43 protein-coding genes and 1 riboswitch (1 of these 44 only partly in view) are annotated in these 42,754 nt (G+C 66.1%); of the genes, 24 read left to right on the top strand and 19 right to left on the bottom strand.

Features of this window, described 5'->3' with window-relative positions; genetic code table 11:
• Nucleotides 1-453: 453 nt before the first annotated feature.
• From IBJ82_RS25120 to IBJ82_RS25110, 3 genes are read right to left on the bottom strand one after another with little or no spacing between them, the layout of a single operon-like run.
• A complete protein-coding gene (locus tag IBJ82_RS25120; protein ID WP_194828406.1) occupies nucleotides 454-867 on the bottom strand; it encodes a hypothetical protein in 414 nt (137 codons plus the stop codon).
• Between the two features lie 55 nt (nucleotides 868-922).
• Nucleotides 923-1,747 (bottom strand): SAM-dependent methyltransferase, encoded by an 825-nt coding sequence (locus tag IBJ82_RS25115; protein WP_194828405.1) that lies wholly within the window; start codon nucleotides 1,745-1,747, stop codon nucleotides 923-925.
• Nucleotides 1,748-1,779: 32 nt separating this feature from the next.
• Complete coding sequence (locus tag IBJ82_RS25110; RefSeq protein ID WP_228537586.1) at nucleotides 1,780-2,673, bottom strand: helix-turn-helix transcriptional regulator; 894 nt, start codon at nucleotides 2,671-2,673, stop codon at nucleotides 1,780-1,782.
• 157 nt (nucleotides 2,674-2,830) lie between these two features.
• On the opposite strand from IBJ82_RS25110, the gene IBJ82_RS25105 reads away from it, so the two are divergent.
• The 6 genes from IBJ82_RS25105 (at nucleotide 2,831) to IBJ82_RS25080 (ending at nucleotide 10,830) form a co-directional block, all read left to right on the top strand.
• Nucleotides 2,831-4,285, top strand: a complete 1,455-nt coding sequence (locus IBJ82_RS25105) for a helix-turn-helix transcriptional regulator (protein ID WP_194828404.1) — start codon at nucleotides 2,831-2,833, stop codon at nucleotides 4,283-4,285.
• A gap of 182 nt (nucleotides 4,286-4,467) precedes the next feature.
• Complete coding sequence (locus tag IBJ82_RS25100) at nucleotides 4,468-5,010, top strand: hypothetical protein (RefSeq protein WP_194828403.1); 543 nt, start codon at nucleotides 4,468-4,470, stop codon at nucleotides 5,008-5,010.
• Between the two features lie 233 nt (nucleotides 5,011-5,243).
• Nucleotides 5,244-6,050 (top strand): LppX_LprAFG lipoprotein, encoded by an 807-nt coding sequence (locus IBJ82_RS25095; protein WP_194828402.1) that lies wholly within the window; start codon nucleotides 5,244-5,246, stop codon nucleotides 6,048-6,050.
• A 253-nt stretch (nucleotides 6,051-6,303) separates the two neighbouring features.
• Nucleotides 6,304-7,770 carry a fatty acid desaturase gene (locus IBJ82_RS25090; RefSeq protein ID WP_194828401.1) on the top strand — a complete coding sequence of 489 codons (1,467 nt, stop codon included), beginning with the start codon at nucleotides 6,304-6,306 and terminating at the stop codon, nucleotides 7,768-7,770.
• A 45-nt stretch (nucleotides 7,771-7,815) separates the two neighbouring features.
• Nucleotides 7,816-8,985: a 3-oxoacyl-[acyl-carrier-protein] synthase III C-terminal domain-containing protein gene (locus IBJ82_RS25085; protein ID WP_194828400.1), complete on the top strand. Its 1,170-nt coding sequence runs from the start codon at nucleotides 7,816-7,818 to the stop codon at nucleotides 8,983-8,985.
• A 15-nt stretch (nucleotides 8,986-9,000) separates the two neighbouring features.
• A complete protein-coding gene (locus tag IBJ82_RS25080; RefSeq protein WP_194828399.1) occupies nucleotides 9,001-10,830 on the top strand; it encodes an ATP-binding cassette domain-containing protein in 1,830 nt (609 codons plus the stop codon).
• 40 nt (nucleotides 10,831-10,870) lie between these two features.
• On the opposite strand, the gene IBJ82_RS25075 is transcribed toward IBJ82_RS25080, so the two are convergent.
• A complete protein-coding gene (locus IBJ82_RS25075; RefSeq protein WP_370585466.1) occupies nucleotides 10,871-11,758 on the bottom strand; it encodes a glucosyl-3-phosphoglycerate synthase in 888 nt (295 codons plus the stop codon).
• Nucleotides 11,759-11,924: 166 nt separating this feature from the next.
• Here IBJ82_RS25075 and IBJ82_RS25070 point away from each other — a divergent pair, with 166 nt between their 5' ends.
• Together IBJ82_RS25070 and IBJ82_RS25065 are read left to right on the top strand one after the other, a co-directional pair.
• Nucleotides 11,925-13,253 (top strand): TerD family protein, encoded by a 1,329-nt coding sequence (locus tag IBJ82_RS25070; protein WP_228537585.1) that lies wholly within the window; start codon nucleotides 11,925-11,927, stop codon nucleotides 13,251-13,253.
• 1,353 nt (nucleotides 13,254-14,606) lie between these two features.
• Nucleotides 14,607-15,434: a CPBP family intramembrane glutamic endopeptidase gene (locus tag IBJ82_RS25065; protein WP_194828398.1), complete on the top strand. Its 828-nt coding sequence runs from the start codon at nucleotides 14,607-14,609 to the stop codon at nucleotides 15,432-15,434.
• A 412-nt stretch (nucleotides 15,435-15,846) separates the two neighbouring features.
• On the opposite strand, the gene IBJ82_RS35475 is transcribed toward IBJ82_RS25065, so the two are convergent.
• Together IBJ82_RS35475 and IBJ82_RS25055 are read right to left on the bottom strand one after the other, a co-directional pair.
• Nucleotides 15,847-16,983 (bottom strand): GNAT family N-acetyltransferase, encoded by a 1,137-nt coding sequence (locus IBJ82_RS35475; RefSeq protein ID WP_370585465.1) that lies wholly within the window; start codon nucleotides 16,981-16,983, stop codon nucleotides 15,847-15,849.
• Between the two features lie 321 nt (nucleotides 16,984-17,304).
• Nucleotides 17,305-17,679: a hypothetical protein gene (locus IBJ82_RS25055; RefSeq protein WP_194828397.1), complete on the bottom strand. Its 375-nt coding sequence runs from the start codon at nucleotides 17,677-17,679 to the stop codon at nucleotides 17,305-17,307.
• Between the two features lie 345 nt (nucleotides 17,680-18,024).
• Between IBJ82_RS25055 and IBJ82_RS35105 the strand changes: the two genes are divergently transcribed.
• Nucleotides 18,025-18,153 carry a hypothetical protein gene (locus IBJ82_RS35105; protein WP_255533039.1) on the top strand — a complete coding sequence of 43 codons (129 nt, stop codon included), beginning with the start codon at nucleotides 18,025-18,027 and terminating at the stop codon, nucleotides 18,151-18,153.
• 300 nt (nucleotides 18,154-18,453) lie between these two features.
• On the opposite strand, the gene IBJ82_RS25050 is transcribed toward IBJ82_RS35105, so the two are convergent.
• Nucleotides 18,454-19,476 carry a MerR family transcriptional regulator gene (locus tag IBJ82_RS25050; RefSeq protein WP_194828396.1) on the bottom strand — a complete coding sequence of 341 codons (1,023 nt, stop codon included), beginning with the start codon at nucleotides 19,474-19,476 and terminating at the stop codon, nucleotides 18,454-18,456.
• Nucleotides 19,470-20,132 carry a HEAT repeat domain-containing protein gene (locus tag IBJ82_RS25045; protein WP_194828395.1) on the bottom strand — a complete coding sequence of 221 codons (663 nt, stop codon included), beginning with the start codon at nucleotides 20,130-20,132 and terminating at the stop codon, nucleotides 19,470-19,472. The genes IBJ82_RS25050 and IBJ82_RS25045 overlap by 7 nt, the downstream gene beginning before the upstream one ends.
• A gap of 175 nt (nucleotides 20,133-20,307) precedes the next feature.
• Here IBJ82_RS25045 and IBJ82_RS25040 point away from each other — a divergent pair, with 175 nt between their 5' ends.
• From IBJ82_RS25040 to IBJ82_RS25030, 3 genes are all read left to right on the top strand, one after another.
• The gene (locus IBJ82_RS25040; protein WP_194828394.1) at nucleotides 20,308-20,850 is read left to right on the top strand and encodes an MOSC domain-containing protein; all 543 of its coding nucleotides are present in this window, start codon (nucleotides 20,308-20,310) and stop codon (nucleotides 20,848-20,850) included.
• 207 nt (nucleotides 20,851-21,057) lie between these two features.
• A complete protein-coding gene (locus IBJ82_RS25035; protein WP_194828393.1) occupies nucleotides 21,058-21,813 on the top strand; it encodes a MerR family transcriptional regulator in 756 nt (251 codons plus the stop codon).
• Between the two features lie 123 nt (nucleotides 21,814-21,936).
• The gene (locus IBJ82_RS25030; RefSeq protein ID WP_194828392.1) at nucleotides 21,937-22,290 is read left to right on the top strand and encodes a DoxX family protein; all 354 of its coding nucleotides are present in this window, start codon (nucleotides 21,937-21,939) and stop codon (nucleotides 22,288-22,290) included.
• Here the strand turns inward: IBJ82_RS25030 and IBJ82_RS25025 are convergent.
• Together IBJ82_RS25025 and IBJ82_RS25020 are read right to left on the bottom strand one after the other, a co-directional pair.
• A complete protein-coding gene (locus tag IBJ82_RS25025; protein WP_194828391.1) occupies nucleotides 22,275-22,760 on the bottom strand; it encodes a nuclear transport factor 2 family protein in 486 nt (161 codons plus the stop codon). The genes IBJ82_RS25030 and IBJ82_RS25025 overlap by 16 nt on opposite strands.
• Before the next feature lie 78 nt (nucleotides 22,761-22,838).
• Nucleotides 22,839-23,495: a TetR/AcrR family transcriptional regulator gene (locus tag IBJ82_RS25020; RefSeq protein ID WP_194828390.1), complete on the bottom strand. Its 657-nt coding sequence runs from the start codon at nucleotides 23,493-23,495 to the stop codon at nucleotides 22,839-22,841.
• Nucleotides 23,496-23,745: 250 nt separating this feature from the next.
• Between IBJ82_RS25020 and IBJ82_RS25015 the strand changes: the two genes are divergently transcribed.
• Nucleotides 23,746-25,188 carry an MFS transporter gene (locus IBJ82_RS25015; protein ID WP_194828389.1) on the top strand — a complete coding sequence of 481 codons (1,443 nt, stop codon included), beginning with the start codon at nucleotides 23,746-23,748 and terminating at the stop codon, nucleotides 25,186-25,188.
• A 26-nt stretch (nucleotides 25,189-25,214) separates the two neighbouring features.
• Here the strand turns inward: IBJ82_RS25015 and IBJ82_RS25010 are convergent, their stop codons facing one another.
• Nucleotides 25,215-26,189 (bottom strand): LysR family transcriptional regulator, encoded by a 975-nt coding sequence (locus tag IBJ82_RS25010; protein WP_194828388.1) that lies wholly within the window; start codon nucleotides 26,187-26,189, stop codon nucleotides 25,215-25,217.
• Nucleotides 26,190-26,288: 99 nt separating this feature from the next.
• Between IBJ82_RS25010 and IBJ82_RS25005 the strand changes: the two genes are divergently transcribed.
• Nucleotides 26,289-27,662: an MFS transporter gene (locus tag IBJ82_RS25005; protein WP_194828387.1), complete on the top strand. Its 1,374-nt coding sequence runs from the start codon at nucleotides 26,289-26,291 to the stop codon at nucleotides 27,660-27,662.
• Nucleotides 27,659-28,405 (top strand): 3-hydroxybutyrate dehydrogenase, encoded by a 747-nt coding sequence (locus IBJ82_RS25000; protein WP_194828386.1) that lies wholly within the window; start codon nucleotides 27,659-27,661, stop codon nucleotides 28,403-28,405. The genes IBJ82_RS25005 and IBJ82_RS25000 overlap by 4 nt, the downstream gene beginning before the upstream one ends.
• Before the next feature lie 100 nt (nucleotides 28,406-28,505).
• On the opposite strand, the gene IBJ82_RS24995 is transcribed toward IBJ82_RS25000, so the two are convergent.
• Complete coding sequence (locus IBJ82_RS24995; RefSeq protein WP_194828385.1) at nucleotides 28,506-28,988, bottom strand: adenylate kinase; 483 nt, start codon at nucleotides 28,986-28,988, stop codon at nucleotides 28,506-28,508.
• Nucleotides 28,989-29,270: 282 nt separating this feature from the next.
• On the opposite strand from IBJ82_RS24995, the gene IBJ82_RS24990 reads away from it, so the two are divergent.
• Together IBJ82_RS24990 and IBJ82_RS24985 are read left to right on the top strand one after the other, a co-directional pair.
• Complete coding sequence (locus IBJ82_RS24990) at nucleotides 29,271-29,516, top strand: hypothetical protein (RefSeq protein ID WP_194828384.1); 246 nt, start codon at nucleotides 29,271-29,273, stop codon at nucleotides 29,514-29,516.
• A gap of 4 nt (nucleotides 29,517-29,520) precedes the next feature.
• Nucleotides 29,521-29,697, top strand: coding sequence for a hypothetical protein (locus IBJ82_RS24985; RefSeq protein ID WP_194828383.1), 177 nt, complete (start codon nucleotides 29,521-29,523; stop codon nucleotides 29,695-29,697).
• A 69-nt stretch (nucleotides 29,698-29,766) separates the two neighbouring features.
• On the opposite strand, the gene IBJ82_RS24980 is transcribed toward IBJ82_RS24985, so the two are convergent.
• Complete coding sequence (locus IBJ82_RS24980) at nucleotides 29,767-30,897, bottom strand: GDSL-type esterase/lipase family protein (protein ID WP_194828382.1); 1,131 nt, start codon at nucleotides 30,895-30,897, stop codon at nucleotides 29,767-29,769.
• A 106-nt stretch (nucleotides 30,898-31,003) separates the two neighbouring features.
• Here IBJ82_RS24980 and IBJ82_RS24975 point away from each other — a divergent pair, with 106 nt between their 5' ends.
• Nucleotides 31,004-31,483: a MarR family winged helix-turn-helix transcriptional regulator gene (locus tag IBJ82_RS24975; RefSeq protein WP_194828381.1), complete on the top strand. Its 480-nt coding sequence runs from the start codon at nucleotides 31,004-31,006 to the stop codon at nucleotides 31,481-31,483.
• 275 nt (nucleotides 31,484-31,758) lie between these two features.
• Here IBJ82_RS24975 and IBJ82_RS24970 read toward each other — a convergent pair whose 3' ends face one another.
• Nucleotides 31,759-31,983 carry a hypothetical protein gene (locus IBJ82_RS24970; RefSeq protein ID WP_370585464.1) on the bottom strand — a complete coding sequence of 75 codons (225 nt, stop codon included), beginning with the start codon at nucleotides 31,981-31,983 and terminating at the stop codon, nucleotides 31,759-31,761.
• A 157-nt stretch (nucleotides 31,984-32,140) separates the two neighbouring features.
• A riboswitch (cobalamin riboswitch) is annotated at nucleotides 32,141-32,334 on the top strand.
• A gap of 28 nt (nucleotides 32,335-32,362) precedes the next feature.
• Between IBJ82_RS24970 and IBJ82_RS24965 the strand changes: the two genes are divergently transcribed.
• The 6 genes from IBJ82_RS24965 to IBJ82_RS24940 are packed head-to-tail and all read left to right on the top strand — an operon-like array spanning nucleotide 32,363 to nucleotide 37,528.
• Nucleotides 32,363-33,400, top strand: coding sequence for an ABC transporter substrate-binding protein (locus IBJ82_RS24965; protein WP_194828380.1), 1,038 nt, complete (start codon nucleotides 32,363-32,365; stop codon nucleotides 33,398-33,400).
• Nucleotides 33,397-34,395, top strand: a complete 999-nt coding sequence (locus IBJ82_RS24960; protein WP_370585463.1) for a FecCD family ABC transporter permease — start codon at nucleotides 33,397-33,399, stop codon at nucleotides 34,393-34,395. The genes IBJ82_RS24965 and IBJ82_RS24960 overlap by 4 nt, the downstream gene beginning before the upstream one ends.
• Nucleotides 34,392-35,459: a FecCD family ABC transporter permease gene (locus IBJ82_RS24955; protein ID WP_370585462.1), complete on the top strand. Its 1,068-nt coding sequence runs from the start codon at nucleotides 34,392-34,394 to the stop codon at nucleotides 35,457-35,459. Before IBJ82_RS24960 ends, IBJ82_RS24955 begins: the two co-directional genes overlap by 4 nt.
• Nucleotides 35,456-36,244, top strand: coding sequence for an ABC transporter ATP-binding protein (locus IBJ82_RS24950; RefSeq protein ID WP_194828379.1), 789 nt, complete (start codon nucleotides 35,456-35,458; stop codon nucleotides 36,242-36,244). The genes IBJ82_RS24955 and IBJ82_RS24950 overlap by 4 nt, the downstream gene beginning before the upstream one ends.
• Entirely contained in the window at nucleotides 36,241-36,876 is a 636-nt protein-coding gene (locus tag IBJ82_RS24945; RefSeq protein ID WP_194828378.1) for a (2Fe-2S) ferredoxin domain-containing protein, read from the top strand. Before IBJ82_RS24950 ends, IBJ82_RS24945 begins: the two co-directional genes overlap by 4 nt.
• Before the next feature lie 58 nt (nucleotides 36,877-36,934).
• A complete protein-coding gene (locus tag IBJ82_RS24940) occupies nucleotides 36,935-37,528 on the top strand; it encodes a hypothetical protein (protein ID WP_194828377.1) in 594 nt (197 codons plus the stop codon).
• Nucleotides 37,529-37,588: 60 nt separating this feature from the next.
• Here IBJ82_RS24940 and IBJ82_RS24935 read toward each other — a convergent pair whose 3' ends face one another.
• The 5 genes in view from IBJ82_RS24935 to cysD are tightly spaced (at most 13 nt apart) and all read right to left on the bottom strand, a layout consistent with a single transcriptional unit that may run on beyond the window.
• Nucleotides 37,589-38,722: a sulfotransferase gene (locus IBJ82_RS24935; protein WP_194828376.1), complete on the bottom strand. Its 1,134-nt coding sequence runs from the start codon at nucleotides 38,720-38,722 to the stop codon at nucleotides 37,589-37,591.
• 13 nt (nucleotides 38,723-38,735) lie between these two features.
• Nucleotides 38,736-39,521: an SDR family oxidoreductase gene (locus IBJ82_RS24930; protein ID WP_194828375.1), complete on the bottom strand. Its 786-nt coding sequence runs from the start codon at nucleotides 39,519-39,521 to the stop codon at nucleotides 38,736-38,738.
• Entirely contained in the window at nucleotides 39,518-40,735 is a 1,218-nt protein-coding gene (locus IBJ82_RS24925) for a hypothetical protein (protein WP_194828374.1), read from the bottom strand. The genes IBJ82_RS24930 and IBJ82_RS24925 overlap by 4 nt, the downstream gene beginning before the upstream one ends.
• Nucleotides 40,732-42,606 carry an adenylyl-sulfate kinase gene (gene cysC, locus IBJ82_RS24920; RefSeq protein ID WP_194828373.1) on the bottom strand — a complete coding sequence of 625 codons (1,875 nt, stop codon included), beginning with the start codon at nucleotides 42,604-42,606 and terminating at the stop codon, nucleotides 40,732-40,734. Before cysC ends, IBJ82_RS24925 begins: the two co-directional genes overlap by 4 nt.
• A protein-coding gene (cysD, locus tag IBJ82_RS24915; RefSeq protein WP_194828372.1) for a sulfate adenylyltransferase subunit CysD crosses the window boundary here: on the bottom strand, nucleotides 42,606-42,754 show its final stretch. 757 nt of this gene lie beyond the right edge of the window; the window shows 149 of its 906 coding nt (coding positions 758-906); its start codon lies beyond the right edge, outside the window; it ends in the stop codon at nucleotides 42,606-42,608. The genes cysC and cysD overlap by 1 nt, the downstream gene beginning before the upstream one ends.

Genomic DNA, 42,754 nt, shown 5'->3' with positions numbered 1-42,754 from the left:
ACCGCCCAGGGCCTGTGCTCCGGGTCGACACACGGTCAACCCGCCGAAGGGGGTGGGGACTTTTAGGTGGCCACCAGTGGTGACCTACACGTGGCCACCAGTGGGGACTTTCTCATGGCCAGGGACAATCGGCGTCGACATCGGTCACAGCCCCTCACACCACCCTGCCGAGATCACTTCAGGCACAGGCGAGCCGGTTCCCCGGCGAACGGACGATGACGACGACATGACAACTCTCCTATCACGGTCGAATCCACCAGGTCCATTCGCGCTGGTACGCAACGAGTTACACCATCGCGGCGAATGTTGTCGCGATGGTGTGGAAATCAACGTCAGAGGTATCACCCTGCATGGCATGAGCCATCCCGCACAGATTCAGCGGAGGGTGGTCAGGGATTCGGCCGAGGCTGCCGAACTGGGGACCGGTGAGCCATCAGCTCACGGCCGAGTCGGTCACGCGGCGGGGGAGAGGAAGGTCGATCGTTCGAACTCCCGGTGGTGCACCGCGTGGATGAACGCGGTGTATTCGAGGCGGTCGAAGAAGAGGCGAGCGGTCCCGGCTGATGCTCTGCATTCCGGCGCGGCGCTGAATTCGTAGAGGCCGTCGAATCTTTGAGCGATGACGAGAGCTCCCCGGATGGGCCGGCCCGCTCGGATCGCGGCTTGCAGGGCCTCGAACTGGTGGTGGTCGAGGGTCAGGCATTCATCGAGGGGGACCGGTTGGGTCGCAGTATCGACGGGGCCTGCGAGTTTGTCGTCCCAGAGGATGGTGCGGTGGTTGTCGCGGTAGACCATCACGCACGCCTGTTGCGGAGAACTGGCGGCCGCTTTACGGAAATGACGAGCGGGCGGTGTCGGTAACGACATGGTGGATCCTTTCGAACAGCGCTGTCGGCGACGTCGCCGACAGCGCGGGCGCGCACTACGGCAGGCTGCCGATAGCGGCGAAATTGCAGGGGCGGGCATAGTCGTCGTGGTCGATCGGCTGGTCGGGTCGCCAGTCCGTGGCGTAGGTGATGCCCGGGTCGGCGATGGTCCACCCGTCGAAGAACGTTTGGAACTGCGCACGGGTACGCAGCGTGACCGGTGTGCTGGCATCGGTGAAGACCGCAGCGCCGGCGGCCACCTGCGCTTTGATCTCCGGGCCCGCGTCCTCGAGCGACACATGTGTCATCGCGATGTAGCTTCCGGGGGCCAGCGCGTCGCGCAGTTGCGCGACGATTTTGCCGGGCTCGCTGGCGTCGGTGACCCACGGAAGCACCGAAACCAACAGCAGCCCAACGGGTTCGCTGAAGTCGATCAGGCGTTGGGTGTCGGGGTGGGCGAGGATGCGCGCGGGCTCGCGCAGATCGGCGTCGACCATTGTCGCGGTGTCGGTGACGCCTTGTTCACGCAGTAGGTCGCGGGCGCGGTTGATCGCTTCTTCGTCGTTGTCGACGTACACGACGCGAGAGTCGGGGGCGAGCTCACGCGCGACTTCGTGGGTGTTACCGCCGGTCGGCAGACCGGACCCGATATCGAGGAACTGGCGAATTCCGGTGCCTGCCATGTGGCGAACGGCGCGACCGAGAAACCGGCGATTGTGCTGGGCCCACAACGGATAGAAGGGGATATCGGCGTAGAGCCGTTGAATGAACGGCAGATCCGATTCGAAGATCACCTCGCCGGTAATCATGTGGTGATAGATGCGTGCGGAGCTGGGTTTGTTGGTGTCGATGGGGCGGGGCTCGAAGTCGCTGTCGGACATCGTGTTTCCTCTGCGGTTGAGGTGGGGCAGGTCTATCGCTGGATGGTCGGTCGGCTGCGGAGTCCGCGGACGAGGTGTTCCATGAACTGACGGGAGTCGTGGGGGCTCAACGCGGTCATCGTCAGCCGGTTGAAGATCTTGTCGCGGATCCCGACAGCGGGTTTGTCGTCGATGTAGCGGATCTCGCCCTGGGCTTCGATGATGGCCATCTCGAGATCGCCCGCAGCGCCCGGGGAGGGCACGCGAACCAGGATGTAGCGATCCTCCATGCCCGCGCCGGGTGCTTGGTGGGTGAAGGGCATGACCTGGATCTGGATGTTCGGACGGCGGGACAGCTCGAGGAGATGGGTGATCTGGGCGAGCATCACCGCGTCCCCGCCGTAGGTGCGGCGCAGGCAGGACTCGGACAGGATGGCGTGGAACTCGGGTGCTCCCCGCTTGAGCAGGATTCGCTGACGTGCGATGCGGGCCTGCACGTAGTCGTCGACGGTGACCGCGCCCGGATCGTCGGGATCGGGTTGCAGGGGTTCGTGCAGCGCGCGGATATAGCTCTCGTGCTGCAGCAAGCCGGGAACTATCTCGGCACCGGTCTCGCGCAGGCGATCGGCCACATCCTCGAGGTCGACGAGTAGTCGTAGCTCCTCGATGTAGGCGCGGCGATAACCGGAGTTCCAGAATCCGCGGCGGTGGCTGTCTTCGCGGAGATCGAGCAGGATCGCGATGTAGTCCTCGTCGGTGACGCCGAGCTTTCTGACCAGCTCGTCGAGCGCCTGGGCGCTCAGGTTGCCTGTGCCGCTGATCACCGCCGCGATACGTGACTGGCTGACCCCGATCATCTTCCCCGCGTCGGCCTGGGTAGTTCGAGACCGTCGCAGGAGCGCGTCGATCTCGCGACCTAGCAGCACTTTTCGTGCGGTTCGTGCCATGGATCCCACCGTATCGGGCTGCTGTGCGGCGATTGCCACCAGTTTCGCAATCCTGATTATCAGGTTAGATTATCAACCAAGATTATTTTGCGAACAAGTCAGAGGGTGAGTCCGGACTGTGACATACCCTGCGGCGCAACAAGAGTGGGGCCCACTCATGGACGTCACCGACCCCGAAACCGTGCGCGGCTATCCCGACGCTGGGGCCGTGAACAGCTGGGGACAGCGACTTCGGACCTATCGCCGCGCTCGATTAGGGCTCAGCCGTGGGGATTTCGCCGAGATGATCAACGATCGAGCTCGCCGCGACAGCATCAACGTCGCGTGTTCGGAACGCCACGTAGCGCGCTGGGAGCTCGGCGAGGTCCGCAGGCCGAGTAAGACATACCGTGGCCTGCTGGCCGTGCTCGGCGCACCGGTACCCGAGATCGACTCCGTTCCGTCAGCCCGGGACCACGGTGTCGGAATCGCTCGTGAAACGGTGTCACAGTCTCCCGATTTTCCCAGTGCAGGTACACGTCGCGGAGCGAATGCGACTCTGCTGGAGGCCCTCGCGACCGCCGTCGTAGGTTCTGCTGACATCCTGACGCCATGGCTGCCGTCTCTCGATGGTCCCGAGAGCGTCAGCGACACACCGCAACTCGACCTCGCTGCCGTACGTAACGCCATCGCGGGACTGCGTGCACAAGACCAGCGACACGGTGGCGGCTCGGTCGCGCGCAAGGCTGTCGATCTGCTGAAATCGACGACCGCGCTGCTGGCCCAGTACCGCGGACACACGGCGCACGCGCACTCGCTGCTGGTCGCCACCGCCGACCTGGCCCGCCTGATCGGATGGGCCCACCACGACATCGGTGATCAACATCGCGCCCGCCAATACGCCACCATGGCCTTGGTTTCCGCGCGGCGGGCGGGCGCGGACAGTCTGGTGGCGTCGACGCTCTACGTCCTGGGCCGGATCAGCTTGATCGAGCGCGACCCACGCGTTGCCCTGCGGATGTTCCAACTCGGGCAGTTGCCCGCCCAAGACGCCGCCGGCGGTGGAGAATCCGCCCGCTTGTATGCCAATGAGGCATGGGCGCACGCCATGATGGGCGATGTCGGCCGGATGCGGACCGCGCTCTCGCGCTCCGAAGAAGCGATCGCCAGAGGCGCAGACCCCGTTGAGCCGTGGACCCGGGTGTTCTTCACCCCCGGGGAGTTCACCGGTATGCAGTCGGTGATCTACAACGAATACGCCCTGACGGCCCGCGGACAGACCGCCGAGCGCTACACGGCCGAAGCTGTCGACGCCGCCCGAGCCTCGTTGGCCGCGTCCACACCAGGACGACCGGCCCGCAGCATCCTGTTCGACAACATCACTGTCGCTACGGGCGCCTTCCGCCTCGGCCAGATCGACGATGCGGTCTCGTTCGCGACGGCTTCGCTGGAAATGACCGGCCAGGTCGACAGCAGGCGAGTCGGCGACCGGCTGGGGCAGTTGGTGCACACCGCGACCCTCGCGTCCTCGCGTTCCGATGTCCGGGACATATGTCAGGTGATCCGGCGGATGATCCCGACCGACCAGCGCACTCCGCGTTCGACGACTCGATACCGCCTCGCTACCGCGTAGCAATGCGGGCGCGTGCAGACGATCTCGGCCGATGTCATCCGCGCATGGCGCTACCGATGACATGTCCGGTCGAATGTCATTGTCGCAGAAAGTCTTTGGCGTTGTAATCGAATGATGATCACCACGACCCCTAGACGTGGCCAGCGGGACATGGCCATACGCCAGTGCGCCGGGTGTGTGTAATGAACGGAGTGACCCACGCAGGCCGCTCCGCCGTGGCGCCTGACAACCGCGCTGTGGCGGGCGTGCGGGCACGGACCCCAGAGGGATTGCTCGAAGCCCGCCAGCTGCTGCTGGCCGTCGCCGGGAATCTGCAGGGCGGTTCCCCGTTGATCGAGTGGGCGCGCGAGCTGGCTGATCTGCATGCGACACTGCTCACCGCGTCGGTGTCGACGACCCGTCGACCGGCGGATTTCGATGCCGCCGTCACCAGCGGTCGGATCAACACCGTCATCGGCTTGATCGATGAGTGGGCGTCGTGCCACCTTCCTCGCCCCACCTCGGGCCGCCGCCACACCCATTCCCTCGGCGAGGTGATCAGCCACGTAGCCGACAACTACACGCAGGTTCAGTGGACGCTGCGCCACACCAAGAGCGCCGAACACCAGCACCACGCCGTCCTGCGATTCGCTCAGGTCCAGGAAGGCTATGCCGATCTGGTCGACGACATTCGAGCTTTGCGCGTCGCGCTACCGCTGGGCCGGGGCAACCAACCTGCCCCATAGCGGGCGCAACAGCACAGCATCGAGGTTCAGTGGCGCTGCCACGCGGTCGCCTGAACTGGGGTAATGGGGTCGAGCGCACGGTCTCGGAGAGCCGGAATCGTCAGTGCGCGCGGAGGGTTCGCAAATCGAATTCCTCGGGTAATATCGCCGACGGGGGAGCACGAGATGAACGTTGGTCTTCGGCTGCCCTATACCGATATACCACCATCTCCAGGGGATGAAACTTGATCGACATGGCACCGAACCCCACTTCGCGTCGGCGCTTCGCGCGACGTTCCGGCATCACTTCGGTCGTCGCGGCGGCGGCGGTCTGCGCGGCCCTCGTATCCGGCTGCACGAAAGACGATTCGGCCACCACGGCGGGTCCGGCACCCACCGGCCAGCTGCCCGACGGCGCGCAGATCGTGAAGGAGTCGGCGAAGACCACGCAGACCCTGCACAACGTGCACTTGAAGATCAACGTGAAGAACCTGCCAGACCTGCCGGTGGAAACCGTCTCCGCCGACGTCACCAACGAGACCCAGGGCTCGGGCGCCGCGATGGGCGAGGCCAAGGTCAAGCTCACCCCCGAAGCCTCCTTCACCGAGGCGAAATTCCTTGTGGTGGACAAGGTCCTGTACACCCAGACCGGCGGCCGCTACGTGCCCGCGGGTCCGGCCGAGAAGGTCTATGATCCGGGCGTCATCCTGGACAAGGACAAGGGCATCGCGAATGTGATCGCCAATATCCAGAACGCGAAGACCGAGGGCCGTGAGGTGATCGACGGCATCAACACCGTCAAGGTCTCGGGCACCATCGACGCCGCCGTGATCGACCCGATCGTGCCGCGCATCGGCCAGAACGCGGGCACCATGCCGATCACCGTGTGGATCCAGGACACCGCTCCGCCCGCCTCCGATTCCACCAAGCCCTCGGACGCTGCCTCCACCGGCGACGGCCCGAATCTTGTTCGCGCCGTGGTGAAGAAGGACCAGGGCGAGGTCACCGTCGGCCTGTCGAACTGGGCCAAGCCGGTCAATATCATCAAGCCCGCCGGCTGATATTCGCCGGTAGTACCGGATCAACCCACACCGGTCCGGGGTCAGCGGAACCTGGCACGCAGTGCCCTCCGCAGCCCCCGGGCCGGTGTGTCGTCTGGGTGTCGCCAGCGGTAAACGAATCACGAACGCACGAGTGCGCATCCAATAAGAGAATGTTCAGCGAGATGCAAGGCGCCACAAGGACTATACGTGTCGGGACGCTGGTCGGCAGGCAACACGCATCGGACGCCGATCGGACACGGAGGAAGAACTAATGACGATCGATGATCGACCTGATGAAGCGGAGCGTGAGCTCCCGCCACCGCCGGGCCCGGGGGGTCGTCCTCCCGTCAACAACGTATGGGTTTATAACGGAAGAGCCTACGACCTCAGCGAGTGGATCTCCAAGCATCCAGGCGGTGAATTCTTCATCGGGCGCACGAAAAATCGCGATATCACCTCGATCATCGGTTCCTACCACCGCGATCCGGAAAAAATCTCGCGGATGATCGAGCGTTACAGTCTCGGCCGCGATGCCACGCCCGAGGACATCCATCCCAAGAACAACGCCCCCGACTTCCTGTTCAAGGACGGCTTCAACAGCTGGGACGACACCCCGAAGTACAAGTTCGACAACAAGTCCGATCTGCTGCACCAGGTGAAGGCCCGGCTCAAGGAGCCCGAGCTGGCCGCGCGACTGAAGCGCATGGACCGGGCCTTCGACATCGTCGTCGGCGTGCTGATCTTCGCCTATATCGCTGTGCAGGCGCTGCGTCTCTACGACACGAGCTGGATGCCGTTGCCGGCCTTCGTGATCGCGATGGTGCTGCTGCGCAGCTCGCTGGCGGGCTTCGGCCACTACGCGATCCACCGCGCGCAGAAGGGCTTGAACAAGTACGCGGTCAACGCCTTCGACATGAACTATGTCGCACTGTCTTTCGTCACCGCCGACGGCCACGCACTGCTGCACCACCCGCACACCCAGAGTGAAGTCGACATCAAGAAGAACGTCTTCACGATGATGATGCAGATCCCGCGCCTGTACCGGGTGCCGGTGCATACGGTGCACAAGTTCGGACATCTGTTGACGGGCATGATCATTCGGCTCCTCGATGTCTGCCGGCTCACCCGCAAGGTGGGCATCAAGGACATGTACGGCAGCTGGCGCGGCGCGCTGCCACACTTCATCGGCTCGTTCGGGATGCGGTTCCTGCTGGTGGCCGAGTTCGTGGCCTTCGCCTTCGCGGGCGACCTGCTCGCCTGGGGCCTGCAATTCGTGATCACGCTGTGGATCAGCACCTTCATGGTGGTGGCCAGTCACGACTTCGAGATCCCGACCGAGGAACTGCACACCGAGACCGAGGACTGGGCGGTGAACCAGCTCGAGCAGGCCTACGACCTGAGCGTGGTCGGCAACAAGTACGTCGACTGCTTCCTCTCGGCCGGACTGAGCTCGCACCGGGCGCACCACGTACTTCCGTTCCAGCGCAGCGGCTTTGCCAATATCGCCTCGGAGAACGTGGTGCGTGAGGAAGCCGCGAAGTTCGGCGTGGAGTGGCTGCCCGCCAAGAGCTTCTTCGGAGATCGTTTCCCCAAGCTGTGCCGGACCTACCTGCTCGCACCTTCTCGTGAGGCCGAGGAGAACCGGTGGGGTTTCGTGCGCGAACACTGCGCACCGTCAGCGCTGAAGACCTGCGTCACCTACACCGCGCAGGGCTTCTCCGGCATCGGAACCGTCTGACCCGGCCGTTGCCACCTCTGATCTGTCTCGAAAGGATAAGTGCCCGTGTCTGTTTCCTTTGACCTGCTCCGCACGCCCGACGTCGAGCGCGGGCACGACCTGCTACCACCTACGCCGCCGACGACCGTCGGCGTGATCGAAGCGGTCGCCACCGGTTCGCCCTCGCTGGTCGTCGATCAGTCCGTGAACGCGGGCCGGGTCGCCGAAATGTTCTCCGATCCCGTGCAGCGCCAGCGCATTCCGCGGATCTACGCCAAGACCAGGATCGACACCCGTCACCTGGTGATCGACCCGCTCGATCCCGAGTTCCTCGAATTCAGTCGCAAGCCCGGCACCATCCGGGAGCGGATGAACCTGTTCCTCGAGCACGCGGTGCCGTTGGCGGTCGACGTGGCACGGCGCGCGGTCGCCGGACTGGAGGACCCGGCCGCCGACATCGGCCAGCTGATCTTCGTGACCAGCACCGGCTTCATCGCCCCCGGCGTCGACGTCGCGGTGGTCAAGCAGCTTGGTCTGTCGCCGCAGGTCGGCCGGATGGTCATCAACTTCATGGGCTGCGCCGCGGCCATGAACGGCGTTCGCGCCGCCGTCGACTACGTCCGGGCCCATCCGGACAAGAAGGCGATGGTGCTGTGCATCGAATTGAGTTCGGTCAACGCCGTTTTCGACGACGACGTCAACGACGTGATCACCCACAGCCTGTTCGGTGACGGCTGTGGCGTGGTGGTGATCGGCGCCAACCAGGTGCACAAGCCACTCGCCCCCGGCAGCGTCGTGATCCGCGACAGCTTCAGCCACCTGTTCGACGACGCCGAGGACGGCATCGTGCTCGGTGTGAAGGACGCGGGCATCACCTGCGAACTGTCGACCAGCCTGCCCGACTACATCTACCGCGGTGTCGACCCGGTGGTGTCGGAAGTGTTGGCGCGCAACGGACTCGGCAAGTCCGATATCGAGTTGTGGGCGATCCACCCCGGTGGTCCCCGCATCATCGAGGAGTCGGCGCGTTCGCTCGGCATTCCCGCCGAACTGGCGGCGCCGAGCTGGGAGGTGCTCGCCGAGCACGGCAACATGCTCAGTGTCTCGCTGATCTTCGTGTTGGAGCGGATGATCCGCGACGCGCAGACGGCGGCACCGATCTCGACCGGTGTGGCGTTCTCGTTCGCACCCGGTGTCACCCTCGAGGGCATCGTGTTCGATGTCATCCGCAGCTGAGAGCGCAGTCAAGTCATGCATCTGCTCCGTTTTCTCGCCGCGCTGTCGCCGGCCAGGATCGCGGCCGTCGTCGCCGCGGGCCTGATCTGCGGCGTCGCCAACACCTACCTGGTCACGCTGATCAACGCGGTCGTCTCGCCGCGCCCGCAACCGGACAATCTGCTACTGCGCTTCGGGGCGGCGGGTCTGGTGATCCTCGTCAGCGGTGTGCTGTCGCAGGTTCTGCTGATCCGGCTCTCCCAGGACGCGATCTACCGGCTGCGCAGTGATCTGAGCTCCGGAATCGTTTCCGCCCCACTGGAACACCTCGAGCGGCTCGGCATGCATCGCCTGATGGCGACGCTCACCGAGGACGTGCGTTCGCTGTCACAGGCCGTCACCGCTATTCCGTCGATCTGCGTGGATGTGGCGACCATCGTCGGCTGCTTCGTGTTCCTCGCCGTGGTGTCGGGACCGATTTTCGCGGTCACAGTGGGCGGCACACTGGTCGGCATCGCGTGTGTGGAACTGGTCCTCAAGCGGGTTCGCGGTATCTACCGGGAAGCCCGCGAGAACGAGGACGCGCTGCTGCGATCGTTCCAGGCCGTGACCCTCGGGATCAAGGAACTCAAGCTGCACCGTGGTCGGCGTCGTGACTTCATGGACCGGCACCTGCTCGGTTCGGCGGGCACGCTGCGCGATCAGAACACCGACGCGGGCTCGAAGTTCTCCTACGCCCAGGGCTTCGGCCAGGCCTTGCAGTTGGGCACGATGGCGCTGATCCTGTTCGTCATCGCGGCCGCACTGGATCTGCCGCGCGAGACGATGGTTGGCTACGTGCTGGTCACCACGTTCCTGGCGATGCCGATGCAGAACTTCATGCACCGCATCCCCGATCTGCTGCGTGGTGATGTGGCGCTGGCCAAGATCCGTGCGATGAACCTGTCGATGACGACGCTGCACGACGAGGAGTCGCTGCCGTATTCGGAGCGTCCAGCGGCAGGGGAGGCCAAGCTGGAACTGACCAACGTCAGCTACATCTATCGCTCGGAGGCGCCCTCGCAGGTGCCACCGCCGCCGGGATCGCATGGGCCGGGCGGGCATCCGCCGCGTCCTGGGATGCCGCCGCGTGCGGATAACGGCAGGCATCCGCATCCCGCGCATCCCGGTGCGCATCCGGGTGGCGCGCAGGTGGATGTCAACGGCAAGAACTGGGTCGACCACGGTGGCACCGATGTGCGACCGCTGGCTCCGCCGCCCGGACTCGACGAGTCCGACGACGCCGGTTTCCGGCTCGGTCCGATCGACCTGGTTTTCGAACCGGGCCAGATCACGTTCATCGTCGGTGGCAACGGCAGCGGGAAGTCGACGCTGGCCAAGCTCATCACCGGTCTGTATGTGCCACGCTCGGGGTCGTTGTCGCTCAACGGGGAGAGGATCGACCACGACAACATCGAGTGGTACCGGCAGAATTCGTCGGCGGTGTTCACCGATTTCCATCTGTTCGAGGACTACCTGGGTTTCGACCGCCCCGGTATCGACGCCGACGTCCAGCGTTATCTCGACGAGTTGCAGATCGCGCACAAGGTGACCGTGCAGGACGGGCGGTTGTCGACGGTCGATCTGTCACAGGGGCAGCGCAAGCGACTGGCCCTGCTCACCGCCCTGCTCGAGGACCGCCAGATCTATGTCTTCGACGAATGGGCCGCTGATCAGGAGCCACGCTTCCGTGACGTGTTCTATCACGAGATCCTCACCGATCTGAAGCGGCGCGGAAAGACCGTCATCGTGATCACTCATGACGACCGGTACTTCGATTGCGCCGATCAATTGGTGAAACTGGACTTCGGTCTCGTCGCTGTATAGAGCGTGAACGCCGGTCCTGCGGGGCCGGCGTTTTCGCGTGTCAAGCGATGTCGCGGTACTCGGCGAGACGGCGCGACATCGGCGGCCGGTCGGCCAGGCTCACCTCGGAAGGTGTTCGCCGCCAACCGGTTTCTCCGGGCAGGAACTGCACGAGACCGATTCCGGAATCACGGATGCCGAGTCGGTCGAGCAGAGTCGCCACGACCTGTCGGCTCATCACCGCGAGTTCGTGCGTCGGTCGATTGCGGTGCACCCGAACCCCGAGGTCGACCTGGGCGATGGCCGACAAACCACGTCGTTGCCAACAATCGAGCAGGATCCCGATCTCCGCGCCGTACCCGCTGGCGATGGAGATCTGGCAGAGAAACGCACGGGTAGTGGCACATTCGCCGCCGAGGGGCTGAATAATCTCGGCCAGTGCGGGTGCGAGCGCGGTGAGCAGCGGGCGCGCCACCAACTGGGTGACCCGGCCGCCGCCATCGGCGTCATCTGGCATCGGCCTGCGAGAGAAACCCTTGACCAGGGTGATATGCGGGTCGGTGAGCAACGGGGCGAGCAGGGTGGGCACGAACATCGGATCGGGTTCGACGAGATCCGCGTCGAGAAAGACGATCAGGTCACCGGTACACACCGCCATCGAACGCCACAGCACCTCGCCTTTGCCCGGTCGTATCGCAACGCCGGGCAAAGCCTGTTCCCGCGTGTAGACCTCAGCGCCGGCCGCGCGCGCCCGCGCGATGGTGCGATCAGCGGACCCGGCATCGAGCACGATCAACTCGTCGACCAGCCCACCGAGTAGCGGCTTCACAGAAGCGACCACCCCGGCGACGGTGTCCTCGTCATCCAGCGCGGGCACCACCACCGAAACCCGACGACCCGACTTGCGGTCGTTCAGTTCACGGATGTCCATCCAGCCAGTCAACGACACACTCGCCCCCGCCGCTACCGGTGCACACCGATCCTGTGACCAACTCCAACGGTTTTCCGACAGGGGTTGGTCATCCCCACAGGTCCGGGCCGGTTACCGAGTGCGGGACCGTCGACAGACCCTGCGGGTACCGTGGGGCTCAGTCGACTGGCGGAGGGGCAGAATCATGAGTGGGAGTGCGGCAACGATGGTCGAGGTTTCCAAAGGGTCCAAGACCGATCTCGTCGACGGGCAGTACACGGTGCGCCTGGATCTCGACAGCCCGGCCGGGGCCGTCGACATCGCCGCGGTGTTGTTGACCGCCGACGGCAAGGTGCGCTCCGATGCCGACTTCGTGTTCTTCAACAATCCGGCGGCGTCGGGTGTTCGGTTGGAGTCCGATGCTGTTGTCGCGATTGATTTTTCGGCATTGCCTGCCGAGATACACCGGGTGGTGATCACCGGGAGTACCGAGGCGCAGGGGATTCGGTTCGGTGCGGTCACCGGTCTGCGCGTCTCGGCTGTCGGGGCGAGTCAATCGGTGAGTTTCGTGCCACCGGGTCTGGACTCGGAGACGGTGCTGCAAGCTGTCGCGCTGTATCGCCGGGGGAGCGGGTGGCGGCTCGACGCGATCGGCCAGGGCTACAGCGCCGGGCTGGCGGCGTTCGCGACCGATCACGGCATCGTCGTCGATGCCGAAGAAGAACCGACCGATGCGCATTCGAATGTGACCGAAGTGCCTGCACCCCAGCGCGTTACGCCTCCCGCTCCGGCGGTCGATCTACGCAAAGTCGATGTCGTGCTGACCAAGGATTCGCCGGATCGCCGCGCCACCATAGACCTGCGCAAGGGCGATCCCGGCTATGTCCTGACCGTCGGCCTCGAATGGGACGGCCGCGGCGCTAAATACGACGCGAACGGTCGCGTCACCGAGTTCGGCACGGGCGACCTGGATGTGTACTTCTTCTGCCGCAACGAGATCACCGGCGACTACGTGGTCCTCAGTGGCGAGAAGGGTCACCAGGGCGACATCAGGAAGTGGCCGTTCATCCACCACCAGGGCGATACCCGCGGTCCCGGCGCGAACAACCTTCCCGCGACCGAACAGGTCACCGTCCGCCCGACCGAAAACGGCGACCTGCTCCTCAACGTGTACCAATCCGTGGACAACGGAGCGGGCGCCATCGATAAATTCGGTAATCCCCGAGTGCGCGTCCGCTACGGCCGCCCCGGCCCCGACGGTCTGCCCGACAAGGACGCCGACCAGATCACCGTCATCATCGGCAACGGTAAGAGCTCGTTCTGGGCCACCGTCGCCCACATCGACGTCCGCGACGGCATCCTCACCGTCGACGGCACCATCCACTACAGCCGAGCCTTCAGCGAACGCATGCCCGTCCTCGACACTAATGGCACCTGGGTCCGCTCCGCCAAGAACGGCCCCGTCGGCCGTAGCAAGAAGGCCAACGGTCTGGGCTTGAGCAGCTACGAAGGCCAGTGCCCGACTCCTCGCTGAGCCGAAAACCACCCCGAGCCCCTGGGCTATATCGCTACCTCGAGCCAGCCGACTCGTCCTTCGAGCAGCCCTCGCAGAGCAATCGCTTCGCTTCGACGGCCGTCAGCTGGTCCGGGGGAAAGAGCTCGGTGCAACTCGCGCAACGCTTCCTCCGGGTCGATGGCGGCAACGGAGGACCATATTGGGATAGAGCGGAAAGGTCGAACGTCCACTCCTTCTCGGAGCGGACCCGCCATTGCGCGAATTGCTGCTCGAGATAGAGATCGGTTTGCGTCGGTGTCCAACCGTTCACCTCGGCCAGGTGACTGCGGGCTTGCTCTCCCCGGCCACCGGCATACTCCCGGCCTATGTGCTTGACGGCGTGGCAGGCCGCGCACAGCGCCTCGAGCCGGACCAAACGCTGGATCTGCTGCTGGTCATCGTATTCCCAGACCTCGTTGCAATCCGGAGCCCGCTGACCGACACCATCGCAGATCTCACACCGGTTGCCTGCCGCCTCGCACACGATTCCTCGAAGCCGCTTCCACTCCCTCGCGGACAACTCCGACCGCAAGTTGGCGCCCCACCGCGTCTTCGGAACCAGTTCGACGGCGAGCCGTGGGGGAGCAGGGCGAGTCGTCGGCGCAGTCACCCGGAGTGCCCGCGAACTCGTCGTAGTGCCGACGAATCTACGGCGCCTGCTGCTAACCAGGGCCACCAACATGATCAGCACGGCGGATAAGACAACGCCGACGATTCGAATCATGCGACTGATCGTGTCACTCAATCCTCATGTTGACGTGGCAATCACAAGGATGTCGGTTCGCAAATCCGGGAAGCTCCTGGAATTTCGATCCGGCGGCTGTGCAGTGCTCACGGACACTGGATTCGTCGAGTGGCTGAGAATGCCAGGACAGCGCGCTCTTCAGGTGTTTCATCCAAAAGCCGACGCGTCAGGTCTGCATAACTATCAGCGACGGTGTCGTAAGAGGTCCGCGTGTTTTCCCGCCAGCTGTCTGCGTTCGGTCCCATCCCCACGGGCACAGGTTAACAACCAGCCCAAGCGAGGCGTTCGGTCCGAATAGTGCAAGGTTCGAATACCCAAGCTCCAGCAGACTCCGTGGTGACGGGCTGCTAGGCCATTGCTGACCGTCGCGGACTTCGCCTAGAGGTTACCGCGTTGCCGACGGGTGAGTCGATGATCTCGGGCGAGTTCTTGTGCGAACGGGTCGAGGTCGATCTCGTGATGAGGCGTCGTCGAGTCAGGGGCGTCCCGATGTCGATGTCAGGGGCGAGATCCGGGTTTACCTGGATGCCCCACCCGTGTGGACACGCGAAACTGCTCGCGACGCAGTCAGAAGGGAGAAAGTTTCGATGACGGATGGGCTGTCCGACGGCCGCCTCGCCGCGATCTTCATAGCAGCGGTCTTGGCAACGTCCCTCGCCACTGCGAATATCGCCGGTGGTCTCGTCTTGGCGCTGTCTCCGCTCCTGGTAACCCTGGTGATGATGCTCCTCGTCACTCGTGAGGGATGGAGCAGGCAGGGATGGGAACGGCTGGGAATGCTGCGTGCGGGAAGGCCTTGGTGGCCGGTGGCAGTGGGATCGAGCATGCTCGTGTCACTCGCTGCCACCGTCGCCGTGGTCGTGCTCGGGTATGCGAGCTTCACCGAACCCGATTCCGAATTCGTCTCCGCCGCTGTCGCGATGGCGATCACGGGTCCGATTCTCGCGTTCACCGAAGAGATCGGATGGCGCGGCTACCTGCAGCCACGCGTGCAGCGATGGGGTGTGACCGCATCGCTGCTGGTCGTCGGTGTCGTCTGGGCCGCATGGCATCTGCCCTACATCCTGCTCACGCCGTACTACCACTCCGAGGGCAACCGCGTAGTCACGCTGCTGCTGTTCACGGCCAGTGCGGTGGCGTTCTCGTTCCTGTTCGGATATCTACGGATCGCCTCGGCGAGTATGTGGCCCGCGGTACTGGCTCACTGGGCGCACAACTGGACCTTCGCTCTGCTGACGGGCTACCTCGTACAGACCCAGCACCCTGTCGTCGTGACCGAGTACCTATCCGGCGACACCGGACTGTTCGTGCTGATCGGAACCGTCATCGCTGCCCTGATCGTTCGCCGAAACTACCGCGCCGCAATCGAGCCGGTACAGCACGCCGAGACGTATGTGCCTCCCGCGCCACACTGATCGACTTCCGGCCGAGGGAAATCCACTGATGAAGATCTTGTCCGCACCCACGCGGTCGAGTATTGCGGTACTGGCGATCAGTGGGGCGGCCTCGTGGCAGCATTCGTCCTCGGCCCGGCAGCATTGCTGCGAGAGAGGTACCCGCGGTTCGACGACGAATCAGCGTTGAGCGCCGCTCTGGGTCAGAGTGTGACCGTGTTCTGGCAGAACGGGAGTCGGTCGCTTCCGTCGGGGTTGGCATCTTCGGAACAGCCTGGGAATCTGATCGGCATGGCATCGCGCGCGTTCGCTTGGCGTGCCCTCGGGACAACATCGCCTCCTGGCGTTTTACCTGCTTCGTCCGCCCTGTCGACAGACTGACAGCGGACAAGACTGCGGTGCTCTAGCGGCATGGTGCTTTCTTGGCCCGGTATCAGTCGGTGCGGAGCCGGGCGTGGAGGTGCATATCGTGACGGCCGTCGCTATGGCGACCGGCTCCACGCAGCGTGCCCTCGAAGGCGAATCCGCATTTCACTGCCACCCGGCACGATGGCGGATTCTGGACCGAGTGAGTGAGCTCGATTCGGTCGAACCCGATGTCGTCGAAGGCCCAGCGGGTCAACGTGTTTGCGGCGAGGGGTGCGATCGAGTGCCCGCGCCAGGCGGGCAGGGTCCAGTAGGCGAGCTCGGTGACACCCTCGGTGAGGTCCGACTTCCGCAGTCCGATGCGTCCGGCGACGTCTCCGTTGCTGGTGACGGCCCATTGGCCGTTGCCGGTGGACCAGGCCGCGCGCCATCGAAGAATCCATTGGCCGACCTGTTCGATGGACTCGGCGGTCCGAACATGCCAATGGCGGATCGCGGGGTCTTGGAATGCTTCGTACACGGTGCGCGCATCGGCGGCGGTCCAGGGGCGCAGTGCCAGGCCGTCGGTGCCGGTGAGTGTGGGCTGGACGGTGGTGAACGTGCCGGGATCGACCACGGCCGACATCAACTCGGGCATGTCTGCATTGTCCGCCGGTGGAGGCCGCGGTGTGAGCATCGCGATATCGACCCAGGCTGCTCCGGTGCAGGGCCCCGCCCGATCGACGACAGCCATGGGTTCCGTCAAGGCGCATCCGCATGTCGTCGGGACGAAGGGCGTTGTGCAGCAATGCTTCTCTCGCTGGCAAAGTGGTCCGCTCCAGCCTCCGGCCCACGAGCCGATCCAGGTTGTTCGCGACATGTGCGTGAACGCGGCCAGCTCGACCGGATCCTCGAGCCGAGGGTTGTCCACCGCGACCACGTCGTGTCGGCGTTCGGCGAACAACTCCGACGGTGTCGGGGTCGGTGATGCTGAGCACATTCGGGTGGTTGCGTGGAGGTCTGCTCGGATGCGGGCAGCCACAGGGCCGAGCACCGAGCCGGTGAGGTCGGCGCCGGTGGCAGCCAAGGTCGCCAGGTCGACGGCGGCGGCTGCGCGGATGATCTGGGCGACCAGGACTCGGTCTACACCTGCGGCGGCCTGGACCAACGGGGCCAGGGCAACGTTGAGGTGCACGCGCGGTCCGGTGCGCACCGCGAATGTCACCGGCCGCGAAGAACTTTGGGAGGCCATCCGAGGTGGTATCCGAGCGCCGCCGACCACCCTGCTCCTCTCGATTGGTACGCCCGGTTCCACCGTGGAGCGAGTGACGGGCCGGAACTGGCCTCGCGCCGGGAGGAGTTCAGCGGGCGCCGTAGCCGGTTCTCGGGCGGCGGTGCGTAACGCGCGGGGGTCCGGATCCGACCGCAATGATGTGAGCTGGGCTATCGAGGACGGGACGGAGGGCGCGTGACGGCCGGTCGGATGAGACGAACAGCCGTGGTGGCCGGGGCCGCGGGCGTTCTCGGGCTCCTTGGATACGGCGGGCTAGCGGCTGCTCAGCCGACTGTCCTCCCCGGCGAAAAGGTCGCTGTCGTCGCAAGACTCGGCACCGGCGACGCCGTCCGGTTCGTCGCGGGTCCGGGAGACGGTCATGGCGGGAACAACGGGAACTCGGACCCGGGGAACGGGAACGGCAATCAGGGAAATGGTGGGGGTAATCAGGGCAATAACGGGAATCAGAACCCTGGCAGCGGGAACGGCAATCAGGGTAACGGTGGGGGTAATCAGGGCAATAACGGGAATCAGAACCCTGGCAGCGGGAACGGCAACCAGGGTAACGGTGGGGGTAATCAGGGCAATAACGGGAATCAGAACCCTGGCAGCGGGAACGGCAACCAGGGAAATGGTGGCGGTAATCAAGGCAACAACCCGAACCCCGGCAATGCCCCGGAGCCGCAGGCGCCTGCCCCGGATTCCGCTCCCGAAGCCCCGGCCCCCGGCGCACCGTCCGCACCCGAACCGCCCGAGCCGAAGGCTGCCCAGCCGGATACTGCCGAACCCGACAGCGACTCACCCAGCGGTGGCGGCGCAGCACCGCCGGTCGAATCGGCGCCCGGGGGAGTCGGAGAGTCGCCCGGATCGCCAGCTCCCGGCGGAGTAGGTGATCCACCCGCGTCCGCGCCCGGCGGCGGTGCGGCGGTTCCGGCCCACGAGGTCGAGCCCACCAGCGACACGGGCAATCTTCCCGAGCCGAATCTCCTCTCGGTGATCGGCGGTCTCCTAGCCTTGGGGCTCGCCGGTGGCGGATCGGCCGCGGTCAGCTTCCAAGGCGCTGCCCAGGCTCAGGCCCGCATCGATGCCGCTCGGGCCGAGTTCTTCGGACCGCGTGCGTGATCGTGGGCTGCATGCCGCGTCGGTAAGTGGGCGGGCACTCGGCCCCATCGGTGACCTCCCGCCGATCCGGGCGTAGGTAGGACTCGGTTGTCCGGCTGTCAGCTGGCCCACGATCGGCTGCAGCGCAGGCAGACTCACGTCGGCGGCGGGCAGAACACGCGTTGCGATTCGACCGGTCTATCCCGTCTCATCGTCGTGCTCCTGTGGTTGGTCGTCCAGGTTCGTCATGGCAGCTTCGAATGCGTCGATACCACCGGCTGAAGAGGGGGTTCCCTGGAGCGGGTGGCCGACTGGTTGTGATCAGCGATCTTGGCTCGTCGCCCGGGAGGCCACCAGTTCGGCGAAGGCGGTGGCGACGAGGGCGACAGAGTGATCGGTGTCCGCGCTCAGTGCCCGCAAGGTCGCCAGCGCTCGGGTGCCGGGCAGCTCGACCAGTGCCTGGATGAGTCGGATTCGGATGCCTGCGTCGTCCTCGTGTGCGGTTAGCGCGTCGGTCAGCGCGCTCAGTATTCGATCGGCGGATTCCGGGTCCTCCGACAGCGCGCCGAGCACTTCGCCCGCGTCGACATCGTTGGTGCCCGCGATCACCATGGCCACCAGGACCGGCTCGGCCGCGGTCACCCCGCGGGTACCGGCGGCCAAGGCGGCGGGGCCGCGGACAGCGGATTCCGGGTCCTCGATCGCGGCGATGAGTAGTTCGGTCGCGGCGTCGCCCGGGATCTCTGCCACTGCCAGCACGGCCCGGCGTCGGACCTCGACGTCGGGGACGGTCAGCCCGGTCGCGAGCCCGACCAGGCCGTCGTCACCGGCCCGCGACAGCGCCCAGCGCAGGGCGCCTGCCATGTTGGGTTCGGCCTCGGCGAGCACGGCCGCGGCCAGCAGGTCGGTCGGTACCGGTTCGTTGTCGACCGGATTCAGCACCGCCTGCAGGCGACGATGCGGGTCGGTCGAGCCGAGAGTGCGCACGAGTTCGACGATGCGCAGCACATCGTGCCAGTCTCCGGGCTCGGCGTTCTCGACCGCGCGCAGTCGCTCGAGCAGTTCGCGCTCGCGCACCAGCCGTTCCTCGGTGCGTCGGATGAGATCGCTGACCAAGGTCCGCGGCGTGAACGACTGGTCTGCCAGTACCTGGGCGATCTCGCGCAGCGAGAGGCCGAGGGAGCGCAGGCTTTCCACGTGAAAGATGCTGCGGATGTCGGCATCGGAGTACTGGCGGTAGCCGCCGACGGTGCGCCCGGTGGGGCGAACCAAACCGAGCGAGTCGTAGTGGCGCAGCATTCGGGTGCTGACTCCCGAACGCCGCGCCACCTCGCCGATCAGCACGGGGCACCGTCGAGCGCCGCGACCCGCTTTGCCGCGTCGATGTCGAGATCGAAGGCGGCGTCCGGGTCGCGCAGCAACTGCTCGGTGGCCTGTGCGTGCGCTCGGACGTGCGGGTCGGTGCTGCTCGCCGCCCGGTGCAGTACCGCGAGGATCACCTCGCCCAGCGCGGTCAGCGCTCGGCTCAGACTGCGCCGAACCTCCCGATCGCCGCGCCCGAATTGGGTGGACAGTTCGTTGGCCAGCGCCTCGCGCTCGACGTCCGGCACGAGAACAACCGATGCGCGCCACGCGCTGCGCGCCACATCGTCGTCGGGATCGCGCAGCAGCGCCGGGGTAATCGCCGCCCAGGCCGCCGGATCGCCGATCTTGGACAGTGTGTGCAGCGCCTGGCTGCGGGCTTGCGCACCGTCGGATTTCAACTCGGCGCGAAGCCGGGGCACGGTCACCTCGGTGGGGAGCCTGGTCAGCGCCCAGGTGAGCATGTCGCGGACGAAGAAGTCCGGCTCCACGGCACAGCGGTCGATCAGGGCTCCGAGCAGTGCCGGGCCGGGATGTGTGCCCGCGACCAGCGCGGCCTGCAGTCGGGTCGACGCACTCTCCGCGCTCAGTGCGGCAAGCAGCCGCGGTTCTACCGATTGTCCTGGTGTCGAGTTCATGGGAACCACCTCCTGCCTCCATTGAAGACGTTGTCACTGTGTCAGGGTCAAGCGCTGAATCGTGTCAGGCTGCTCATTGCAGACCCCTCGCGGACCCGAAATCCACCTGATAGTCGCCACGGCCCGGGGTTACGCTCGAATCGACGTTTCGGACGACGAGGGGACACGAAACACGATGAGCGGCACAGTGATCGCGGTGAACAGCAATGGCGAGTACTCGTTCACCAAGCCGACCAGACCCAGCATTCGGTTGTTGACCGGCCTCGGCGTAGAAGGCGATGTCCACGCCGGAACGACGGTCAAACACCGCTCCCGTGTCGCGCAGGACCCGACCCAACCGAACCTGCGGCAGGTTCACCTCATGCACGAGGAACTGTTCAGCGAAGTCGCCGAACACGGATTCGAGGTATTCCCCGGCGATCTCGGTGAGGACATCACCACCAGCGCCATCGATCTGCTCGCACTACCGGTAGGCGCGCTACTCCGTATCGGCTCCGATGCGGTGGTCGAAGTGACCGGCCTGCGCAACCCGTGCGTGCAGATCGACAGATTTCAAGACGGGCTGTTGAAGCGGCTCGTCCACCATGACGCGGCGGGCACCGTTGTGCGCAAAGCCGGAATCATGGGCGTGGTCACCGCAGGTGGCGAGGTCAGGCCCGGCGACAGCATTGTCGTCGAACTTCCGCCAGAGCCGTGGCAGGCGCTGGACCGGGTCTAGGCAGCGGAAACCTCTCGCGATCCGGGTCAACGAAGACCCGTTGTGTCCGGCCGCCGTGGAGGACGACATGCGTAGCTGTCCTGCTCACTCGCGGACCGTTGACCCTCGGATTCGGTCGGCGAATTCAGGCTTGCACCTGACGTAACGTCAGGTTCTACCGTCGACGATGCCGGCGCACAGTGCGTCGGTGGAAGTGGGATGAAACGGATGAACCAGCGCGGAACCGGGCGTATGTGGAAGGTCGGTGAGCTCGCGGCCGAGGCCGGGCTGACCGTACGGACGCTGCATCATTACGACCGCATCGGGTTGGTACATCCTGCGGAGCGGAGCAGCACCGGTCACCGGCTCTACACCGCAAGCGATGTCGAGCGGCTGTACCAGGTGCTCGCCTTGCGTCAGCTGGGCCTCGGGCTGGATCAGATCGCCGACGTGCTCGCGGGCGCCGTGGCGATGTCGCGGGTATTGGCTGCTCATCGCGACTATCTGGCCGCGCAACTGGCCGCGACCCGGGACCTGCATGCCCTGGTCGCGGCACTGGCCGCCACAGCGGACAGCCGGTCGGACGCATCCACAGATCACTTCCTGGATTTGATCAGGAGGACCGTCATGGTCGACGACACCATCAAGCAATACTTCACCGAGGAACAGGTCACTCAGCTCGCGCTGCGCCGGGAAGACCTCGGTGAGCAGCGTATTCAGCAAGCCGAGGCGGACTGGGCCGTGCTGATCCCACAGGTCGACGCGGCGATAGCGGCGGGCATGGACCCGACCTCACCCGAGGCGCAGCACATGGCGGCGCGATGGATGGAGCTCTTGGAAGGGTTCCACGGCGGTGACGCGGGCCTGCGCGACAGCATGTACCGGATGCAGGCCGAGGAGTCCGAGCGCATCGAGAGCGAGTACTGCGGACCCTCACCCGCGCAGATCGAGTTCATCACGACCGCGAACGCCGCACGCGGGTAGCGGTTTCGGCTGAACGTGGAAAGTGGTGTGGGCCAGTCGGTGTAGAGATGGAGTGCCCCGTTTGATGGCCATCTGAATTGATGTATTGCACCGCAACGGAATTCATCATCGAAGGAGACTCTGATGTCTACTCTGTACACCGTCCTCACCCTGGTGACCGCAACGGCGACCGGCCTGGGGTGCTGGATGAATTACATCCGCCATCCCATCCCGGTCGCTTCGGCGAAAGTCGTCCAGGTGCCGGAGTCCTGGATTGTGGTGATGGGCACGCTGTTGGGTGCCGGTGCGCTCGGACTGCTTGTCGGGTTCGTCGTTCCGGCGCTGGGGATCGCGGCGGCGACCGGCCTGGTGCTCTACTTCGCCGGAGCTGTCGTAGCGCACCTGCGTGTCCGCGACTATGCGCTGGGACCTGCCTCGGTGTTTCTGGGGCTTGCCGTCGCAACCCTGGCCGTCACGCTGAACTACCGGCTCGGCTGACGCGGTTCGCGGCCTGCGGCGACCCGGCCCGCGACATGGCGTACGTCGCGGTGCGAGATCAACCACTCACCCTCGTGCTGCTCGAACTCGTCTCGGACCAGTCCGATGACGGTCCAGTCCGCCGGGCGGCCCACGTCGGTGCTCGAGAACCAGTGCCAGACAGTGGCATACGCGGTGAGCAGTGGTTTGTCACCGTTCCACTCGATGGTGGCTTGACCGATGACGTGGGCTACCAGGGCGCGCTGTGATTTGGGAACTCGGCTCATGTGATCGGTGAACTCGTCACGGCCGTGAAAGAGCACCGGCGGGCCCGGCATGATTCGGTACTCGATCCGCGCGTCGGGGGTGAAACACTCGCTGAACCGCTCGCTCTCCTGGGTGTCGGCGATCCGGAAGAATTTGAAGAACGTTCGGAAGATCGCCCGCTCCGCTTCGATCGTGGCAAGCAGATTGTCGTGTACCGCGGTCACGTCGGTCCTTTCTCTGCCGGGCGACAACGCATCGCGCGGCGCGTGTTTCGGTGATCGACTTGGGCGTGATCCCGAAGTTCAGGGAGTCTCCGGCGTCCCATAGGCGCGCAGGAAGGTGTCGACGGCAGCGGCGGCGACAGCATGCATCTCGGCGGTGGAGACCTTGCGGGTGCCGAGGCGGGTGCGCCCCTCCAACGGACCGGTAATCAGTACTAGGAGTTGCTCGGCGGCAGTCCCCGGATCGCTCGGGCGCAGGCGACCCGACAGCGACAAGCGCGCCAGTCGATCCGCGATTGCTTCGCCGAGCTGATCAGAGGTCCGGCTCACCACGACATCCATCAGATCGGGGAACTGCGCGACCTGCCCGTAGGTGAGCCAGCGCAGCGACCGGGACCGCTCAGTACAGCAGGACCGGATCAGCCGGTACGCCACGTCTTCCAGGGTGGCGCGCAGATCGTCACCCGGGTTCCGCAACCGCTCGATCACCGCCAGATTCTCGGCCAGCACCGCGTCGCCGACAGCGGCCAGCGTGTGCCGGAACAGCGTTTCCTTGTCGTTGAGGTGGTTGTAGATCGTTGGTTTGGCGACGCCGGCGACTTCGGCGATCTCCTGCACGCATGCCTGCGCATAACCACGGCGAGCGAAGACGACGAACGCCGCATCCAGAATCGCCTGCCGCTTGTCGATCCGCCCTCGCGAGGCCGACTGCCCGGTCGGCGGTGTTGCTACAGCCATCCATGAACCATAGCTCAAACATGTCAAAATTTGACCGGTGGGTTCAGTTTTATATACCGGGTTGCAATGACCTTTGATGGATTTTAGAGTGAACCAGCGAGTTCAATAGTGCAAGCGACGATCTCACGCGTGCCACCTCTTGTCGGTGCGTGGCAGCACCGCGCGGAGCTCGCCACGCGGCAGCGCCGTCGGCGAACGAGCAAGTGATGACCACACACCGGACACCAAGCCGCGCAGGGAGTTACACCTGATGACCACTTCGACTTCCACGAAAAACGATGCGACCGAAGCGTTGTATCCGCGACGCTGGGCCGCGATGGTCGTGCTCGTTCTCGGCTTCACCCTCGATCTGCTGAATGTCACGATCGTCAACGTCGGACTACCGGCGATCCAAGCAGACCTCGGGGGAACTCCTTCACAGGTCGGCTGGATCGCCACGGCCTATCTGCTCGCCTTCGCGGCCGCCCTGATCACCGCGGCCCGATTGGGCGACCTATGGGGGCGCAAACGAGTATTTCTCGTCGGCTTGGTTCTGTTCGCGCTGGCCGGTGCCTGGTCCGCGCTCGCGAACAGTCCAGGCGAACTGATCGCCAGTCGCGCCGCGCAAGGCGCAGCCGCGGCGATTCTGGCGCCACAGGTTCTCTCCAGCCTGTTCGTTCTCTTCCGCGGACCCGAACGGGCCACTGTCCTCGGCATTTTCGGTGTTGCCGCGGGACTCGCGCAAGCCGGGGGATTGCTGCTCGGCGGTGTGCTCGTCACCGCGGACGTCGCCGGTCTCGGCTGGCGGGCGATCTTCTGGATCAGCGTCCCGGCCGCCCTGATCCTGGCGGGTCTGGGCGCGTGGCTGATCCCGGAGAGCCACGCCGAAGGTGCGCTGCGGCCGCGATGGCTCGCGGCGATCGGTCTGACCGCAGGGCTGGTGGCCATCGTGTTCCCGCTGTTGGAAGGTCGTACCTACGACTGGGCGCTCTGGATCTGGCTGCTGCTGGCCGCTGGTGTCGCCGCTGTCGCTCTGGTCGCCATCGGTGAGAACCGCAACGCCGATGCTCGCGCGGGTGCGCTGTTGCCGTTGGACCTGCTGCGTGCGCGCATCAGCAGCGTCGCACTCGTCGTTCAGTTGGTCGCGTTCGCGGCCTTCAGCGGATTCCTGCTCGTGTTCGTGCTCTGGCTCCAAGAAGGCCAGGGCTACACGGCTTTGCGAGCCGGCGTGGTGACCGTGGCGTTCTCGATCGGCGGACTGGCGGTCGCCCCGCTGGTGGGCCGCCTCACCGTGCAGTTCGGCCGCTCGACTGTCATCGCGGGTGCCCTCTTCGGCGCCGTCGGGACCTTGGCGGTACTGGGCGCGGCCCTGACCTCGGCCACAGATGTCAATCCGTGGCTGCTCGCGCCCGGTCTGTTCGTCATCGGCGTCGGCATCAACCTCGTCCAGCCGCCGTTGACGACGTTGTTCCTGTCGACGGTGCCGACGCGATACGCGGGGTCGGCCTCAGGGATCTGGACCACTGGCCAACAGTTCGGTGGCGCAGTGGGTGTCGCGTCGCTGAGCGCCATCTTCTTCGGTGTCGCGGCCAGCGACGGCTACCGCGGCGCTCTGACGGCGTGCACGCTGACGATCAGCGCGGCGCTGGTAGTCAGTGCGGCGCTCAGCCTCGCTCTGCCCGCCCCGGCCGCCCAGTCGGAAACAAACGTATAGCGCTGCCCGTCGTGGGCGACAGCCGGTCAGCCGGATGGTTCCACGCGGTCGCCTAGTAGGTCGTCGCGGCGGTCGCCCACGGTGGCGCGCAGTGCCTCGACGACCGCGGCGACTTCGGGGCGGCGCAGCGTTTCGGGGCGGGTGACGAGCCAGTAGGTGAGTTGGACACGGACCTCGTCGGGCAGAACGCGGATGAGGTCGGGGTGGCGGTCGGCCATGAAGCAGGGCAGTAGGCCGATGCCGGCCGCGGCCCGGGTGGCTTCCACATGGACGAAGACGTTGGTGGAGGAGACGGATCGGCGCATGGTGGGAGCGAAGGCGAGAGCCAGGTCGAGGTCGTCGACCTGGAGGATGGATTCGATGAAGTAGACCAGCGGGTAGCGGGCGAGTTCGGCGACGGTGGTCGGGACGCCGTGTTCGGCGAGGTAGTCGCGCGAGGCGTACAGGCGCAGGCAGTAGTCGCCGAGCTCGATCGCTACGGCGCGGTGTACCTGGGGTTTACCGACCACCACTTCGATGTCGAGGCCGGTTCGCTGGGTGGATGCTCGTCGGGTCGCGGCGATGATGTCGACGGCGACGCCCGGATGCCTGCGCTGCACGCGAGCGGCGGACGGCGGAGCCAGGTAGGCGCTGAAACCGTCGGTGGCCGAAATCCGCACCACCCCTTCGAGGGTGCGTTCGCCCGCGCTCGAGCCGAGCGATCGGACGGCGGCCTCGACGGCTTCGGCCGCGGTCAGCGCCTCGCGGCCGAGGTCGGTGAGCTCCCACCCACCGGTGACCCGGGTCAGTACCCGCCCGCCCATGGCGTGCTCGAGAGCCGCGATGCGTCGCGAGATCGTCGTGTGGTTGATGCCCAGTTCCTCGGCGGCGGTGATGTAGCGCCCCGACCGGCCGACCGCGAGCAGTACCAGCAAATCGTCAGCGCTCGGTCTGCGTCCCGAAGTCGAGGAAGAATGGCTCACGTGTGCAGTTTCGCAGATTGCTGCTGCGAAACTGGCCATTGTCACCGAGATGGATCTGCACGAATACTCTCCTCACGGCTTGTGGGCCACGTCACAGTTGCCTCGTGATGTGGCCTGGAACATCGAAGGAGTAGTGCGATGAGCGTGCGGAACGCGATACGACCGACCGGCGACGACCCGGACGAGGCCCCCACCGGACTACGGCGGGTAGTGGCCGCCTCGATGGCGGGCACCGTCGTCGAGTGGTACGAGTTCTTCCTCTACGGCACCGCCGCGACCCTGGTGTTCAGCAAGGTGTTCTTCTCCAAGGACACCAGCGACCTCGACGCGATCCTGGCCGCCTTCGTCACCTACGCCGTCGGTTTCGCGGCGCGCCCGCTCGGCGGCATCGTCTTCGGCTACTTCGGCGACCGCTATGGCCGCAAACAGCTGTTGCAGGTGAGCCTGGTGCTCGTCGGCGCCGCGACCTTCCTGATGGGCTGTCTGCCGACCTTCGCCCAAATCGGTTACTGGGCGCCGGCGATGCTGGTGATCCTGCGCTTCGTCCAGGGCTTCGCGATCGGCGGCGAATGGGGTGGTGCGGTGCTGCTGGTCGCCGAGCACAGCCCGAGTCGCAGTCGCGGTTTCTGGTCGAGCTGGCCGCAGGCCGGTGTGCCCGCGGGCAATCTGCTCGCCACGGTCGTGCTGCTGGTGCTGACCTCGACCCTGTCGGACGCGGCGTTCCTGAGCTGGGGCTGGCGCGTGGCGTTCTGGCTGTCGGCGGTGGTCGTGCTGGTCGGCTACTACGTGCGTACCAAAGTCACCGACGCCCCGATCTTCGTGGCCGCCCAGCAGACGATGGATCAGGCCAAGGCCGCTTCGTTCAGCCCGTTCGAGGTGCTGCGTAAGTACCCGCGTGGGGTGTTCACCGCGATGGGTCTGCGGTTCGGCGAGAACATCATGTACTACCTGGTCGTCACGTTCTCGATCACCTATCTCAAGGTTCACGTGCATGCCGACACCACGACCATCCTGTGGTGGCTGCTCATCGCCCACGCCGTGCACATGGCGGTGATTCCGCTGGCGGGCAGGCTCGGTGATCGTGTCGGGCGCCGCCCGGTCTACCTGGCCGGTGCGGTCGCCGCGGCCACCTGGGGCTTCTTCGCCTTCCCGATGATGGACAGCGGCAACAGCGTGGTCATCCTGTCCGCCATCATCATCGGACTGGTGTTCCACGGGTTCATGTATGCCGGTCAGCCCGCGATCATGGCGGAGATGTTCCCGACTCGGATGCGCTACTCCGGTGTGTCGCTGGGTTATCAGGTCACCTCGATCGTGGCGGGCTCGCTGGCGCCGATCATCGCGGTCAAGCTGCTCGACGAGTTCGGTTCGTCGGTGCCGATCGCCTGGTACCTGGCATTCGCGGCGGCCGTCACTGTGATCGCGGTGTTGTGCGCCAAGGAGACCCGCGGTATCGACTTGGAATCTGTGGACCTCGCCGACGCCTCCGCCGAGAAAAGTGTTGCCGCATGACCGATCTCACGGGGCGTAAGGCGCTGGTCACCGGAGGTGCGAGCGGCATCGGCGCGGCGTGCGCGCGCGAATTGGCCGCGCGCGGCGCCGAGGTCACCGTCGCCGATATCGACGGAGTCGGCGCGAAATCGGTCGCGCACGAGATCAGCGGACACGTCTGGACTGTCGATTTGCTCGAGGTCGATACCTTGGCTGAGATGCATCTCGACGTCGACATCCTCGTCAACAACGCGGGCGTGCAGAGCGTGAACCCCATCGAAGACTTCGCGCCGCATCGGTTTCGCGCTATGCAGACGCTGATGGTGGAAGTGCCGTTCCTGCTGATCCGCGCCGCCCTCCCACACATGTACGCCAGGGGTTTCGGGCGGATCGTGAACATCTCCTCGGTGCACGGGATCCGCGCCTCCCAGTTCAAGGTCGCGTATGTGACGGCCAAACACGGGCTGGAGGGGCTGTCGAAGGTGACCGCGCTCGAAGGCGGTCCGCACGGGGTCACCAGCAACTGTGTCAGTCCCGGATATGTGCGAACGCCGTTGGTGGACAAGCAGATCGCTGAGCAGGCGGCCGCGCACGGGATCCCGGAGCGGGAGGTGCTCGAGAAGGTGCTGCTCACCGAGAGTGCGATCAAGCGGTTGATCGAGCCGGAAGAGGTCGCGGCACTGGTCGGTTGGCTCGCTTCCGACACCGCGGGCATGGTCACCGGTTCCTCCTATGTCATGGACGGAGGGTGGAGCGCGCGATGACCGCGGTGGGTGCCGGTTAGGCACGACGCTGGACCGGTAGCCCGTCAGTCGCCACGCACCCTGTGACTGACGGGTCGCTGCCGTCGGGGCCTTGGTTTCGTCAGGGGGTTCGGTGTGGGCGGTCGCGGATTTCGGCGAGGAACCGCTCGACGTCGTCGGGGTGTCGGAGCAGTAGCAGGTTTGCGTGGGGAGCGTGGTCGGCAATGGCGGTCGTGATCAGCGGGAGGCTGTGGCGGCGGTAGCCGATCACCCAGCGCCAGAAGGTCAGGTTCTCGCGGGAGCGGCGCAGCGCGCGCCATGCGCAGATCCAGAGGGGGAAGTCGAGCAGAACGATGGTGTCGGCGGCTTCGAGTCGCACGTCGAGTGCGTCGAAGTGGCCGAGGTCGCCGTCGAGAATCCACCCTTCAGCGTCGGTAAGCCGCTGCTGGACTGCCCTCCATCGATCAGGGGGTAGCGGTGTCAGGTCCGGTGGCCAGAAGTGCTTGTCGAGCTCGATGACCGGCACTTCGATGGCGGCGCCGAGTCGGCGGGCGAGGGTCGACTTGCCCGCGCCGCCGCGACCGAGGATCACGATTCGCTCCACGTTGCCTCCGTGTCGGATTCCGCGGTTTGTGGTCGTCAGTGCTGTTCGGTTCTCAGCATGGGTTAGAGGACGTCGCAGCGGCGTCCGGCCAGGCAGATGAGTCGCGTAGAAGGTGGTGTCGATCGTGGGCGGGGCAGCGATCTACGCAGATTCGCCGGCAAGAGCGCTTGTTGTGGACGCTTGTTCATGTTGTAATCCAGATGTTTGCTGGTGGATGTCGGCGGCGCTTCGTGACCGGTGTGACGGAGTGGCGCCGACACTGTTCGGAAGGTGGGGGACGAGATGGCGCGACGCATGGAAAACGGGTCGGAGACGATCGTGGGGGCCATCGGAGAGCTCCCCGCGGTCGAGCTCGCGGACAGTCCGCTGACCGCTGACCGTGTCGAACGGCTGAGCTCGGCGGCCCGGCACCGGATCGCGGCGTTCGTGCACACCACCCTCGCTGATCTGGACGAGCTCCCCGAACCCTGGGTCCCGCCCATCGAGGTGACCTTGCGGTTGAACGACCGCGAGCAGGCCTCGGACTGACCTGGTGAGCGCCGTGGCCGAGACGGTGACAGCCACCGAGGAGAAGTCCGGCCCGCTCGGCTCGCTGCAATATCTGCTGGCCGTGATCTTCGTGGTCGGCTGGTCGGCGGTGATCTGTGGCGGTTTCGCCGTGCAGTTCATCGACGGGGACGGCGGGTGCGAACTACCCCCGGCCCGATAGCGTCGGGGTCCATCACCGTGCTCTCACCGAAGAAGACACGGTGAGAGCACGGTGATCTCGGCCGAGGGGTTACCGGAAGAGGGCGGCGACGTCGACGGTGGCTGCCATAGCGGCGGCGCCCTCGTCGTTGAGGTGCATGCCGTCGCCGCTGTCGAACTCGGGACGGATGTAGTCGGGGCGCTCAGGGTCGGACACGGCACGGTCGACGTCGAAGACCGAGTCGAAGACATCGGTGGTGCGCAGCCATTCGTTGACGGCGTGGCGGGTCGGCTGGGTTTCCACCAGGGGCATGCCGGGGTAGACGCAGCCGGCGTACGGGCCGATGGTGGCCGCGTGGATACGCAGTCCGGTGGCGTGCGCGCGGTCGGCCAGGTCGGTGAAGCCGGCGATCAATTCCTCGCTGGTCGCGGAGGACTGTCCGCCCATCGCGCCGAGGATGAGGTCGTTGATTCCGAAATTGATCAGGATGTTGGTGACGCCAGGGACCTGCAACGCGTCGGAATCGAAACGGCCCGAACCGGATTCGCCGATCTGGTCGGCCGTGAGGCGATTGCCGGAGATCCCGTTGTTGACCACCCAACCTTGAGTGAGACGGGCGTTGAGTGCATCGACCGAGCGGCGATTGGCGCTCTGCGTCGTACCGAAGCCCTCGAACCAGGAGTCGCCGAACGCGACGGCGACGGGCGGCGGGTCGGTGACCAGCACGTCGATCCCGGTGACGAAGAAGCGGAACGGAACCTCTTGCGCGTCACTGAGTTCCACATCCGCGGTGTGGTCGCCGGTGACGATGTAGGCGATCTCGCCGGGTTGGTGGGAGAAGGTGGCAAGCCCGGTCGGCGTCGGGAGGTACAGACTGAGCAGCAGGTCTTCGCCCGCGGCGACCGGCAGGGCGATCGGATCGCTCACGAGCTCGGCGCCCGCGTCGATGGTGACCTGTGCCGCGCCGTCGAAAGTGATCTCGCGATCGGCGATGATCGCCGATCCGGTCTTGCGCGCTGCGATGCGCGCGGCGCCGATCCGCAGCGGCGCGACCCCGTAGCGGTTGGTCAATCGCACGCGTACCGCCTCGCCGCCACCTGCCATGCGTACGAGATGGCGCACGGTTTCGTCGGCGAACTCCCGTGACTCGGCGAGCTTGATCTGCTCGTTCGGGGCGATGACGCCGGTCCGGAACCCGGCGACCCAGATGTTGCGCTGCATGATCTCTCCGATATTTGCTGTGCGGAATAATGCTTACGCATAGGTCTACTCGGATGTATTCCTCGTGTCAACTATCCGCATGGCAAGTATCGGCTAAGCTGGTCTCATGTCCGTCCACGAACTGTTCGACGACCCCCGCTTCACCATCTCCGGCTTGCTCTTCGAAGCGCACAGCGGTTTGATCGCCAAGCTCGAGCCGACCTGGAAAGCGCACGGCCTGTCCGGTCTGGACCTCAACACCCTGCTGAGATTGAGTCGCTCTCCGAACAGCCGCCTACGGATGTCGGATCTCGCCACCCAAACCGGGCTCTCGACCAGCGGCGTCACCCGTGTGGTCGACCGCCTTGCTACCGCGGGACTGATGGAGCGCCAGCTCGACCCGACCGACCGCCGCAGCGCTTACGCGGCCTTGACCGACGCGGGCGTCCGCCGCCTCGAACAGGTCCTCCCCGATTACCTCGCCGCCCTCGAGCAATGGCTCACCGGCCTCCTGACCCCCACGCAACTCGACGGCTTGATCACCGGCCTACGCGTGATCCGCGATGCCACGAACCCGGCCGCTACCGCTGTGTCCGACCGATCGTGAGGCTGTCATGGCGAGCCGGAGTAGCTGATCGGCCAACTGTCATGGCGCAGGCGTGGTTTCGAGGTCGAAGCTGATGAAAAGCAGGCGGGTCGGCTTCAGGGGAGTGAATGGTTACCGGTTAAGGTGCCGACCCGCCTGCAATCCCATTCGTTGACGCGAACAGGATGGATGGGGTGTTCTCTAGCGGCGATGGTGAAGTCCCGCACCATAACTCGCACGAGGGGCCGCTCGGCTTACCGTAGGCCCAGCGAGTACCGGGCCTGCGGTGTGGAGGGTCAGGGCAGGGGAACCCAGGTGCCGAAGAACCAGAAGCCGTGCTGCGGCGCGTCGTTCTGGTGATGCTGCGGCTGTTGCTGCGGCCGGTGCTCCTGGCCCTGCTCGGGCCGCTGCTGGTCGTGCCCGCCCGGATCCGCGCTCGCCACGCTCGCTGTCGCGCCGAGCACCCCGAGGGCCAGCGTGCCCGCCACCGCGGTCTTGGCCAGTGTCGATTTCATCCTCATGCGCGTTCCTCCAGTCTTCGATCTCTTTGCCGAGATCATCGGCCGGCCGAAGTGCTCGGCCGATAGCTGAATCTTCGCGGCGGAACTGTCGAGCCCGGTGGGACGCGGCTGGGAGTCGGCTGGGTATCGGCGCCGACCCCCGATGGAGCCGACATTGCTACAGTTCACCAGCCGTGGTGTTCGGGAAACCGGTGTAGAACCGGTGCGGCCCTCGCCACTGTGATCGGGAGTTGTGAATCGATCCGGACGACGTATGTCGTCCGGAGCCACTGGGGCACCTGCCCTGGGAAGGTGGATTCACCGCGCAGTATCCCGTCAGCCAGGAGACCGGCCACGGCTACGCAGTACCCCATTCCACGAGGACCTGGAAGGCCGTCTCTTGACCCGCTCTGTTTTCGCGCGCCTACGTTCCGGCGCGTTGCTCGCCTGCACGATTGTTCTCACCGGTTGCGGTGTGCAACCGACCTCCGACACGGGCGGCGCAGCAGTTGTCACCCGCGTGAACTGTGGGATCGACGTCGCCGTCGACGGCCCACCGCAGCGGATCTACGCGGCGTATCAGCCCTCGATCGAGATCGCGCACGCGCTCGGTGTCACCGATCGGCTGGTGGGCACGGCATTCCTGGACTCCGCCGTGCTTCCGGAATATGTCGCCGCGCAGGCGCGCTCGCCCTACGTCGAGAAGCTGCCGAGCCGCGACGAACTGCTGGCCCAGCGACCCGACTTCGTCATGTCGGGTTTCAACGGGGTGTTCGCTTCCTCGGCGCAGAACAGCGTCGGTACCAGGGCGAGCCTGAACGAGTTGGGTGTGCGCAGCTGGGTGCTGAGCCCGCTGTGCCCCAGCGCCGACGGACTCGCCGATGAAGCGATCGACCCCGATACCGTGCGCTTCGACAACGTGTACGCCGACCTGCGCGACCTCGGTGCCCTGTGGGGCGCCTCCGAGCGCGCCGAAGAAGTTGTCACGCAGCTGAGTTCGCGCATCGACGGGGTTCGCGCGAAGGTCGGCAACGCCGTGAAGCCTCGGATCGCGGTCGTCACCCCCAAAGACGACGGCTCCTATACCGTGGCAGGCGGCATCGACTTCATCACCCAGATCATCGAAGCCGCAGGCGGAGTCAATGTCTTCGCCGATCTCACCGCCAAGCGCAACGTGCCCGTCGGCGCGGAAGAGCTCATCGCCCGTGACCCCGACATCATCCTGACCAGCCTGTGCTGCAAGGCGACCTACACGCGCGCCGACGGTCAGCCCCAGGTCGACAAGATCGTCGGAAACCCGGCATTCGCGAATCTGGCGGCCGTGCGCAACGCGACCGTGCACCCGTTCCTGTTCGCCGACCGGGCGGCAGGCGTGCGGATCGCGCACGCGACCGAACTGGTCGCCGAATTGATCCATCCCGAGCTGTTCCGGCGGTGACGCGCACCGCACGCGGCACCGGTCTGATCCTGGCCGGCGCCGCGCTGGCGGCTGCTTGCGTGGCGTCCATCCTGATCGGTTCACACCCGCTCACCCTCGACCAGGCCGCGGTCGCGTTCACCGATTTCCAGGGGACCGACACCGACCGGGTCGTGCGCTACATCAGGCTGCCCAGAACTGTCGCGGGCTTACTCGCCGGTGTCGCGTTGGCGCTGGCGGGCGCGGTGATGCAGGGGCTCACCCGCAACCCGCTGGCCGGGCCGGGTCTGCTCGGCATCAACGCGGGTGCGTCGCTGGCGATCGTGATCGCGATGGGTGCGCTCGGCCTCACGGCGACGGGCGGATTCATCTGGTTCGGCTTCCTCGGCGCCGCGATCGCCGCCGCGTTCGTCTACACGCTGGGATCGTTGGGGTTCGGCGGCGCGACGCCGGTGAAACTGGCGCTAGCGGGCGCTGCCTGCACCGCATTGTGCGGGTCGATCACCACGGCGATCACCCTGCTCGACCGGACCCTGTTCGACAACTTCCGATTCTGGGTGGTCGGTTCGTTGACTCGTGCCGACATCGAATCCGTTTGGGGGACAGTACCGTTCATCGCGGTCGGGTCGTTGCTGGCGGTAGTGGTGGCACGGCCGTTGAACGCCGTCGCCATCGGTGACGACATGGCGCGCACGCTGGGCACCCGACTGGTCGCGACGCGCGCGATCGGTGCGTTGAGCGTGGTGCTGCTCGCAGGCTCGGCGGTAGCGATCGCCGGACCGATCGCCTTCATCGGCTTGGTGATCCCGCACATCGCCCGATCCTTCGCCGGGCACGACTACCGGTGGATTCTGCTGTGGTGCGCGGTGCTGGGTCCGACGCTGCTGCTGGTGGCCGACATTCTCGGACGGATGCTGGTGCGGCCACAGGAAATCCAGGTCGGCATCATCACCGCCTTCGCGGGCTCGCCGTTCTTTCTCTATCTCGTGCGCAATCGAAAGGTGGCCACACTGTGACGCGCACCGAGGGCAGCGTGCTGCCCAGCGGCACGTTGTTGCTGCGAACACCCGACCGGCGCATCGTCTTTCGCGTCGGGAGACGGTCCGCGGTCCTGACCGTGCTGATCACGTCCGCCGCGGTGGCGGTGGCGGCGTGGTCACTCACGATCGGCTACTACCCGCTCACCGTCGCTGACGTGATCCGGGTTCTCGGTGGCGGTGGCACGCTCATCGAGTACGACGTGGTGGTGGCCGACCGGTTGCCGCGTGTGCTCACCGGGCTGTGTGTCGGCGCGGCCTTCGCGATATCAGGAGCGATCCTGCAACGGATCGCGACCAATCCGCTGGTGAGTCCCGAGATCATCGGGATCAACGCGGGCGCCTCACTGGGCGCGTTGGTGGTGAGCGTATTGCTCGGTGGCGCCGGACTGGGGCTGGTCGGCGGCGCGGTGCTCGGCGCCGGGGTGGCCATGGCGCTGATCGTGGCCGTGGCCACCAAGGACGGACTCGACGGCTATCGACTCGTGCTCGTCGGCATCGGCGTCACGGCGATGCTGTCCTCGGCCATCGCGTTCATCCTGACCATCGCCGACAACTACCAGGCGCATACGGCCGCCATGTGGCTCACCGGCAGCTTGGCCAACCGCAACTGGAGCCACGTCGGCTTCGCCGCGGCGGCACTGGTGGTGGTCGTGCCGCCGCTGATCGTTCTCGCTCGCTCGTTGCCGCTGCTGGAAATGGGCGACGACCTGGCGAACTCACTGGCCGGCCGACGCGGCCCGCACCGCATCACGCTCATCGTTCTCGCGGCCGCCGCCGCGACCCTGGCAACGGCCGCGGCCGGGCCGATCAGTTTCGTCGCCTTGGTGGCGCCGCAGATCGCGCGACGGTTGCTGGCCGAACGCGGTGCCGGGCTCGCGCCCGCGGCCGCCACCGGGGCATTGCTGGTGGTTGCCGCCGACCTGGCCGCCCGGCGGCTGTTCCCGGCGGAACTCCCTGTCGGGGTGGTGACCGCCATCCTCGGCGCTCCCGTTCTCGTCTACCTCCTCGCCCGTGCAACCCGGATCGGACACGCTGGATGACCGCACACCTGACCACCGAGAGACTCACGCTCGGCTATGGCGACACCGCGATCGTCACCGACGCCACCGTCGACTTCCCGACCGGTGCGATCACGGTCATCGTCGGCCGCAACGGCTGCGGCAAATCGACCCTGCTGCGCGGCCTGGCCCGACTGATCGCGCCGACGGCGGGCGCGGTCCTGCTCGACGGCGCCGATATCGCACCGCAGCCCGCGCGCACGGTCGCCCGTCGGCTCGGCATGTTGCCGCAACAACCCGTTGTCCCCGACAGCATCACCGTGGGTGAACTCGTCGGCCGCGGTCGCCATCCGCACCAACGCTGGTTTCGTCAGTGGTCGGCGCAGGACGGTGAGGCCGTGCGAAAAGCGTTGGTGGCCACCGACACTCTCGAGTTGATCGACCGACCGGTGGATCAACTCTCCGGCGGTCAGAAACAACGGGTGTGGATCGCGCTCGCGTTGGCGCAGGACCCCGAGGTGATGCTGCTCGACGAACCCACGACCTTTCTCGACCTGGCGCACCAACTCGACGTTCTCGACGTCCTGCGCAACCTGTTGCCGCGCACCATCATCGCGGTCCTGCACGACCTGAACCTGGCCGCCCGCTACGCCGACCATCTCGTCGCCGTGCAGGACGGTCGCGTGGTCGCTCAAGGTTCACCCGCCGAGATCGTGCGCCCCGAGCTGATTTCGGAAGTCTTCGGCATCGACTGCACGGTGATCGACGATCCGATGACGGGCACACCACTGGTGATTCCGGCCCGGCGAACGGTGCGCACCACATGACGCGCCGGTATGTCCTCATCGCCCGGCCGACTCCGTCGGGCGTCGACCTCCCGTCCGTCGAAGCTCTGGCGCAGGCCTGCGGGGTCGACTACGCGCTACTCGACCAGCAGGAGCCGACCATCCACACCGCACTCGATACCGCCGCCCGCGACGAATCGCCGGTCACGCTGATCCCGCTCGCCGTGCCACGCGACCGCTACCTCGAGACCTGGATCGCGCGGGCGGTAGCGAACTGGAAGGAAACCCGCGCGAGCGATCTCGACGTGCGAATCACCGACGGCATCGACACCGCCACCGGATTCGCCGATGTGGTGCGTTCGAGGATGTCCGAGGACGGCGCACCGGTGACGGCGAGCCCGCGGGCCTTCCGCAGCCCGGCCTGGTCGGAAATCCCCGACCACACCTCGCACATCCTGGTCTGTAGAGGCCCTCGCTGCACCGTGTACGGCGCGGGCGAGCTGCACCGAACTCTGCGCCGCGACCACCCCGACGCCCTGATCACCCCGACCGGCTGCCTCAACCCGTGCAATCTGGGCCCGCTCTACATCACCTACCCGGACGGGGAATGGCACACGAACGGCGTGCGCGGGGGTGACGCCATCGGTGCCGCGCGCGATAGCCTGACGGAATGATCGAGGACGAGCCGACCACGATCCACCCCGACCGGGCCGCGCGGCAGTCGACCCTCGCATGCTGATCGAGAAGCAGCGCTGGGCCGGGATCCGCAGTGGGGCGGTGACGGTGCTCTTTCGCCGGTGGCGTCATCGGCAGGCCACCGAGGGCAAGGTCTACCGCACCGGTGCCGGGCGTATCGCCGTCGACCGGCTGTCGACGGTCACCGCCGAGCAGATCAGCATCGAGGACGCGCGCGCCGCAGGATATGACGCACCCGTCGATGTGATCGCCGATCTCCGGGGCGCCGAGCAGGACCCGATCTATCTGCTCCGGATCCGCTGTCTCACCGACGAGGATCCGCGCGACGCGTTGGCCGCCGACGACCGGATCGACGATCCCGCGGCCTTGGCCGCCCGCCTCGCACGCATGGACCGGACCGATGCCGAGGGCCCGTGGACTCACGACACGCTCCGAATCATCCAGCGGCGCCCCGCGACCCGGGCTCCCGATCTGGCCGAGGAACTCGGGCGTGACCCACTCCGCTTCAAACTCAACGTGCGCAAACTGAAGAACCTCGGCCTGACCATCAGCCTGGGCACCGGATATCGGATCTCACCCCGCGGCGTGGCCTTGCTGGCAGCCCTGGATTCGGCGCAGACCGGGGATTGAACGTCGGGGTGAGGACCCGAACCTGCCCGCACGGTTGAATCGCGCGGGCAGGGGGAGACGTCAGCGTTGGAAGCGTTCGGCGACCATCTCCTCGGACAATCCGTAGTCGGCGAGGGAGTACTGGTGGGTGGCTTTGCGGTCGCCCGTGCGGCTTTCTTGATCGAGAGCGGTGATGGCTGTTCTTGCCTCGGGGGTCAGAGCGGTGCCGGTTCGGGTGTAGATGCGGTCGACGACGCCCATGGGGTCGGCGCGCAGGTCGTCGAAGTCGACGTCTATGAAGGTGGCCTCGGGGTGGCGGGTGCGGGCGGCGGTGAACTCGGAGAGGCCGCGCGCCCACAGGTCGAGCTGTGTGCGGCCGATGGTTTCGCCGGTGAAGACCGTGGACCAGCCTCGGGTGGCGTGCTCGTTGAGGCTGCAGACCGACGGGATGATGGTGGCGGGGTCGCGGTGGGTCTGGATGACGATGGCGTCGGGGTAGGTCGCCAAGAGGGCGTCCAGGCAGAACAGGTGGCTGGGATTCTTGAGCACCCAGCGGCGGGTGTCGTTCATGCCGATCAGCTGCAGGTTGCGGCGGTGGCGTGCGTAGGCGGGCGTCCAGTCTTGACCGGCCAGCCATTGCGTGTAGCCCGGTATATAGGCGAGGCATCCGTAGGAGTGCGACATGCCCGACTGGCGCAGCAACTGCCAGCATTCCTCCACGTCGGAGGCGCTCATGTAGTGCAGGCCCATGAATTCGGGGTTCTGGACCTGATGCTGTCGTAGACCCGCGTCGATCTGCGCGTAGGCGGGATTGTCGGCCCAGCTCTCGCGCGGTGGTCGTGGCTGCGGGAAATCGGTCAGCCACATCTCCAGCCCCTGATTGGCCGGATCAGCGGCCAGCAGCCGGTGCAGTGCGGTGGTACCGGTCCGGGGCAGCCCGGTGACGAAAATCGGCTGGGTGACCGGTGTTTCGACGTAGCCGGGATTGGCCGCCCACGCGGCTTCACTCAGCGCACGAGCGACCAGCGCACCGCGTAGGAAGAATCGCGACATCTTGGAGCCGAGCTCGGTGAGCCCGGCGTCGTCACGATACGAGTCGAGCAGAACCTGCAACGCCTCGGTGTAGTCGTCGGCCCCGAAATCGGTGAGACCGGTGAGTTTGGTGGCTGAGGCGTGTAGGTCGGCCACAGTGCCGACATCGGTGCGCACAGTCATCTTCAACAAGCTCCTAGTTGTGGTATTCGCCGCAGTTGACGTCGAGGGTCTGGCCGGTGATCGCCGACGACCAGTCGGAGGCGAGAAACACCACGGCACGGGCGATTTCGTCGGGCTCGGGCAACCGCTTCAGATCGGATTTCGACGCGGTCTGCTCATAGACCTGCTCGACGGTGATGCCGTACTTCTCGGCGACCTGACCGAAATACCACTTCAGCTGATCGGTCCAGATGTAGCCGGGCAGCACACTGTTGACCCGCACGCCCTTGCCGCCGAGCTCGGTGGCCAGAGTCTGCGACATGGCCAGCAGCGCCGCCTTGGTGAGTTTGTAACTGCCGTACCTGGGTTCGGAATGGCGCACGACCATCGAATTGATCATCACCACAGCGCCTTTGGCCTCGGCGAGAGCGGGCGCGAACGCCTGCGTCATCCGCAGACCACCGAGCACCGTCATATCGAGGCTCGACCGGATGTGGTCGAAATCGGTGCGGTCGAGGGGCTTCATCGACGGCACCGAGAACGCGTTGTTCACCAGTGCGTCGACCCGACCGAAGGTGTCGACCGTGCGCGCCACGAGATTCTGCACCGCGGCCTCGTCGGTGATGTCGGTGGGCACACTCAGCGTGGCGCCCCCGACGGCCTCGATTTCGGCAGCCACCTCGAGCAGACGGGATTCGGTGCGCGCCGCGAGCACGACCGTCGCCCCTGCCGCGGCCGCTTCCAGACAGATCGACCGGCCAAGACCCGGCCCGACCCCGGAAACAACGACGACTTTGCCGTCCAACAGTGCCCCGCTCATCCGAGCATCCTTTCGGCGAAGGCCCGCTGGCGGGCCGAGATCCGGTCGCGCCAACCAGCGGCGTCGATCCGGTTGTCTTCGATATGTGGAAGGTGTTGTGCGACGTCGTCGATCGGCACCACGACGACCGTCGGACCATCGGCTTCGGTCATCGGGCGATCGGTGCGCTGCCACCGGAACTGCAGAATGCCGCGGGTGCGGCCGGTGGTCTCGATCCAGTTCGCGACGCCCGGATCCTGCTTGCTCACCACCATTCGGATCAGCCCGTCCGAATCGACTTGGGCCTGAGCGTGATTGAGGCTCGTCTGGTGGTTGACGTAGTCCAGGGAGATGTACCAGAGACTGCCCAGCTGGAACCCCTGGTACGGCGCATCGGACTTCGGCACGGTGATCACCAGCGCCTGATCGTCGGCGAGATCGAAATGCCCCACCGAGGAGTACTGGGTGCTCAGCCCACCGGGCGTGAGCCGGGGTGCGGTGAGGGTGTTCACCGGCAGATCGAGGTAGAACCACTTCGGGAAGTTGAACCAGGTGTGCACGCGGGTGAGCAGCATTTTCGCCGCCGCGCCGTACCGTTTGCGGATCCGCGTCAGGTCCGGTTCGACCGGTGCGGTGCCGATGGTGTCGACCCGCTCGATCCGGATCGAGCCCTTGCGCTCGGACCAGTCGCTGTAGACCTCGCGCACGGCCAGCATGGACGCGCCTTCCCCGAGCGGGAAGTAGTCCGGGCCCGCATCGGGTTTCGCGGGGCCGAAGCGCAGGGTGAAGGTGCCGTCGGCGGCGATCGGAATGCGCCGGTCGTCGAACGCGTCGGCGCCACCGGGCACATCGGTCGCGGTGTAGTCACCTTTGAGTACTTGGAAACTCAGGTCGACGGTGCTGCCGCGCACCCCGCTCACCACGTATTCGGCGGTCGGCTCGATATTGGCGTGGTAGTAGAGGGTGTCCGGGTTGTCGAGGCCCATTTTGGCGTACGGGCCGGTCGAGGACACGAAATACGGATGCGACGTGCCGTGCGCGCCCGAAAGGCGCAGGCACGCGGCGACACTCGCCGCGAGGTAGTCGTAGCCCTCGGCGAGGTCCTGATCGCTGCGGACGAACTCCGCTGCGGCGATGAGTTCCTCGGCCTGGGCCACCGCGGCGAGGAACGGCGCGGTGAGCGGTTCCGGTAGCGCGCTGCTACCGGATTCGGTGGCGGTACTGGAGTGGGTCAACGGTCTGCTATTCCTAGCTCTCGGAGGATATGGGCGGCGATCTCGGTAGGGGAGCCGAGGTCGGGTGTGATGACCAGGTCGGCGTTCGCGGGTCGTTCGTAGGGGGAGCCGATCCCGGTGAAGCCGGGCAGCTCGCCGGCTCGGGCCTTGGCGTAGAGGCCCTTGGAGTCGCGGCGCTCGCATTCCGACAGTGGGGTGTCGACGAAGACTTCGTGGAAGGGGAGCTCGCGGTCGGCGTGGGCGGTGCGGGCATTGCTGCGCTGCGCGGCGAACGGGCTGATCACCGACACGATCGCCACCGCACCCGAATCGGCGAACAGTGCGGCGACTTCGGCGACCCGGCGCACGTTCTCGTCCCGGTCGGCGGGGGTGAAGCCGAGGCCCGCGTTGAGACCGTGCCGCAAATTGTCGCCGTCGAGCAGGTAGGCGGGGCGTCCGGCCGCGACCAACTGCCGCTCCAACTCGACGGCCAGCGTGGACTTGCCCGATCCGGACAGGCCGGTCAGCCAGACCGTCGCACCCGCGTGTCCGCGTTCGGCGCGACTCACCGCCGAGCGATGCCAGACCACAGACGACGCCGCGCGCGCACGGTCCGAGGTCACGGAGTCGGTCCCGGTCTCTCGGCCGGTCACCATCCCTGCGGCCACCGTTTGATCGGTGACCGGATCGATCAGGATGAAGCTGCCGGTGCGCCGATTCTCCCGATACGGATCCGACAGCAGCGGATGACGGCTGCGCAATCGAATGCGCGCGATGTCGTTGAGCGACAACGTGGTGACGTCCTCGATTCGGTGCAGGGTGTTCACGTCGAGGCGGTAATCGATGGCCGTGATCTGCGCGGACGAGGTCTGCGTGGCGGTGCGCACCAAGTATTGCGCGCCCTCGCGCAACTGAGCGCTCTCCGAGAACCAACACACCATCGCGTCGAGTTCGGTGCCGATATGGGGACGGTTGCCCGGTCGCGCGAGCAGGTCGCCGCGCCCGACGTCGATGTCGTCGTCGAGGGTCACCGAGACGGCCATTCCGGTGAACGCCTCGTCGACCTTGCTGCCACCCGGACCCCAGATCTGCCTGACATGGGTCGACTTACCCGCGGGCAGCACCACCACTTCGTCGCCGGGCTTGAAGATGCCGCCCGCGACAGTGCCCGCGTAGCTGCGGTGGTCAAGGCCCTCCTGCGCCCGGATGACGTACTGGATCGGCAACCGGGCATCGATGAGATTGCGGTCGGAGGCGATATGGACGTCTTCGAGGTGGCGCAGCAACGGCGGGCCCGGATACCAGTCCATGTGCTCGGAGCCGTCGACGACGTTGTCGCCGAGCAGCGCCGACACGGGAACAAAGCTCAGATCGCCCACCGTCAGTTTGGCGGCGAACGCGGCGAACTCGGTGCGGATCTCCTCGAACCGCTCCTGCGACCAGTCCACGAGGTCCATCTTGTTCACGCAGACCACCAGGTGCGGTACGCCGAGCAGGGTCGCGAGGAACGCGTGCCTGCGGGTCTGCTCGGAAACGCCGGTGCGGGCGTCGACCAGGATCAGCGCGAGGTCGGCGGTGGACGCACCGGTCACCATGTTGCGGGTGTACTGGACGTGTCCCGGAGTATCGGCGATGACGAATTTGCGTCGTGGGGTCGTCACGTAGCGGTAGGCGACGTCGATGGTGATGCCCTGCTCGCGTTCGGCGCGCAGACCATCGGTGACCAGCGCGAGATCGGCTGAGGCGCCACCACGTTCGGTGCTGACTCGCTCGATGGCGGCGAGTTGATCGTCGAACAGGGACTTGGAGTCGTAGAGCAGCCGTCCGATGAGGGTGGACTTGCCGTCGTCGACGCTGCCCGCGGTCGCCAGTCGTAATAGATTGCGGCGCATCAGAAATAGCCCTCTCGCTTGCGGTCTTCCATGCCGGTCTCGGAGATCCGGTCGTCGGCGCGAGTGGCGCCGCGTTCGGTGAGCCGGGTGGCGGCGGTCTCGGCGATCACCTTCGCCGGGGTGTCGGCGGTGCTCTCGACGCAGCCGG

Source organism: Nocardia sp. XZ_19_231 (assembly GCF_015355705.1).
GTDB classification, from domain to species: Bacteria; Actinomycetota; Actinomycetes; order Mycobacteriales; family Mycobacteriaceae; genus Nocardia; species Nocardia salmonicida.
This window is presented reverse-complemented; position numbering and strand designations above follow the sequence as displayed.

What these genes read in the sequence shown, in the direction of transcription:
- IBJ82_RS25120 (WP_194828406.1), bottom strand. Translation starts at nt 867, where the DNA reads ATGTCGTTACCGACACCGCCCGCTCGTCATTTCCGTAAAGCGGCCGCC.
- IBJ82_RS25115 (WP_194828405.1), bottom strand. Translation starts at nt 1,747, where the DNA reads ATGTCCGACAGCGACTTCGAGCCCCGCCCCATCGACACCAACAAACCC.
- IBJ82_RS25110 (WP_228537586.1), bottom strand. Translation starts at nt 2,673, where the DNA reads ATGGCACGAACCGCACGAAAAGTGCTGCTAGGTCGCGAGATCGACGCG.
- IBJ82_RS25105 (WP_194828404.1), top strand. Translation starts at nt 2,831, where the DNA reads ATGGACGTCACCGACCCCGAAACCGTGCGCGGCTATCCCGACGCTGGG.
- IBJ82_RS25100 (WP_194828403.1), top strand. Translation starts at nt 4,468, where the DNA reads ATGAACGGAGTGACCCACGCAGGCCGCTCCGCCGTGGCGCCTGACAAC.
- IBJ82_RS25095 (WP_194828402.1), top strand. Translation starts at nt 5,244, where the DNA reads ATGGCACCGAACCCCACTTCGCGTCGGCGCTTCGCGCGACGTTCCGGC.
- IBJ82_RS25090 (WP_194828401.1), top strand. Translation starts at nt 6,304, where the DNA reads ATGACGATCGATGATCGACCTGATGAAGCGGAGCGTGAGCTCCCGCCA.
- IBJ82_RS25080 (WP_194828399.1), top strand. Translation starts at nt 9,001, where the DNA reads ATGCATCTGCTCCGTTTTCTCGCCGCGCTGTCGCCGGCCAGGATCGCG.
- IBJ82_RS25070 (WP_228537585.1), top strand. Translation starts at nt 11,925, where the DNA reads ATGAGTGGGAGTGCGGCAACGATGGTCGAGGTTTCCAAAGGGTCCAAG.
- IBJ82_RS25065 (WP_194828398.1), top strand. Translation starts at nt 14,607, where the DNA reads ATGACGGATGGGCTGTCCGACGGCCGCCTCGCCGCGATCTTCATAGCA.
- IBJ82_RS25045 (WP_194828395.1), bottom strand. Translation starts at nt 20,132, where the DNA reads ATGAACTCGACACCAGGACAATCGGTAGAACCGCGGCTGCTTGCCGCA.
- IBJ82_RS25040 (WP_194828394.1), top strand. Translation starts at nt 20,308, where the DNA reads ATGAGCGGCACAGTGATCGCGGTGAACAGCAATGGCGAGTACTCGTTC.
- IBJ82_RS25035 (WP_194828393.1), top strand. Translation starts at nt 21,058, where the DNA reads ATGAACCAGCGCGGAACCGGGCGTATGTGGAAGGTCGGTGAGCTCGCG.
- IBJ82_RS25030 (WP_194828392.1), top strand. Translation starts at nt 21,937, where the DNA reads ATGTCTACTCTGTACACCGTCCTCACCCTGGTGACCGCAACGGCGACC.
- IBJ82_RS25020 (WP_194828390.1), bottom strand. Translation starts at nt 23,495, where the DNA reads ATGGCTGTAGCAACACCGCCGACCGGGCAGTCGGCCTCGCGAGGGCGG.
- IBJ82_RS25015 (WP_194828389.1), top strand. Translation starts at nt 23,746, where the DNA reads ATGACCACTTCGACTTCCACGAAAAACGATGCGACCGAAGCGTTGTAT.
- IBJ82_RS25010 (WP_194828388.1), bottom strand. Translation starts at nt 26,189, where the DNA reads ATGGCCAGTTTCGCAGCAGCAATCTGCGAAACTGCACACGTGAGCCAT.
- IBJ82_RS25005 (WP_194828387.1), top strand. Translation starts at nt 26,289, where the DNA reads ATGAGCGTGCGGAACGCGATACGACCGACCGGCGACGACCCGGACGAG.
- IBJ82_RS25000 (WP_194828386.1), top strand. Translation starts at nt 27,659, where the DNA reads ATGACCGATCTCACGGGGCGTAAGGCGCTGGTCACCGGAGGTGCGAGC.
- IBJ82_RS24990 (WP_194828384.1), top strand. Translation starts at nt 29,271, where the DNA reads ATGGCGCGACGCATGGAAAACGGGTCGGAGACGATCGTGGGGGCCATC.
- IBJ82_RS24980 (WP_194828382.1), bottom strand. Translation starts at nt 30,897, where the DNA reads ATGCAGCGCAACATCTGGGTCGCCGGGTTCCGGACCGGCGTCATCGCC.
- IBJ82_RS24975 (WP_194828381.1), top strand. Translation starts at nt 31,004, where the DNA reads ATGTCCGTCCACGAACTGTTCGACGACCCCCGCTTCACCATCTCCGGC.
- IBJ82_RS24970 (WP_370585464.1), bottom strand. Translation starts at nt 31,983, where the DNA reads ATGAGGATGAAATCGACACTGGCCAAGACCGCGGTGGCGGGCACGCTG.
- IBJ82_RS24950 (WP_194828379.1), top strand. Translation starts at nt 35,456, where the DNA reads ATGACCGCACACCTGACCACCGAGAGACTCACGCTCGGCTATGGCGAC.
- IBJ82_RS24945 (WP_194828378.1), top strand. Translation starts at nt 36,241, where the DNA reads ATGACGCGCCGGTATGTCCTCATCGCCCGGCCGACTCCGTCGGGCGTC.
- IBJ82_RS24940 (WP_194828377.1), top strand. Translation starts at nt 36,935, where the DNA reads ATGCTGATCGAGAAGCAGCGCTGGGCCGGGATCCGCAGTGGGGCGGTG.
- IBJ82_RS24935 (WP_194828376.1), bottom strand. Translation starts at nt 38,722, where the DNA reads ATGACTGTGCGCACCGATGTCGGCACTGTGGCCGACCTACACGCCTCA.
- IBJ82_RS24930 (WP_194828375.1), bottom strand. Translation starts at nt 39,521, where the DNA reads ATGAGCGGGGCACTGTTGGACGGCAAAGTCGTCGTTGTTTCCGGGGTC.
- cysC (WP_194828373.1), bottom strand. Translation starts at nt 42,606, where the DNA reads ATGCGCCGCAATCTATTACGACTGGCGACCGCGGGCAGCGTCGACGAC.